49 protein-coding genes and 1 pseudogene are annotated in these 57671 nt (G+C 46.8%); 27 read left to right on the forward strand and 23 right to left on the reverse strand.

The features are described 5' to 3' along the window. Window positions 1-106: 106 nt before the first annotated feature. The 9 genes and pseudogenes from ACR0QT_RS06770 to ACR0QT_RS06810 form a co-directional block, all read left to right on the forward strand. Window positions 107-1270: pseudogene (locus tag ACR0QT_RS06770) on the forward strand (VirD4-like conjugal transfer protein, CD1115 family); the annotation flags it as partial. After that, window positions 1263-1418 carry a hypothetical protein gene (locus ACR0QT_RS06775; RefSeq protein ID WP_432630070.1) on the forward strand — a complete coding sequence of 52 codons (156 nt, stop codon included), beginning with the start codon at window positions 1263-1265 and terminating at the stop codon, window positions 1416-1418. The pseudogene ACR0QT_RS06770 and the gene ACR0QT_RS06775, both read left to right, overlap by 8 nt. A gap of 234 nt (window positions 1419-1652) precedes the next feature. Then, the gene (locus ACR0QT_RS06780) at window positions 1653-1868 is read left to right on the forward strand and encodes a Maff2 family mobile element protein (RefSeq protein ID WP_432630071.1); all 216 of its coding nucleotides are present in this window, start codon (window positions 1653-1655) and stop codon (window positions 1866-1868) included. A 19-nt stretch (window positions 1869-1887) separates the two neighbouring features. Then, window positions 1888-2757 carry a VirB6/TrbL-like conjugal transfer protein, CD1112 family gene (locus ACR0QT_RS06785; protein WP_432630072.1) on the forward strand — a complete coding sequence of 290 codons (870 nt, stop codon included), beginning with the start codon at window positions 1888-1890 and terminating at the stop codon, window positions 2755-2757. Between the two features lie 17 nt (window positions 2758-2774). Further along, window positions 2775-3182, forward strand: a complete 408-nt coding sequence (locus ACR0QT_RS06790; RefSeq protein WP_432630073.1) for a PrgI family protein — start codon at window positions 2775-2777, stop codon at window positions 3180-3182. After that, the gene (locus tag ACR0QT_RS06795; protein WP_432630074.1) at window positions 3127-5565 is read left to right on the forward strand and encodes a VirB4-like conjugal transfer ATPase, CD1110 family; all 2439 of its coding nucleotides are present in this window, start codon (window positions 3127-3129) and stop codon (window positions 5563-5565) included. The genes ACR0QT_RS06790 and ACR0QT_RS06795 overlap by 56 nt, the downstream gene beginning before the upstream one ends. Before the next feature lie 76 nt (window positions 5566-5641). Then, the gene (locus ACR0QT_RS06800) at window positions 5642-7642 is read left to right on the forward strand and encodes a CD1108 family mobile element protein (protein ID WP_432630149.1); all 2001 of its coding nucleotides are present in this window, start codon (window positions 5642-5644) and stop codon (window positions 7640-7642) included. A gap of 23 nt (window positions 7643-7665) precedes the next feature. Continuing rightward, window positions 7666-7923 carry a DUF4315 family protein gene (locus ACR0QT_RS06805; protein ID WP_432630075.1) on the forward strand — a complete coding sequence of 86 codons (258 nt, stop codon included), beginning with the start codon at window positions 7666-7668 and terminating at the stop codon, window positions 7921-7923. Continuing rightward, entirely contained in the window at window positions 7913-8626 is a 714-nt protein-coding gene (locus ACR0QT_RS06810) for a DUF4366 domain-containing protein (RefSeq protein WP_432630076.1), read from the forward strand. The genes ACR0QT_RS06805 and ACR0QT_RS06810 overlap by 11 nt, the downstream gene beginning before the upstream one ends. A 208-nt stretch (window positions 8627-8834) precedes the next feature. Here the strand turns inward: ACR0QT_RS06810 and ACR0QT_RS06815 are convergent, their stop codons facing one another. Further along, window positions 8835-9125, reverse strand: a complete 291-nt coding sequence (locus tag ACR0QT_RS06815) for a hypothetical protein (RefSeq protein WP_432630077.1) — start codon at window positions 9123-9125, stop codon at window positions 8835-8837. A 157-nt stretch (window positions 9126-9282) separates the two neighbouring features. Here ACR0QT_RS06815 and ACR0QT_RS06820 point away from each other — a divergent pair, with 157 nt between their 5' ends. The 5 genes from ACR0QT_RS06820 (at window position 9283) to ACR0QT_RS06840 (ending at window position 15830) form a co-directional block, all read left to right on the forward strand. After that, on the forward strand, window positions 9283-11373 hold the full coding sequence (locus ACR0QT_RS06820) for a DNA topoisomerase 3 (RefSeq protein ID WP_432630078.1): 2091 nt from the start codon (window positions 9283-9285) through the stop codon (window positions 11371-11373). 136 nt (window positions 11374-11509) lie between these two features. Further along, entirely contained in the window at window positions 11510-14305 is a 2796-nt protein-coding gene (locus ACR0QT_RS06825; RefSeq protein WP_432630079.1) for a YodL domain-containing protein, read from the forward strand. Window positions 14306-14308: 3 nt separating this feature from the next. Next, window positions 14309-15259 (forward strand): hypothetical protein, encoded by a 951-nt coding sequence (locus tag ACR0QT_RS06830; protein ID WP_432630080.1) that lies wholly within the window; start codon window positions 14309-14311, stop codon window positions 15257-15259. A 2-nt stretch (window positions 15260-15261) separates the two neighbouring features. Continuing rightward, the gene (locus ACR0QT_RS06835) at window positions 15262-15468 is read left to right on the forward strand and encodes a transposon-transfer assisting family protein (RefSeq protein ID WP_432630081.1); all 207 of its coding nucleotides are present in this window, start codon (window positions 15262-15264) and stop codon (window positions 15466-15468) included. Next, entirely contained in the window at window positions 15465-15830 is a 366-nt protein-coding gene (locus tag ACR0QT_RS06840; RefSeq protein ID WP_432630082.1) for a cysteine-rich VLP domain-containing protein, read from the forward strand. The genes ACR0QT_RS06835 and ACR0QT_RS06840 overlap by 4 nt, the downstream gene beginning before the upstream one ends. Before the next feature lie 145 nt (window positions 15831-15975). Here the strand turns inward: ACR0QT_RS06840 and ACR0QT_RS06845 are convergent, their stop codons facing one another. From ACR0QT_RS06845 to ACR0QT_RS06870, 6 genes are all read right to left on the reverse strand, one after another. After that, on the reverse strand, window positions 15976-17304 hold the full coding sequence (locus ACR0QT_RS06845; RefSeq protein WP_432630083.1) for a hypothetical protein: 1329 nt from the start codon (window positions 17302-17304) through the stop codon (window positions 15976-15978). Between the two features lie 188 nt (window positions 17305-17492). Continuing rightward, a complete protein-coding gene (locus ACR0QT_RS06850) occupies window positions 17493-18494 on the reverse strand; it encodes a PDDEXK nuclease domain-containing protein (RefSeq protein ID WP_432630150.1) in 1002 nt (333 codons plus the stop codon). Between the two features lie 99 nt (window positions 18495-18593). Beyond that, complete coding sequence (locus tag ACR0QT_RS06855) at window positions 18594-19943, reverse strand: relaxase/mobilization nuclease domain-containing protein (protein WP_432630085.1); 1350 nt, start codon at window positions 19941-19943, stop codon at window positions 18594-18596. Beyond that, window positions 19904-20233 carry a plasmid mobilization protein gene (locus ACR0QT_RS06860; protein ID WP_432630086.1) on the reverse strand — a complete coding sequence of 110 codons (330 nt, stop codon included), beginning with the start codon at window positions 20231-20233 and terminating at the stop codon, window positions 19904-19906. The genes ACR0QT_RS06855 and ACR0QT_RS06860 overlap by 40 nt, the downstream gene beginning before the upstream one ends. Window positions 20234-20466: 233 nt before the next feature. Next, window positions 20467-20823: a helix-turn-helix domain-containing protein gene (locus ACR0QT_RS06865; protein WP_432630087.1), complete on the reverse strand. Its 357-nt coding sequence runs from the start codon at window positions 20821-20823 to the stop codon at window positions 20467-20469. A 124-nt stretch (window positions 20824-20947) separates the two neighbouring features. Beyond that, entirely contained in the window at window positions 20948-21286 is a 339-nt protein-coding gene (locus ACR0QT_RS06870; RefSeq protein ID WP_432630088.1) for a winged helix-turn-helix transcriptional regulator, read from the reverse strand. Window positions 21287-21446: 160 nt separating this feature from the next. Between ACR0QT_RS06870 and ACR0QT_RS06875 the strand changes: the two genes are divergently transcribed. The 8 genes from ACR0QT_RS06875 (at window position 21447) to ychF (ending at window position 28104) form a co-directional block, all read left to right on the forward strand. Continuing rightward, entirely contained in the window at window positions 21447-22352 is a 906-nt protein-coding gene (locus ACR0QT_RS06875; RefSeq protein ID WP_432630151.1) for a dihydroorotate dehydrogenase, read from the forward strand. A gap of 21 nt (window positions 22353-22373) precedes the next feature. After that, the gene (locus ACR0QT_RS06880; RefSeq protein WP_432630089.1) at window positions 22374-23258 is read left to right on the forward strand and encodes a radical SAM protein; all 885 of its coding nucleotides are present in this window, start codon (window positions 22374-22376) and stop codon (window positions 23256-23258) included. A gap of 59 nt (window positions 23259-23317) precedes the next feature. Next, window positions 23318-23752 (forward strand): DUF1934 domain-containing protein, encoded by a 435-nt coding sequence (locus ACR0QT_RS06885; RefSeq protein ID WP_432630090.1) that lies wholly within the window; start codon window positions 23318-23320, stop codon window positions 23750-23752. A gap of 470 nt (window positions 23753-24222) precedes the next feature. Then, on the forward strand, window positions 24223-24660 hold the full coding sequence (locus tag ACR0QT_RS06890; RefSeq protein ID WP_277118561.1) for an RNA polymerase sigma factor: 438 nt from the start codon (window positions 24223-24225) through the stop codon (window positions 24658-24660). Continuing rightward, complete coding sequence (locus ACR0QT_RS06895; protein ID WP_118616155.1) at window positions 24647-24898, forward strand: helix-turn-helix domain-containing protein; 252 nt, start codon at window positions 24647-24649, stop codon at window positions 24896-24898. Before ACR0QT_RS06890 ends, ACR0QT_RS06895 begins: the two co-directional genes overlap by 14 nt. 397 nt (window positions 24899-25295) lie before the next feature. Beyond that, complete coding sequence (locus tag ACR0QT_RS06900; protein ID WP_330592930.1) at window positions 25296-25589, forward strand: excisionase; 294 nt, start codon at window positions 25296-25298, stop codon at window positions 25587-25589. 143 nt (window positions 25590-25732) lie between these two features. Continuing rightward, a complete protein-coding gene (locus ACR0QT_RS06905; protein ID WP_432630091.1) occupies window positions 25733-26953 on the forward strand; it encodes a tyrosine-type recombinase/integrase in 1221 nt (406 codons plus the stop codon). Between the two features lie 53 nt (window positions 26954-27006). Then, on the forward strand, window positions 27007-28104 hold the full coding sequence (gene ychF, locus ACR0QT_RS06910; protein WP_432630092.1) for a redox-regulated ATPase YchF: 1098 nt from the start codon (window positions 27007-27009) through the stop codon (window positions 28102-28104). A gap of 126 nt (window positions 28105-28230) precedes the next feature. On the opposite strand, the gene ACR0QT_RS06915 is transcribed toward ychF, so the two are convergent. The 4 genes from ACR0QT_RS06915 to ACR0QT_RS06930 form a co-directional block, all read right to left on the reverse strand. Further along, window positions 28231-29499, reverse strand: coding sequence for a diaminopimelate decarboxylase (locus ACR0QT_RS06915; RefSeq protein ID WP_432630093.1), 1269 nt, complete (start codon window positions 29497-29499; stop codon window positions 28231-28233). Window positions 29500-29777: 278 nt separating this feature from the next. Further along, a complete protein-coding gene (gene pyk, locus ACR0QT_RS06920) occupies window positions 29778-31214 on the reverse strand; it encodes a pyruvate kinase (protein ID WP_432630094.1) in 1437 nt (478 codons plus the stop codon). Between the two features lie 25 nt (window positions 31215-31239). Then, complete coding sequence (locus ACR0QT_RS06925; RefSeq protein ID WP_432630095.1) at window positions 31240-32100, reverse strand: hypothetical protein; 861 nt, start codon at window positions 32098-32100, stop codon at window positions 31240-31242. Window positions 32101-32209: 109 nt separating this feature from the next. Further along, a complete protein-coding gene (locus ACR0QT_RS06930; protein ID WP_432630096.1) occupies window positions 32210-33151 on the reverse strand; it encodes a magnesium transporter CorA family protein in 942 nt (313 codons plus the stop codon). Window positions 33152-33616: 465 nt separating this feature from the next. Between ACR0QT_RS06930 and ACR0QT_RS06935 the strand changes: the two genes are divergently transcribed. Next, complete coding sequence (locus ACR0QT_RS06935) at window positions 33617-37873, forward strand: acyl-CoA dehydratase activase-related protein (protein WP_432630097.1); 4257 nt, start codon at window positions 33617-33619, stop codon at window positions 37871-37873. A gap of 58 nt (window positions 37874-37931) precedes the next feature. Here ACR0QT_RS06935 and ACR0QT_RS06940 read toward each other — a convergent pair whose 3' ends face one another. Next, complete coding sequence (locus ACR0QT_RS06940; protein ID WP_432630098.1) at window positions 37932-38795, reverse strand: LysR family transcriptional regulator; 864 nt, start codon at window positions 38793-38795, stop codon at window positions 37932-37934. Between the two features lie 133 nt (window positions 38796-38928). Here ACR0QT_RS06940 and ACR0QT_RS06945 point away from each other — a divergent pair, with 133 nt between their 5' ends. Next, on the forward strand, window positions 38929-40293 hold the full coding sequence (locus tag ACR0QT_RS06945) for an MATE family efflux transporter (protein WP_432630099.1): 1365 nt from the start codon (window positions 38929-38931) through the stop codon (window positions 40291-40293). A 179-nt stretch (window positions 40294-40472) separates the two neighbouring features. Here the strand turns inward: ACR0QT_RS06945 and ACR0QT_RS06950 are convergent, their stop codons facing one another. Continuing rightward, window positions 40473-41897 (reverse strand): aryl-sulfate sulfotransferase, encoded by a 1425-nt coding sequence (locus tag ACR0QT_RS06950; RefSeq protein ID WP_432630100.1) that lies wholly within the window; start codon window positions 41895-41897, stop codon window positions 40473-40475. Between the two features lie 181 nt (window positions 41898-42078). After that, window positions 42079-42393, reverse strand: coding sequence for a thioredoxin family protein (locus tag ACR0QT_RS06955; RefSeq protein WP_432630101.1), 315 nt, complete (start codon window positions 42391-42393; stop codon window positions 42079-42081). Window positions 42394-42614: 221 nt separating this feature from the next. On the opposite strand from ACR0QT_RS06955, the gene ACR0QT_RS06960 reads away from it, so the two are divergent. Further along, the gene (locus tag ACR0QT_RS06960) at window positions 42615-43778 is read left to right on the forward strand and encodes an NAD(P)/FAD-dependent oxidoreductase (protein ID WP_432630102.1); all 1164 of its coding nucleotides are present in this window, start codon (window positions 42615-42617) and stop codon (window positions 43776-43778) included. Between the two features lie 71 nt (window positions 43779-43849). On the opposite strand, the gene ACR0QT_RS06965 is transcribed toward ACR0QT_RS06960, so the two are convergent. Next, entirely contained in the window at window positions 43850-45142 is a 1293-nt protein-coding gene (locus ACR0QT_RS06965; RefSeq protein WP_432630103.1) for an SLC13 family permease, read from the reverse strand. A gap of 258 nt (window positions 45143-45400) precedes the next feature. On the opposite strand from ACR0QT_RS06965, the gene ACR0QT_RS06970 reads away from it, so the two are divergent. Beyond that, on the forward strand, window positions 45401-46786 hold the full coding sequence (locus tag ACR0QT_RS06970) for an MmgE/PrpD family protein (protein ID WP_432630104.1): 1386 nt from the start codon (window positions 45401-45403) through the stop codon (window positions 46784-46786). 124 nt (window positions 46787-46910) lie between these two features. Further along, window positions 46911-47846, forward strand: coding sequence for a LysR family transcriptional regulator (locus tag ACR0QT_RS06975; protein WP_432630105.1), 936 nt, complete (start codon window positions 46911-46913; stop codon window positions 47844-47846). 112 nt (window positions 47847-47958) lie between these two features. Here ACR0QT_RS06975 and ACR0QT_RS06980 read toward each other — a convergent pair whose 3' ends face one another. From ACR0QT_RS06980 to cysK, 8 genes are all read right to left on the reverse strand, one after another. Next, entirely contained in the window at window positions 47959-49545 is a 1587-nt protein-coding gene (locus tag ACR0QT_RS06980; RefSeq protein ID WP_432630106.1) for a serine hydrolase domain-containing protein, read from the reverse strand. A gap of 94 nt (window positions 49546-49639) precedes the next feature. Continuing rightward, a complete protein-coding gene (gene gtfA, locus ACR0QT_RS06985) occupies window positions 49640-51094 on the reverse strand; it encodes a sucrose phosphorylase (protein WP_432630107.1) in 1455 nt (484 codons plus the stop codon). A gap of 1 nt (window position 51095) precedes the next feature. Then, window positions 51096-52070, reverse strand: coding sequence for a LacI family DNA-binding transcriptional regulator (locus tag ACR0QT_RS06990; RefSeq protein ID WP_432630108.1), 975 nt, complete (start codon window positions 52068-52070; stop codon window positions 51096-51098). Window positions 52071-52327: 257 nt separating this feature from the next. After that, a complete protein-coding gene (locus ACR0QT_RS06995) occupies window positions 52328-53200 on the reverse strand; it encodes a carbohydrate ABC transporter permease (protein ID WP_432630109.1) in 873 nt (290 codons plus the stop codon). Beyond that, on the reverse strand, window positions 53200-54084 hold the full coding sequence (locus ACR0QT_RS07000; RefSeq protein ID WP_432630110.1) for a carbohydrate ABC transporter permease: 885 nt from the start codon (window positions 54082-54084) through the stop codon (window positions 53200-53202). Before ACR0QT_RS07000 ends, ACR0QT_RS06995 begins: the two co-directional genes overlap by 1 nt. A gap of 185 nt (window positions 54085-54269) precedes the next feature. Further along, window positions 54270-55607, reverse strand: a complete 1338-nt coding sequence (locus ACR0QT_RS07005) for an ABC transporter substrate-binding protein (RefSeq protein ID WP_432630111.1) — start codon at window positions 55605-55607, stop codon at window positions 54270-54272. A 402-nt stretch (window positions 55608-56009) separates the two neighbouring features. After that, window positions 56010-56456, reverse strand: coding sequence for an RrF2 family transcriptional regulator (locus tag ACR0QT_RS07010; RefSeq protein WP_432630112.1), 447 nt, complete (start codon window positions 56454-56456; stop codon window positions 56010-56012). 5 nt (window positions 56457-56461) lie between these two features. Continuing rightward, window positions 56462-57397: a cysteine synthase A gene (gene cysK, locus ACR0QT_RS07015; protein WP_432630113.1), complete on the reverse strand. Its 936-nt coding sequence runs from the start codon at window positions 57395-57397 to the stop codon at window positions 56462-56464. Window positions 57398-57671: the final 274 nt, after the last annotated feature.

Genomic DNA, 57671 nt, shown 5'->3' on the forward strand with positions numbered 1-57671 from the left:
GCTGAAACTATGCTTGATGGAACGCCGGATGCGGTGAAAGTCGCATGTCCGGTGTGAAGTGGGGGAAAAACCGGAGATAATTTCAAAGGGTTACCTATCACTATCCTTTGCCTATCTCCGCAGCGAAAAGGATATTTTGAAACTGGTAAATACCATTATCGCCAACACCAAAGGCGACGGGGAAAAATCCGGGGAGGATTTCTGGGTGAAGTCGGAACGGCTTTTTTACTGTGCCCTTATCGGCTATATCTGGTATGAAGCCCCGGAAGCCGAAAAGAATTTCACGACACTGCTTGAAATGATAAATGCGTCAGAAGCCCGCGAGGACGACCCGGAATTTCAAAGCCCGGTTGACCTCATGTTTGAACGCTTGGAGGAAAAAGACCCGGAGCATTTTGCAGTACGCCAGTATAAGAAATTCCTGCTGTCCGCAGGAAAGACCCGAAGCTCTATCCTTATTTCCTGCGGTGCGCGGCTTGCCCCGTTTGACATACGGGAACTGCGCGAACTAATGGAAACCGACGAAATGGAGCTTGACACCATAGGCGACCGCAAAACGGCACTGTTCGTTATCATTTCTGATACGGACGATACGTTCAACTTTGTTGTGTCCATCCTCTACACGCAGCTTTTCAACCTCTTGTGTGATAAGGCTGATGATGTGTACGGTGGCAGGCTTCCCGTTCATGTGCGCTGCCTGCTTGACGAGTTTGCAAATATCGGGCAGATACCAAAATTTGAAAAGCTCATTGCCACCATACGAAGCCGTGAAATATCGGCTTCTATTATTTTGCAGTCGCAGTCACAGCTAAAGGCAATTTACAAGGATAACGCCGATACCATAGTCGGCAACTGCGATACGACCCTGTTCTTGGGCGGCAAGGAGAAAACCACGCTAAAGGAAATGTCGGAGCTTTTGGGAAAGGAAACCATCGACAGCTTCAATACGTCCGAAACCCGCAGCAATCAGAAATCCTACGGGCTGAACTATCAGAAATTAGGAAAAGAGCTGATGACACAGGACGAAATCGCCGTTATGGACGGTGGGAAATGTATCTTGCAGCTACGCGGTGTGCGCCCGTTCTTTTCGGACAAATTCGATATAACGAAACACCCCAATTACAGATACCTTTCTGACGCTGACCCGAAAAACGCTTTTGACATGGAAAAGCATATCAAACGCCGCCCTGCTATCGTGAAGCCGGACGAAGTATTCGACTACTACGAACTGGACGCAGCCGATTTGACCGAGGACACCGCCCATGAATGACCGGGAGGAAAAGAAACGGCGGTTCACGCTGATTATCAATCAACAGGTACTTACAAACCGACGGGAAGAATTACAGCGGCGTTTGGAATTAGAAAAATTCATCAAGGCTTGTGAAGCCCTGTATGAGAAAAACCGTCGGAACTCATAAGGAGGTAGGTCTATCAAACATAAAACAGTCCACACAGGCTACATGGTACGCGCCCCTACTCATTGGACAGGCATGGCAGGAAGCCGCAGACAATGACAACTGAATACCGCCGCGAAGCAGCAAGGACGCAACGCGGGGACAGCCGCTTATCAGACACAGGCGGCTTTTTTCATACCCAAAATCAGACAATTCATATTTTTACAGCCGCAACGCGGCAGAAAGTGAGGACAATTTATGGCATTTTTCAATTCTGCAATCGACGTTTTACAGACTTTGGTTATCGCGCTTGGCGCAGGTCTTGGTATCTGGGGCGTTATCAATCTGCTTGAGGGCTACGGCAACGACAATCCGGGCGCAAAATCGCAGGGCATGAAGCAGCTCATGGCGGGCGGCGGCGTTGCCCTTATCGGTGCGACCCTTGTACCGCTGCTTTCCGGCTTGTTCGGTTAAGAAGTGCGGGTAAAGGCTTATGCAGAGCATACTTGACGCGATTAACGAATGGATAAAGGAAATCCTTATCGGAGCCATTAACGGTAATCTGTCAACTATGTTCGGGGACGTAAACGAGAAAGTCGGCACTATCGCCGCAGAAGTGGGACAGACCCCGCAAGGTTGGAACGCAAGCATATTTTCCATGATACAGACGCTATCGGAAAATGTGATTATCCCCCTTGCGGGGCTTGTCATTACCTATGTCCTGTGCGTGGAGCTAATCAGCATGGTAACGGAAAAGAACAATATGCACGACGTTGATACATTCATGTTCTTCAAGTGGTTTTTCAAAGCGTGGGTAGCAGTCTATCTTGTTACCCACACCTTTGATATTACTATGGCAGTATTCGACGTGGCGCAGCGCGTCGTTTCCGGCGCGGCAGGGGTAATCGGCGGCAACACCAATATTGATGTGACCGCCGCCCTGTCGTCCATGCAGGACGGGCTTAACGATATGGAAATCCCCGAACTTCTGTTGCTTGTCATGGAAACAAGCCTTGTGAGCTTGTGCATGAAAATCATGTCCGTTCTGATAACTGTTATCCTCTACGGCAGAATGATTGAGATTTACCTTTACTGTTCGGTATCGCCTATCCCATTTGCAACTATGACAAACCGGGAATGGGGACAGATAGGCAGCAACTACCTAAAATCCCTGTTCGCACTTGGCTTTCAAGGCTTCCTCATTATGATTTGCGTCGGCATTTATGCGGTTCTTGTGAACACGCTGACTGTTGCGGATAACCTGCACAGCGCGATTTTTTCAATCGCCGCCTATACCGTTATCCTGTGCTTTTCCCTGTTTAAGACCGGCGCACTTGCAAAGTCAATCTTTCACGCCCACTGATGAAAGGAGGGTTTTTCTTGGCGTATGTACCCGTACCCAAAGACTTAACAAAAGTAAAAACAAAGGTTGCGTTCAACCTTACCAAACGGCAGCTTATTTTCTTTGCGGCGGCGTTGGCTCTTGGCTTGCCGCTGTTCTTCCTGCTGAAAAACAGTGCAGGGACAAGCCTTGCTGCTATGGCAATGATTGTGGTTATGCTCCCGTGTTTCCTCTTTGCCATGTATGAAAAACATGGACAGCCCCTTGAAGTGGTGATGAAAAACATCATCAATACAAAGTTCACCCGACCAAAGGAACGCCCTTATCAGACACAGAATTTCTACGCCGTTCTGGAACGGCAGGCAAAATTAGAAAAGGAGGTATCAGCGATTGCAAAAGGCAATTCCAAAAAAGGCGCAGCCAAAAAGCCCCGCAGCCGGGGTTAAACGGAAGCTGACCCGCGCCGAAAAGAAACAGATTGCGGAAGTGATACAGACCGCAAAGGGCGACGGGAAGCCCCATACCGCCCAGCAGACCATTCCCTATATGCAGATGTTCCCGGACGGTATCTGCTATGTTTCCGGGAAGCGGTACAGCAAGACCGTAGCCTTTGAAGATATTAACTATCAGCTTGCACAGGCAGACGATAAGACCGCCATTTTTGAAAACTGGTGCGACTTCCTCAACTACTTTGACGCAAGCGTACAGGTGCAGCTTTCATTCATCAATCAAGGCGGGCGCGGCAGCGAAGCCGAAAGTGCTATCCATATCCCGGCGCAGGACGACGCGTTTAACTCTATCCGCAGCGAATACGCGGATATGCTGAAAAATCAGCTTGCAAAGGGCAACAACGGACTGGTGAAGCATAAATACATTACCTTTTCCATTGAAGCGGACAGCATGAACGCGGCGAAATCCCGCCTTGCCCGTATCGAAACCGATATACTCAATAATTTTAAGGTCTTGGGCGTGTCGGCACACCCCATGACAGGCTATGACCGCTTGGAAATGCTGCATGGCATTTTCCACCCGGAGGGTGAACCGTTCCGTTTCTCTTGGGACTGGCTTATCCCGTCCGGGCTTACCACAAAGGACTTTATCGCCCCGTCCTCTTTCCGTTTCGGTGAGGGGCGCACATTCCGTATGGGAAAGAAAATCGGTGCGGTATCATTCCTTGAAATCCTTGCGCCGGAACTCAACGACCGTATCTTATCGGAGATTTTGGACTTGGAAAACGGCGTTATCGTCAATCTGCATATCCGCAGTATCGACCAGAGCGAAGCTATCAAGACCATTAAGCGCAAAATCACCGACCTTGACAAAATGAAAATCGAGGAACAAAAGAAAGCGGTACGCAGCGGCTATGACATGGATATTATCCCGTCTGACCTTGCCACATTCGGTAACGAAGCGAAAAATCTCTTGCAGGATTTACAGAGCCGCAATGAGCGAATGTTTCTGCTGACGTTTCTTGTGGTGAACATGGCAGATACGAAGCGAAAACTTGACAATGACATTTTCGCCACGGCGGGCATTGCACAGAAAAACAACTGCGCCCTTACCCGTCTGGACTATATGCAGGAAGCGGGCTTTATGGCAAGCGTCCCACTTGGGGAAAATCTTATCCCCATTCAGCGGGGGCTTACCACATCAAGCACCGCTATTTTTATCCCGTTCATCACGCAGGAGCTTTTTCAGACAGGCGCAGCCCTGTACTACGGACTGAACGCACTTTCTAACAACATGATACTCTGCGACCGCAAGCAGCTTAAAAATCCAAACGGGCTTATCTTGGGAACACCGGGCAGCGGTAAATCCTTTGCTGCAAAACGGGAAATGGCAAATGCCTTTCTCATTACCGACGACGATATTATTATCTGCGACCCGGAAGCCGAGTATTTTTCCCTTGTGCAGCGTTTGAACGGTCAAGTTATCCGACTGTCCCCGACGGGCAGGGGCATTGACGGAAAGCCCCAGTATGTGAACCCTATGGATATAAACCTCAACTACTCCGAGGACGACAGCCCGCTTGCCTTAAAGTCCGACTTTATCCTCTCCCTGTGTGAGCTTGTTATCGGCGGCAAGGAGGGCTTGCAGCCCGTGGAAAAGACCGTCATTGACCGCGCCGTAAGGAATGTTTACCGACCGTTCCTTGCCGACCCAGACCCGGAGAAAATGCCTGTCTTGGGCGATTTGTACGACGAGCTTTTGAAGCAGCCCGAACCCGAAGCCGCCCGTATCGCGGCAGCATTGGAGCTTTATGTTTCCGGCTCTTTGAATGTCTTTAACCACCGTACCAACGTGGAGCTTGAAAACCGCCTTGTCTGCTTTGATATTAAGCAGCTTGGGAAACAGCTCAAAAAGTTAGGTATGCTGATTGTGCAAGACCAGGTGTGGAACCGAGTGACTGTCAACCGGGCAGAAAAGAAATCCACCCGTTACTACATGGACGAATTTCATTTGCTCTTAAAAGAAGAACAGACCGCAGCCTATTCCGTGGAGATTTGGAAGCGTTTCCGTAAATGGGGCGGCATACCGACAGCAATCACGCAGAATGTCAAGGATTTGCTTGCGTCCCGCGAGGTGGAGAACATTTTTGAAAACTCTGATTTTGTCCTCATGCTCAATCAAGCGGCGGGCGACCGGGCTATCCTTGCAAAGCAGCTCAACATTTCCCCGCAGCAGATGAAATATGTTACCCACTCCGAAGCGGGCGAGGGACTGATTTTCTATGGGAATGTGGTGCTGCCGTTTGTTGACCGCTTCCCGAAAGATACCGAGCTTTACCGTGTAATGACAACAAAGCCGGAGGAAGTCGAGGGCGCATAATGCGTCCTCTGGAAAGGAATGGAGGTGATACCGCATGAAAGAACCATTGAAGCCCCGTGATAAAATCATGCAGAAAATGAGCCGTGACGGACTTATTGAGGTAAATGAAACCAAAGAAACCGCCGAGCGTATCAGCCGCCGGGAACAGGAAACGGATTTTTCCAAACAGACGGAACAGGCAGCGCAGGACACGGCGGCACAGCTTACCTCTCCCGGTACTTTTCCAAAAAACGATACCAGAAAAACAGAGCGCGTCATGGAGCATATCGGCGCAGCGCAGACCCGGCAAGCGTCCAAAAACGCAGTACGACGGGCGCAGGAGGAAGCCGCAGGCAATGTGAAAACGTTCCGGCTGCAATTTACCGCCGAAGAATTATCAAACCCGGAGCTTGAAGCATATATCCGAAAATCCCAGAAAGCGGCTGACAACTTGGACGCAGCGCGGGCAGCTCTCCCAAAGGAAAAAGTGATTGTCAAAGAGCGTGTCTTTGAGGAAGCCACAGGCAAAGGCAAGACCCGCCTGCACTTTGAAGAACGGGAAAAGCCCATGCCAAACGGCAAGCACCATAAAAACCCGTTGTCCCGTCCGGCGCAGGAAGCGGGGATATTCGTCCATAACAAAATACATGAAGTGGAGAAAGACAATTCCGGCGTGGAGGGCGCACATAATACCGAGGAACTCACCGAGCGCGGCGCAAAGTATGGGGCAAGGAAAATCCGGGAGGGCTACCACAGGCATAAACTGAAACCCTACCGGGTAGCGGCAAAAGCAGAAAAAGCCGCGTTCAATGCAAACGTGGAATTTCAGTATCAAAAGCTCTTGCAGGAGAACCCGCAGCTTGCCGCGTCAAACCCACTTTCCCGGTACTGGCAGAAACAGCAAATCAAAAAGCAGTACGCAAAGGCGGTACGGACTGGCGGCGTGAAATCGGCAAAGACCGCAGCCGACCATACCCAAAAGGCAACGAGGAAAACCGCTGAATTTGTGACAAGGCACTGGAAAGGTGTTGTGCTGCTCATAGCTGCGCTGCTTCTGTTCATTATGACAGCAGCCGGGGTGTCGTCCTGTTCCTCTCTGTTTTCCGGGCTGATGAACGGCGTACTTGGAACGTCCTACACGTCCGAGGACAGCGACCTTGTGGCAGTTGAAAATAACTATGCCGCTATGGAAAATGAGCTGCAACAGCGGATTGACAATATCGAGCGTGATTATCCCGGCTATGATGAATACCGCTATGACCTTGATAATATCGGGCATAATCCCCACGCTTTAGCTTCTTATCTGACCGCACTTTTGCAGAGCTATACCCCGCAGAGCGCACAGGCTGAATTAGAACGTATCTTTGATATGCAATACACCTTGACGTTGACCGAGGAAGTGGAGATACGCTATCGCACCGAAACAAGCACCGACCCGGAAACCGGGGAAACAACCACCGAGGAAGTCCCTTATGAGTATTACATTCTCTATGTGTCCCTTACCAACCGGGATATTACTACGATTGCCCCGGAGGTTTTAACTGCCGAGCAGCTTCAAATGTTCCGGGTGTACTTGGAAACAAGCGGCAATAAGCCCCTGTTGTTTGGCGGCGGCTCTGCGGATACGTCCGCGTCCGAGGATTTAAGCGGCGTTCAGTTTGTAAACGGGACGCGCCCCGGCAATCCGCAGCTTGTAGAGCTTGCAAAGGGGCAAGTCGGAAATGTAGGCGGTGCGCCGTATTGGAGCTGGTACGGATTTGACAGCCGTGTTGCATGGTGCGCCTGCTTTGTTTCTTGGTGCTATGGACAGGCGGGGTTATCCGAACCGCGCTTTGCCGCCTGCCAGTCGCAGGGCGTTCCGTGGTTTACCTCTCACGGACAATGGGGTGCGCGGGGCTATGAAAATATCGCTCCCGGTGACGCTATCTTTTTTGACTGGGACTTAGACGGAAGCGCAGACCATGTAGGGCTTGTCATTGGCACAGACGGAAACCGCGTCTATACCGTAGAGGGCAATTCCGGCGACGCTTGCAAGATAAAGAGCTATCCCCTTGATTATGCCTGTATCAAAGGCTACGGACTGATGAACTGGAACTAACATTTGAAAGGAGTATTGACCGTATGGCAACAAATAAAATTGACCGTATCAATGCGGAAATCGAAAAGACCCGCGAGAAAATTTCCGAACAGCAGGCGCACTTGAAAGAGCTGCTTGCACAGAAAACGGAACTTGAAAACCTGCAAATCGTACAGCTTGTGCGCTCCATGCGCCTTACCCCTGCCGCCCTTACCGACCTGCTTTCCGGCGGCGGTATTCCCGGTATAAAAACTGTACCCGAAGCACTCACCAGACAGGAGGACACCGACCATGAAGAATAAACCATTTTTCCGCAGCTTTCTTACGTTACTTTTTGTCCTTATCTGTATGGGCGGCGTTTCCGTGACCGCGTATGCACAGGGCAATGATATTCCCACCGACGACAGCGGCGTTATCGTGGAAACCGAGCCGCAGCCCCTTACCCCGGAGGGCAATATGAGCCTTGTTGATGATATTTCCGGCGAAGCGTCCGGGGATAAACAGTTTATTGTTGTGCAAAGCAAAGGCGGCAACTATTTCTACATTGTCATTGACCATGCAGCCGAGGGCGAAAATACCGTCCATTTCTTAAATCAAGTGGACGAAGCCGACCTCATGGCGATTATCGGGGAGGAAGAAACTACCGCCCCGGCAGTCTGCACCTGTACGGATAAATGCGTGGCAGGCGCAATCAATACCACTTGCCCAGTATGCTCTGTAACAATGAGTGCGTGTACGGGCGTAGAAAAACCGACCGAGCCGGAACAGCCCGAAGAACCGCAGGAAAAGCCAAACAACAACATGGGCGGTCTGGTTATCTTCCTTGTGGTGGCAGCTCTTGGCGGGGGCGGTGCGTTCTACTACTTTAAGATTTGGAAACCGAAACAGAATGTGAAAGGCAGCACAGACCTTGACGAGTTCGATTTTGAAGATTACGACGAGGACGAGCCGGAAGAAACCGACGACGACACAGGCGGCGGGGAAACGGAGGATGAAGAAGTATGACCTTTTTTACTGACAGCCCTTTTGAAAAAATGATGATACAACGACCTACCGGGCGGCGTGAACCTACGCCGCCCGTTCCTGTTTCTCCGGCTTGTGCGTCCTGTCCCTATCGGGGGCAAGCCCCTTGTGTGGGCTACTGTCTGAAACAGTTACGGGAGAAAAAATAATCCGCCACTCGTTACGAATGGCGGATTATCTGACTAGTGTATCAATCAGTATTGTCTGGAAGCAATGATGCGTTATTAGAATGCAACATTCTACGAGAAATTTCACGAGCAGCTTTATTTTCAACATTATCAATAATGGCATTTCGTACTTCCTGACGCCCTTCTTCTCTTGCAGAAGAAGCAATATCATATTCCCGTTTAATTCCAGCTACCCATGATTGAGATTTTTTAACTACCATTGCAATTTGGGTTTGAGGAATGCCTTTATTCAATAAGAATGTGGCAATTTCTCTTGCATCATCGTTATTGACGTTTTTAGGTGTTCTACTCATAGCAATTACCTCCCTTTTTTTGTTTTAAGTATACTCCTTACATCTAAAAAGTCAATATATTTTTATTATTATTTATTACACGTATGCTCAAAAGCATTGAATTTTCTTTACTTTTCCACATATTTTTATTTTTACGATATTTATAGAGGAGACCTGTATGAAGTTAGTCATTGCAGAAAAGCCGAGCGTGGCACAGAGTATCGCCGCCGCGCTTGGCGTAAAAGAGAAAAAGGACGGATATATCGAGGGTGGCGGCTACCTCATTTCATGGTGTGTCGGGCATTTGGTACAGCTTGCGGAAGCTGCCGCCTATGGGGAACAGTACCGAAAATGGAGCTATGACAGCTTACCTATTCTGCCCCAAAACTGGCAGTACACCGTAGCCGCAGACAAAGGAAAGCAATTCAAAATCCTAAAAGAGCTTATGCACCGCGCCGACGTTTCGGAAGTCGTAAACGCCTGCGACGCGGGACGCGAGGGAGAACTGATTTTCCGTTTTGTCTATGAAGTTGCCGGGTGCAAAAAGCCCATGCGCCGCCTGTGGATTTCCTCAATGGAGGACGCAGCTATCCGCAGCGGCTTTGATAACCTCAAAGACGGGCGGGATTATGACGCGCTCTTTGCGTCTGCACTCTGCCGCGCAAAGGCAGACTGGATTATCGGTATCAATGCAACACGCCTGTTTTCCTGCCTGTATAACCGCACCTTGAACGTGGGGCGTGTCCAGACCCCAACCTTGAAAATGCTTGCCGACCGGGACGCGGCTATCTCTACATTCAAGATAGAAAAATACTACCATGTGCGGCTTACCTTATCCGGCACAGAAGCGGTAAGCGAAAAGCTCTCCGACGCTGCCGCAGCGGACGAACTGAAAATCGCTTGTGAAGCAGCACAGGCAGTATGCGTTTCCGTTTCCAGAGAAAAGAAAACCGCAGCCCCGCCGAAGCTCTTTGACCTCACCAGTTTGCAGCGCGAAGCAAACCGTATTTACGGCTATACCGCGAAACAGACCCTTGATTTGGCGCAAGCCCTTTATGAAAAGCGACTGCTGACCTATCCGCGAACTGACAGCACATTTCTGACCGACGACATGGGCGGTACAGCAGCGAACATTGCTGCGCTGCTCTGCGGAAAGCTGCCGTTTATGCAGGACGTATCTTTTACCCCGGACGTGTCCCGCACCCTTGACAGTAAAAAGGTGTCCGACCACCACGCAATCATTCCTACGCTGGAGCTTGCGAAAACCGACCTTGCAGCATTGCCCGAAAGCGAATGGAATATTTTAACCCTTGCCGGGGCGCGTCTGCTGTTTGCTGCCGCCGAGCCACACAGTTATGAAGCAGTCACGGCGGTATTTTCCTGCGCGGATAATTCCTTTACGGCAAAAGGAAAATCGGTACTCTGTGCCGGGTGGAAAGACCTTGAACGCCGCTACCGTCTGACGCTGAAAGGCAAGCCGGACGCAGACGACGGGGACAGTGATTTTGTATCTGATGTGCCGGACTTTACCGAGGGACAGACGTTTTCCGGCTTCTCCGCAAAGGTAACAGCCCACGACACACAGCCACCGAAGCCCCACACGGAAGCAAGCCTTTTGTCGGCTATGGAACACGCCGGGAGCGAGGACACAAACGCCGACGCGGAACGTAAAGGCTTAGGCACGCCTGCCACCCGCGCCGCTGTCATTGAAAAACTGGTGAAATCCGGCTTTGTGGAGCGCAAAGGCAAGCAGCTTTTCCCTACAAAAAATGGTATCAACCTTGTTTGCGTCCTGCCGGACAATCTGACTTCCCCGAAACTGACTGCGGAATGGGAAAACACGCTGACGCTGATTGCAAAGAGAAACGCCAACCCGGAGGACTTCATGCAGGGCATTGAAGCAATGGCACAGGAGCTTGTGAAAGCCTATCCATTCCTTTCCGAGAAAGACAAGGAACTTTTCAAGGAAGAAAAGCCCGTCATTGGAAAATGCCCGCGCTGCGGTTCTCCCGTCCATGAGAGCAAGAGAAACTATTATTGCTCTGACCGGGACTGTACTTTTACCATGTGGAAGAATGACCGTTTTTTTGAGGAACGCAAAACTGCCTTTACCCCGAAAATCGCCGCCGCACTCTTAAAATCCGGCAAAGCCAGTGTCAAGGGGCTTTATTCCCCGAAAACGGGAAAAACGTATGACGGAAACGTGGTTTTAGCTGATACAGGCGGGAAATACGTCAACTACCGTGTGGAACTGCCAAAGAAGAAATGACTTGAGTAGCAAGCATAGGAAGTGTGTACCCACTTCCGTAAATTCCCCCTTTCCTCTCACCGAGGACTGCGGGGAATTTTGCTTGTTGGGATAATCCCAAACCCTTATGGAAACTGCCGCGAAAGGAGGACTGCACATGGCAAGTTTACGGGACACTGTGAAACAGTATCAAGAGGAATTGCGGGACGGTATTGCTTGGATTGCCTTTTGGCGTGAGGGGCGCTCATGGAACGGTGAGGACTTCTATCTGGACGCAGGCGACAGCCTTACCGCCGAACAGAAAAGCCGCCTTGAAGAAATCCGGCAGAAAGACCCCGCAACCGTTATTCTGAACAGCTACTATTGCGGCTATTTAGCCGGGGACATGACCGTTGACGAGCTGACCGCCGGAGTACGGCGGCATTATGAAAACGGCTATAACGACGTGGCGGATTTTATCGCTGCACATGATGATACCTTATCCCCGGAAGTCTTGGAAAAAGCGCGGGCATTAGCCCACGCCGCAGGGCTTCCCTTTTATGAAAGACCTTATAACGGGGAGGAAATCGACCCGTATATCTATGACGGATATATGAGCATTGAGGACTACGAACTCATGCACCAAAAGATTGCACAGGAAAGGAGCGCACATTTGGCAGAACAATTTTCGATTTTGATTGACAGCCGCAGCCGTTTTGAAACTGGACAACCGGGCGGCGTATGGCTTCCTATGCCGACGACTGCGGAGCAGCTTCACAAAGCGATGAAGCGTATCGGCATTACCGCAGAAAATTCACAGGATTTTTTCATCAATGGATTTGCAAATACCGAACAACAGCCCTTTGATGTACCACTTTCTGTTATCCAGAGTGCAGGAATTGACGAGCTGAACTATTTCGGGAAGCTCTTAGAAATGCAGCGTGACGAGGACAGGGACAAATTTGCGGCGGCGGTAACACTGGGCGAATATGCCGGAAGCGTGAAAGACCTTATCAACCTTGCACAGAACCTTGACTGCTACTGGATTTATCCTGCCGTACAGGACGAAGAAGCCTACGGGCATTACCTTATCGACGAACTGGACGAATTGGGGCTGCCCGAAGCCGCAAAGAACTATTTCATGTATGAGGAATACGGGCGGGACGCGGTAAAGAATGACGGAGGGATTTTTACCGCGCAGGGCTATATTTACAACAACAAAAATACCTTTTCGGAATGGTACAGCGGGCATGAGAATGACATACCGAAAGAATACAGGGTTATGAGCTTTCCGCAGCCGGAACGTCCAGACCCGGCAAAGGTGGAAATGGACGCTGCCGCACCACCGCAGCAATCCGTATCGCCTGCCGCAGCGCAGGAGCCGCGCCCGGTTATCCCGATTGTGCTGACTTCCGAGAAACCCGCGGATAAGCTCAAAGAAATCACAGACCGCTTGGAACAGGGTATCATGGAGCTGTTCGACAGTGACCGCTACAAAGAATATCTGCGCGTCATGTCAAAATTCCATAATTACAGCTTCAACAATACGCTGCTTATCGCCATGCAGAAGCCAGACGCTTCCCTTGTGGCGGGCTTCCAGTCATGGAAAAACAACTTCAAGCGCAATGTGGTAAAGGGGGAAAAAGGTATCAAAATCCTTGCCCCGTCCCCGTTCAAAATCAAGCAGGAAATGGAGAAAATCGACCCGGCAACACAAAAGCCCGTAATCGGCGCAGACGGAAAACCCGTCAAGGAAGAAAAAGAAATCACTATCCCGGCTTTTAAGGTGGTATCAGTTTTTGATGTTTCCCAGACCGAGGGAAAGGAGCTGCCGGACATTGCTGTGGATATGCTAACCGGGGACGTGGAACGCTTCAAGGACGTTTTCGCAGCCCTTGAAAAGACTTCCCCTGTCCCTATCGGTTTTGAGAAAATCGAGGGCAATTCACACGGGTATTACCACTTGGAAGAAAAACGTATTGCCATTGACGAGGGAATGAGCGAACTTCAGACCATAAAAACCGCTATCCATGAAATCGCCCATGCGAAGCTGCATGATATTGACCCCAACGCCCCGAAAGAGGAACAGGCAGACAGACCAGACCGCCGTACCCGTGAGGTACAGGCAGAAAGCGTCGCCTATGCAGTCTGCCAACATTACGGGCTTGATACGTCGGATTATTCCTTTGGGTATGTCGCCGGTTGGAGCAGCGGACGGGAACTTGACGAACTGAAAAGCTCCCTTGAAACAATCCGCAGTACCGCAGCGGAAATCATCAACAGTATTGACGAGCATTTGCAGGAAATTCAAAAGGAACGCGACAAGGAACAGGTACAGAAAGAAACAGTCCCGGAAGTAGCCGCGCCGGACAAAGACACCTTTTCCATTTATCAGTTAAAGCGTGGTGATGAAACGCGGGATTTTCGTTTTGAACCGTATGACCGTCTGGCGGCAACTGGACGTACCGCAGACCGGACAAATTATGACCTTATCTATACCGCCGAGCTTACGCCGGGGACTTCCCTTGAAGATATTTATACCCGGTTCAATATCGACCACCCAAAAGATTTTAAGGGACACAGCCTTTCTGTTTCTGACGTCGTGGTGCTTCATCAGAATAGACAGGACACGGCACACTATGTTGACAGCAGCGGTTACAGGCAAGTGCCGGAATTTTTACAGCCGCCGGAAAAGGAAAATCCCTTAAAGCACGTCGAGGACACTATCGAGCAGAACGACAACAATTTTGACGGGATTATCAACAACACCCCGTCCGTGGACGAATTGGAGAAAAAAGCAAAATCCGGGGAACAGATTTCTTTGACTGACCTTGCGGACGCAATCAAAGCAGAGAAAACGTGCGGCAAGGGCAAAGAAGAAAAGCCCTCTATCCGGGCGCAGCTTAAAGCGGATAAGAAAAAGGCACAGAAGAAAACTGCAAGGCAGAAATCACAGGACTTGGAAAGGAGCTGACGCATGGGAAAATTGAGCAAATTTGAAGATGTGGACGTGTTTGCTTCCCTTAGTGCAATCTTGAGGCAGAACACAGGCTTTTATCAAAGCGATTTTGATATTGATAAAAGCATAATCACGCAGGCGGCGGCAAGCCAACACAAAGAGGATAAAACCCTCTTGTGGCTCTGCCGCCCTATGGGAACACATTGCTTTCGGGAACGCGACGTGTTTCTAAAGGACACCGCACCTCACAATACTTGGCGGTTTTATAGGGAACAGACAAGTGACCGTATTCTTGCTTATGCAATCGAGCTGACAGGTACAGAACATGGAAAAGTCAAAGGTAATCTCTATGAGCTTGACTATGCAAGGCATTATGAGCGCGTCAAAGACAAGGAGCTTGCCGCCGATACGGTGCGTCTGATTTATGAACACGGTACACGGGATATACCCGCCGGACAGTATTTTGCAGGCAATCCCGATACGCTTTACGGAAAATTTGAACGCTTTGAAGCTATCCCCAACGACCCGGACGCGCTGCGATTTCTCTTGCAGGAGGAAAAGCACAGCCGGGAGCAATTTGCGCCGGGGGACTTCAAGGCACATATCACCGTTTTGCATGACGGATTGATTGAAACGGAAGCGCGGCGCATTGTGGCAGAAATGAAGCGGCGCAATACGCCGAACAGTCCCAACAGGACACATTTCATGGTAGAGCTTTCCAACGCATTTATGCAGCTTGCGAACAGCAAAGATTTAGACCGCCTTTTTTCTATGCTGCCATATCAGACACTTTCCTTTTCCAAAATCGAGGGCAAACACGGGACGTATGCACTGATTGATAAAAACGAAAGCAGGAATAAGGATATACGAAAGCCCCGTCCCTCTATCCGGGCGCAGCTTCAATCCGAAAAGGAAAAAGCTGTCCCGAAAAGAACAGCCAAAGTAAAAAAACACGATTTGGAGGTATGACTATGAACCGTTTTACCGTGGAAGAAACAAACCTTTTGAGTATTTACGCAGACAGCAGCAAACCGGCATTGCTTGAAAATATCCGCGCCGCGCTGCCATACATGGACGCTGATTTACGGGAACTTGCAGAAAGAACCATGCAGAAAGTAGGCGCACTGACCGAAGCGGAATATGCCGAGCTTGCCGTTTATGCCGCTGATGAAGTATGACCGGGAATAGGCGGCTGACACCGCTGCAAAGCCGCAGGGTAAATTCCCTTGCGAAGAAATCATGCTGCAACTGCGACAATGGAAAATGTATGCTGCTTGACGACGGGGAAGAATGTGTATGCCCGCAGCTTATTTCTTATTCGCTGCTCTGCAAATGGTTTCAGACAGCGGTGCTTCCTCTGGATAAGGAATTGCACGCGGAACTATTGAAAACCGAAGATATGCGGCGTTGTACTGTGTGCGGGGCTGGCTTTGCGTCAAGCTCCAACCATGCGAAATACTGCCCGGATTGCCGGAAGCGTATCACCCGGAAACAGGCTGCCGAGCGTATGCGGAAAAGACGCGCCCTTATTACGCGATAGAGGGCAAAACAGCCCCCTTTACAGGGCGTTCCGGGCGCGTTTCCTGCATGGGTAAGGGATTGATACCTAACCCTGTAAAAATAGGGTTCTACTGCGTAACTAGAGATAACGTAGAAAAATTATGTGTTATCTCTAGTTCTATACCCTAGTTTGTTTCTTTATCATATATTTCTCTAAAAAAAGAAATTCCATTATCAATGCAATTTAATAACTTGTTTTCTTCATGTAATTTCAGCAAATATTCTATATATTTTTTCTTTGCTTCTTGAGTAATAATTATTTTATCTTCTGTTTTATATAGATTTTTGAGATTTTGTGTAAAGCTATTTTCAAAAGAATATTCTGCTTTATGTGTATATAAGAGAAGTATTAAATTGATAGTGTTTATAATATTACTATTTTCGTAATCTATTAAATGAGCAAAGTCATGTGGTTCTTTTTTATATACTTGGAAAGTTTTTTCTAGTTCATCAACTTCTTGCTTAACTCTTTCTAAAGATAGAGTTTTGGTTGATATTAAATCAGCTAGTTTTTGAATAAATACTGTTTTATATACTTTTATGGCGTCAACTGCGGGTAATGAAATAAATGATGAATTTCCTATTGTGCCAAAATATGTTTCTGCTTTTCTGCCGTCTATTCCATATATAAATAAATGATACATATGGGTATCTTGAAAATTAGAAGCAGCACTCTTACCAATTCGTATTTTGTAGCAAACAATACCCCAGAAATCAAAAATAACATATTTGTAGCCGTCAATATCTTCGTATGCGAATAAACCATTATCTCCTGGATAGCAAAATTGTCCCAGTGCATAATCAAGCCCATTATCTACGCATATTTCCACAAAATTTTCTACGGGTTTTTCTAATAGAACACAATCTACAATGTCTTTGTATTCTTCACATTCAAAATTGTTTATGCCATATATATAACAATACCATTCATATGCTATTTTAGAAATTGTTCTTAACATTTCTTCAGAAGCAAATAAGTTTTTTAATGAAAACATAGTATTAAGTTTAGAATTACTCATATCTAATATTTCGATATTATTCTCTGTTACACCTTTTATTTGCTTTAGCTTATCAATGTTTCCTATCAAAATCTTTTGTCCATTACGTTCTGCATGAAAAAGTCTTTTCTTATCTTCATATATAGCAGAGCGTTTTCCACTAACCCATACATTAGGTATAGAAATTCCGTCAATATCCAGATTAGCTTTATATTTTATTTCAGTACCTTTTCGTTCGGTAAGCCCCAAAGAACTACGGATAAAATCTAAATTAGCGATTGCCTTTTTTTCATAATTATCATTTGTGAATTTATTATGTTTATGACAAACAAACCTTTTAGTTAATTTCGCACCCGTAAGAGCATACGAAATTATATCAGATACCGACAAATCGTCGGAATTACAATAGATACATTTACACACTGCTTTTACCTCCTTTAAGTTAAGCATATCCATGAAAGGATTTCTCTATATTAGTACAATTATTCAGCACGTTTTGGAGTGTTTTAAGAGAGGGTATGGGGATTTGAGAACTAATTTTGCAAAAATCAGGTTCTACTGTGTAACATATCATTCAAGCTGTACTTATGCCCCTAGGTGCAGCGACTATTCATTTAGCTGCCGCACCCCGTCTTTCCTTTTTGTTATTCTTTTTCCGAATTGTGCCATTCATTCAAAACAGCTTCTACCTGTGCGATTAGCTGTTCCTTATTTGGAATATAAGAAACATAACGCGAAGCAAAGATATTGTTGGACAGACCGCCGAGAGCATATTCAGCAGCTATACTGTCTTTATCCGTACAAAGGATAATACCGATTGGTGGATTATCATGTTCGTCATTCACTTCTGCGGCGTAGTAGTTCAGATACATATTAAGCTGTCCGGCAGCTTCCGGCGTGAGTTTGGTTGTCTTTAATTCAATCAGCACATACGCCCGAAGAATTTTATTGTAGAAAACCATATCCACATAGTAGTGGGTATTGTTCAATGTAATGCGCTGTTGCGTTCCTACGAACATAAAACCACGCCCTAATTCCAACAGAAATTTTTCTATTTGTGCGACCAGTGTTTTTTCAAGGTCACTTTCAAGCATGGGCTTGTTTTCTGGCACACCCAGAAATTCAAATACATACGGGTCTTTGATAATATCTAATGGGGTAGACATTTCAATTCCCTTTTCTGCGAGAGCAAGAACGGTTTCCTTATTCGTTTTTCCCTCTGACAGTAACAAGCGTTCATAGAGAGAAGTGGAAATCTGCCGCTTTAATTCGCGTATCGACCACCCGGAGTTAATAGTTTCCTTTTCATAAAAACTGCGTTTGTCCGGGTCTGAAATTGTCAACAGCTCACAGTAATGCGACCATGACAATTTAACAGACACTGTCTGTTGAATTTGATAGCTCTGATAGAAGCGTCGCATAAATTGGAGATTAGAAACAGAAAAACCTTTTCCAAATTCTTTTGTCAGCTCCTTAGAAAGCTCCTTTAGGGTCTGCTTTCCATAATCTGCCCGGTCTTTATTTTCCTGTTCATGCTCAACAATAATCTTTCCTACATTCCAGTAGGTAGACAACAATTCAGTATTTACTTGCACCGCCACGCGCTGACGTGCATTTAATAACAATTCTCTGATTTCATTCATCATAGAATTAGTATGTGTCAAATCGTTCAATTTTAACGCCCCTTTCAAGGTAGAGTACAATCAGTATAACATAAAAATTTTTCCGTTTCCATATTGATAAAGTTATTCCCGTGTTGCTTCCTTATTATATTCCGGCTCTTTATCCTGCCGCAAAATGCTGTCAATGTTACGCTTGATAACGTCATATTCCTTGACCTGTTTTTTCAGCTTCCCATAGTCCGCATACAGAGTTTCTTTCTGTGCTTGGAGCTGTTCATATTCTGCTTGCAGCGCAGTAAGGTTCGGGAGCTTCTTTATGCCTGCCGTTTGGAGTGCCTTTGCCGCCGCTTCATGGAGGATTATTGCCCGTTCATGGTCTGCCCGGTATCTGTCTTTATTCTTAGCTTTGCGGTATGCGTCATAGGCGGGCTTTGTTTTCTGGTAGGTGGTAACATTCTTAATCAGCACCGCCATATCAGCAAGCCGTTTTTCGGCTGCCTTTAAGCTGTCCGCTGCCTGTTTGCTTGCAGCCGCGATTTCCGAGATTTTGGCGGTCAAATCGGCATACTGCTCAATCTTGTGTTCGGTGAGGAAATTCAGTGTCTTTGCCGCCTGTTTCAGATTATGGATTTTCGCCCATTGCTCATAGCCTTTGCTTTCCTGTGCCTTGATACAATTTTGAATATCAATCAACAGATTGATACCGCTGCGCTGCGGCTTTGGAGCTTTGACAGGGCGGGTGCGCGTTCCGCTGATACGTTCCCGTAACGCTTCCTCTGTGTAATCTGCGCCGAGGGTTTTCAGACGGGTAAACCGTTCCTGTCCCGGAGCGCGACAGGAAACATATTTTCCCGGTTTTATCTCATAGCCTGCCGCCTGCAACCGGGATAGTAATTCTTCAAAACTTGACACTTGGGAAATGAGTGCGTCCACCGCAATTTTAAGTTTTCCTTTCCAACTTGTCCCTGTCTTTTCGGCTTGATATTCCGCATAGCTTTTTCCTTTGCTGCATTTCCACGGAACGACCACAGACAGCCCATTTTCCCGGCATAGCCTGTCACTTATATTGCGTATGCCGTAATAGCTGCGCTTGTTGGAATTGTACTTGTGGTAATCTACAAAATTTACCGCGCAAAAAATGATGTGGTTATGGATATGCCCCTTGTCAATGTGCGTTGTTAAGACATACTCATGCTGTCCCTTTGTAACCGCGTCGGCAAGCTGCCGCCCGATTTCATGTGCCTTTTCATAATCGACTTCTCCCGGCGCAAAGGACTGTATCAAATGGTGGGCTAAATTGTTCCCTTTATCTAACGCCTGCGCTATGGTAAATTCAAATTCAATATCTGCCGTTTCATAGCTGCACCCGTAAGAGGACACCAGTATTTTTTCATCGGTCTTATCCGGGTTCTGGATATAGTCAAGTGCTTTGCTCAACGTGCTTTTAATAGGCTTAATCTTTGTAACCGCCATATCTCCGCAAGCACCCCCTTTATTTCTTCCATGTCCTCTTGGTAGACGCTGCCCGTTGCATTGGCACGCTTTGCAATCTGATTGATGTTGACACCGATTTTCTGTATCTCTGCGGTCATGGCTTTTATATCGGCATGGTCTACCTGTATGATGTAACCGTCAATGGCGATTTTCCGAAGATACGCCGCCATGTTCCGGGTAGGTATCAGTTTCATTTTTTCTGCAATCAAATCCCGTTCTTCCTCTGTCACATAGAACTTGATTTGTACGGTTCGTTTTCTGCCACTCATGCGCTTATCGCTCCTTTCCATTCCGAGGGTTTGGGACACTTCCCAACAAGCAATTTTGCAGAGCAAAATACGGAAGTGGGTACTCACTTCCTATGCTTGCTATGAAAGTTTTATCCTCTGATACCTACTACAAAGGAACGCTCCGTTTTGCCAAAGGGGGCAAAGAAAAAACGCTGCAATCCCGTAAAGACTGCAACGCTTCTTTCTGTCATATTCAGTTGTGTACGGACAGCTTATTTGTCCGAGTTTTCGATTTCCGCAACTTCTTTCGCCGTAGCAGTCACAATCCTTAATCCCTTATCGCTGATACTGTCAAGCAGAGTATCAAGCTGCCGCCGCTGCGTGGATTTTTCAGCGTCCCTATTCGGGAAAAAGAATTGGTCTACCGATATGTTATAGCGTGTCACAAGCTCATAAAAGATTTGCAGGCTTGGTTGTTGTCCCTTATTTTCAATATTGGTAAGGTAACGCGGAGAAATATTTATTGCGTCGCTTACATCTTTGCGACTTTCCTTTCTCGCTGTCCGCGCCGCTTTTATCGCTTGCCCGAAAGCTGCGAAGTCATAAAGTGGTACAGGTCTTTTAGCCATAATTATTCACCCTGTTATATTGTATAGTTCCCATTTTCTCTAAGATACGTCTATACAATTCCCACTATTGACTTAAATAATTCCTATATATATATCGATGAAATTATAAAAACTATCTGGACTTTTATAAATTCTTAGGTGAAAGGTTTTTCTCGCTCCATAACATCATTTGCTGCAAAATCGGAATAAAACTTTTCCCTAATTCTGTCAATGAATATTCCACTTTAGGGGGCACTTCTTGATATACATATCTGGAAACAAAACCGTCCTGCTCTAATTCACGGAGTTGTTTTGTTAAGGTCGATTGTGTAATGTCACCCAGTCGGCGTCGCAATTCTCCAAATCGCTGTACTTCGTATTCCGCAATATACCATAAAATCATAATTTTCCATTTGCCACTTAAAATATTTTGAATTCTTGCCATAGGCGCACATTGTGGTAAGGCAGGTTTCATATTGCTCATTTCAATTCCTCCTTTTTGATATTGTAGCACATATATATATTATTTTCAATGTACTACATTTTTTGATACTGGTATCATTTTTAGCACAATAAACAAAAAAAGACAGTACTTTTATTTTTACTATTGATTGATATAATTTGAGACAAGGAGGGAGGCGATAATAATTAACACTTCGATAAATATAGCGGGAATTATTCTAAAGAATCCGGTTATGCCTGCGTCTGGAACTTTTGGCTCTGGACAAGAATACAGAGAATTTATTGACCTCAATAAATTGGGTGCAGTTGTTACAAAAGGAGTTTCCTACTATCCGTGGGAGGGAAACCCAACACCCAGAATCATGGAAACGAGTAGTGGCATGATAAATGCTGTCGGCTTGCAAAATCCGGGAATAGATGTATTTATCAAACGAGATATTCCATTCCTAAAGCAATTCGATACAAAGATTATAGTAAATGTTTGTGGGAATACCATAGCAGATTATTTGAAAGTGGTTGAATGTCTTTCCAATCAGCCTGTCGATATGTTAGAGATAAATATTTCATGTCCAAATGTAGAACATGGAGGAATGGCGTTTGGTCAAGAACCCAAAATGGTTGAACATATCACAGCAGAAATCAAGAAGATAACCCGAACACCAATTTCTATGAAATTAACACCGAATGTAACTGATATAACAGAAATTGCAAGAGCAGCAGAAGCTGGTGGCGCAGACGCGATTTCCTTAATAAATACAATTACAGGTATGGTAATAGATACTAAAAAAAGAAAATTTAGTGTTGCGAATAAAACGGGTGGATTATCTGGTCCGGCTATAAAACCAATCGCTTTGAGAATGGTTTATCAAGTGTATCATGCTGTTCGGTTGCCAATTATTGCAATGGGAGGGATTTCTTCCACAAATGATGCTTTGGAATTTATTATGGCGGGTGCTACTGGAATCGCTGTGGGAACAGCAAACTTTAACAATCCCTTTGTTATGCCGGAAATTATTGACGGATTAGAACGCTATATGACCGAAAACAAAATTAAAGATTTTGAAGAAATTAGAGGTATTGTAAACTAATTATTTTTAGGAGGAAAATTTATGCACTACACAGGTACTATTTGGAGACCACCCTACGAAGCGTACTCTTTACTTGTTCAAGTAACCGCAGGTTGTACACATCATTCATGTAAATTTTGTACTCTTTATGAAGACTTGCCATTCAAATTCCGTATGTCTCCACTTTCAGAAGTTGAATCTGATTTGGCAGAAGCAAGCAGATATTATAAAAATGTTCCGCGAATTTTCTTTACAGGAGCAAACCCGTTTGTTTTAACTACGGACAAACTAAAAACCTTAGCTCAGATGGTAAAGAAGTATTATCCAAACTATGAGACTATTGGCTGCTTTGGACGAGTTACAGACGTTTATAATAAATCCGTTGATGACCTCAAGGAACTGCGAAAGTTAGGATACGACGGAATTACCTTTGGAGTAGAAACAGGAAATGATGAAGCACTTGCTTTTATGAATAAGGGATTTCGTTCAAGTGATACCATTGAACAAATGAAAAAGTTAGAGGAAGCAGGAATAAGTTATAATTTTTTCTATCTGACAGGTATTTCCGGTGCAGGTCATGGTGAATATGGAGCAAAGAAAACCGCAGAAGTTTTTAATCAACTGCACCCTCAAATTATTGAATCTTCTATGCTGACCATTTACAAAACATCCGAACTTTATCAAGAAATCCAGAAAGGAACTTGGAAAGAAGAAAGTGAAATTGAGAAATTGGCTGAATTGAAAGCACTTATTGAAAATCTCACTATTAAAACACGAATTGTAACAGACGGTGCTTCAAATCTAATTCAAGTACGGGGAAATCTTCCGCACGATAAGAAAAAACTGACTGATTACTTAGCCCGTTTGATTGCAACGGCTGATGAATCCGCATTGAGAGAATACCGCGTACATCTGAAGCATTTATAAGGCAGCGCAAATATATCATCATATCTAATGTTTCGCACTGTATTGGAGGATTATAAGGAATGAAAGATATTCAAATCTCTATTTTTAGCATACAGGATATTGGATATGACCGTGAAGGGATTTTGACTAAAACAACCGGGACATATTCTTTTGAAAATGGATACCACAAAGTCCACTATTGTGAGTTGGACGAGCATGGAACTGCTACTGATAATATACTGTTATTTTCAAATGAAAAAATGGAATTGAGTAAAAGCGGTTCTGTTGCTGCACATTTTCTTTTCATGTCTTTGGAAAATACATATACGGAGTATTTGACTGTCTTTGGAAAATTTGTATTTGAAATAGAAACCGAAAATTATCATTTAGAAATAACAGAGGGACAAATTACAATAAGGCTGATATATAAGCTATTCAATAATAATCAGTTGTTTTCAAAATACGAATTATCTATTTGCATTTGCGGCGAACCACCATTCGCTTTAAACCAATAATTTTATTAGTCTACTTAATCTGCCGGACGACGGCAAAAGAAAAAAAGCCGTCGCAGAGCAGATATATTTTCACGCGCGTATGAAGCGGCGGCTTTGAATTTCAGAGCCGCCGTTTCTTTGCGTTTACACAAACCTATGACGACTTGCAGGGACACGGTAGCCGATTGGAGGTTATTTTACCGTGTCCGTTTTGGTTATTCATAGTACCCATGAGTTACATCAATTAAAAAAAGCGTAGCTCCCCCTCCGGGTAATTCCGACTATGAATATGAACTGACAATTCAATATATTAGCTTTGCTATTTCCTATGCGTTTGTCCGCGTTTTGCGGGCAGGCGCATTTTGTCGTTTTGGAGAAAAATTTTCAAATTTTTTCTCTGAATGTTTGGCACATTCCCCGCGCCATTTGTTGAGGGGTTACGAAAGGGGAAATCATCACCCGCTTTCGCGGTTGCGAAAGGAGGTGATACCATGAATGAACCTAATCGTACCCAATGGCAAATCCGATGTGCTTTTAACGGGTTTTGCAAGCGGACGTTGAAGAATGAAGCTATCAACGCCCACGGGGAAATCAAAAGGCGGCAGCTACAAGAAGTTTCATTTTCTGACCTAACTCCGCAAGAGGAAAATCAGCTTTACACCTACGACACTTACTTTGAACATGATGAAGCTGAAAAGTCCTTTTGTGTGGCAGGCAAAGAAATAACTGCGAAGCTGCTTGCCGAAGCCCTGCACAGCTTGCCGGACGACAAACGAGAAGCCGTATTGCTGTACTACTTTTTTGAAATGAACGACGCGGAAATTGCAAAGCTCCGTGATGTTCCGAGAAGCACGATACAGTATCGACGGACAAGCTCTTTTGAACTGTTAAAACGCTATTTGGAGGAACGCGCCTATGACTGCACATAATGGTAACACCGAACAGGACGAACGCGGCTTGTTACCGTACCCGGTAATCATAGCCGCAACAAAAGGCGACCCGGAAGCTATGAAGATTGTCGTACAACATTACGAAAGCTACATAGCGTCCCTGTCTATGCGGAAGCTCATTGACGAGCGCGGTAATACCTACTATGGCATAGACGAGGACATACGCGACCGTTTACGGTCAAAGCTCATGCGGGCTGTCCTTTCATTCAAGGTATAAGGTAGACCCGGCAGCGTCCCCCCCTTTCCGCTGCCTATCTCTATCCTGCCTTTTTGTTCCTTGACAAAGAAAGCGACGCAAGATAACGGCGACGCAGCATAGGGCAAATCAGATACGTTCCTCTTACGCCGAGCCATACGGCGGGTGCGCCATGACTTCCCCAAAGGGAATGAGCGACCAACACCGCGCCGTGAAATAAGTGTAGCAGCTTATGGGCGACGACACGCAAGATACATAATGATACTCCCTTATAGCCATAGTCCGAGCGTTCAAAGCGTCGCAGGCAATGGGTAGGGCTGCGCGAGAACCGCGCAGGGGTGAAACTCCCGTGAGATTGTAGCTAACAATCGTCTGATTAAAGCTCTTTTTTATAAAAATTTGAAAGGGGAAAAATCCTATGAATGATAAAGAACGAAACACCCCTTGCAATTTGCAATATAAAGGAGTGTCAATCAATGGCAGCGAAGAAAATGAGTTGCCGTTATGTATGGAAAACAAGGTGCGAGTACCTATCCACCTTAAACTGACATTAACAATAAAAGAAGCTGCGGAGTACAGCAATATCGGTATAAATAAAATAGACACCCTGTTAAAGCAACCTAATTGCCCGTTTGTACTTTTTGTAGGAACACGGAAGTTAGTAAAGCGACGTGAATTTGAAGAATATATCCGACGAGAGTTAATTATATAGAACTTCTACCAACAACTGCTACAAAAAATTCCTGTTTGTACCGCTACAAAAAATTCCTGTTGAGATTGAAAAAGCAGAGTCCTTATGCTATAATATATAGTTGCGTTGGACTCTTTTTTTGAGATAAGAAAGGAGTCCGATAAATGGGCAAAAATCTAAAAGGTAAAGAGTGCGGCAAAGGCATTTACCAAAGAAAGGACGGTTTATACTCCGCAAGATACTACGCAAAAAATGGCAAACGCAAAGAGAAATACTTTGAAACATTGCCGGAAGCGAAAAACTGGCTTGCTGACGCAAGATATGAAGAACGGCATAATCTTATTGTCACTTCTCCCGATATGACAGTAAATAAGTGGTTTGAATACTGGATTGAAAATATTGTTTGCGACCTTGCACCGAACACAAAACGGAATTATCAAGAACGCTACAAATGGAATATTCAGCCAGTAATCGGGGCTATGTGTATAGCTGATGTAAAGCCCATGCACTGTAAAGCTGTTCTTAACCGAATGGAAACCACCTATGCAGGCTCAACCATTCGGCAGGCTTATATCACAATGGGAACCATGTTGAAATCAGCAGTTATGAATGACATTATCGCCAAACACCCTATGAACGGTGTACGCTATACGAAACCTGTTCGGGCGGTAGACGATATTAAATACTTGACTGTTGATGAACAAGAGAAATTTCTTGAAGCAGCGGCGCGGTCACATAATTACCGACAATATGCGTTGCTCTTGGAAACAGGATTGAGAACGGCAGAATTGATTGGTTTAACATGGGACTCTATTGATTGGAAAAAGCGCACGTTGACTGTCAGCAAGAGTTTAGAGTATCGGCACAGTCAAGGGTATTGGCGAGCAGGACCACCTAAGACACAGAAAAGTTATCGCACCATTCCGCTTACTGACAAAGCATATTCTATTCTTAAAAGCTGTTATGATGAAAAGGACAGCCGGAAAGAGTCTGAAACGCTGTCGCAGATTTTAGAGTATATCGACAGCAGGACAGGAGAAAAGAAATGTCTTATTATGCACGATTTAGTGTTTGTCAACTGGCGTACTGGTGAACCTGCAAAAAACAGTTCTTATGACACACACTTATACAAATTGTGTGATGAAGCGGGTATCAAACGCTTTTGTATGCACGCCTTACGACATACTTATGCTACACGCGCGATTGAGCGCGGCGTACAGCCTAAAGTGCTGCAACAGCTATTAGGACACGCAAGCATTAAAACAACTATGGACAGATACGTCCATGTTACGGACGAGTCACTGGTAAATGCCATACGCCAATTTCAACAGGCTACGCCACCAGTCACAAAAAAAGGGCGTAAAAAGGGCGTACAAGAAATCTAAAGAAAGGCGAAAACCCCGATAAATCAAGGGTTTTCGGACAGGTAAAACATAAAATGAAATTAGGTATTGTGGGACTGCCGAACGTCGGCAAAAGCACGCTCTTTAACTCTTTGACTAAGGCTGGCGCCGAGTCCGCCAACTATCCGTTCTGTACAATCGATCCGAACGTCGGAATCGTAACCGTACCGGATAAGCGTCTGAAACTTCTCGGAGATCTCTATCACTCCAAGAAAGTAACCCCGGCAGTCATCGAGTTCGTAGATATCGCCGGACTTGTAAAGGGTGCATCCAAGGGCGAGGGACTTGGAAACCAGTTCCTTGCAAACATCCGTGAGGTAGATGCAATCGTTCACGTTGTTCGTTGTTTCGAAGACCCGAACGTCATCCACGTTGAGGGATCTGTTGACCCGATCCGCGACATCGAGACGATCAACCTCGAGCTGATCTTCTCTGATCTGGAGATTCTCGAGCGCAGAATCGCAAAGACCACGAAGTCTGCATTCAACGACAAATCTCTCGCAAAAGAACTTGAGGTCTTAAAGGAGCTGAAGGCAATCCTTGAGGATGGCAAGCTGGCAAGCAGTTACGAGAACGATGACGAGGATGTCATGGCATTCGTCAACTCCCTGAACCTGCTGACCTGTAAGCCGGTTATCTTTGCTGCTAACGTAGGCGAGGACGATTTGGCAGACGACGGCGCAAACAACGCTCACGTTTCCGCTGTCCGCGAGTACGCAAAAGAGAACAACTCTGAGGTATTTGTCATCTGTGCCCGCATCGAGGAGGAGATCTCCGAGCTCGACGACGATGAAAAGCAGGAGTATCTCGATGCCCTTGGTCTCGAGGAGTCCGGTCTTGACAAGCTGATCGCAGCAAGCTACCGTCTGCTCGGTCTGATCAGCTACCTGACTTCCGGTGAGGACGAGACCCGTGCATGGACCATCAAAATCGGCACAAAGGCACCTCAGGCAGCAGGAAAGATTCACTCCGACTTCGAGCGTGGATTCATCCGTGCAGAGGTTGTAAACTATCAGGATCTGCTCGACTGCGGAACTTACGCAAAGGCAAAAGAGAAAGGTCTTGTAGGACTGGAAGGAAAAGATTACGTTGTAAAAGATGGCGATGTTATCCTCTTCCGCTTCAATGTATAATCATTTACAGATTCACTGTATGCGCTGATGGCGCGTCCCTATATGGCAAATATGCAAAAACGGACAGAAGACTTAAAAATCTCCTGTCCGTTTTTTGTTCTATTAAATTGATAATTAAGTAGCCCCTTACAGATACTTCTTCATCATATCACAGCAGTCCAGAGTTGCAAAATAATCCTTCGCAGTCTCGGCTCTGCGGATCATCTTCACACTGCCGTCTTCCTTCAGAAGCAGTTCTGCAGATTTCAACTTTCCGTTGTAGTTGTATCCCATCGCAAATCCGTGAGCACCGGTATCATGGATCACGAGCAGATCCCCTCTCTCGATCTCCGGAAGCATACGGTCAATCGCAAACTTATCGTTGTTCTCACACAGAGAACCAACTACATCATACTTGTGATCGCACGGCTCATTCTCCTTACCCATCACCGTGATGTGATGATATGCACCGTACATAGCCGGACGCATCAGGTTTACTGCACAGGCATCCACGCCGATATACTCCTTGTAGGTGTGCTTCTCATGGATTGCACGGGTTACGAGACAGCCATACGGAGCGAGCATGAAACGTCCCATCTCGGTGTAGATTGCGACATCTCCCATTCCTGCCGGAACCAGAGTCTCCTCGTAAACTTTGCGAACACCCTCACCGATCACAGCGATGTCATTCGGCTCCTGATCCGGGCGATACGGAACACCGACACCGCCAGACAGGTTGATGAACTTGATGTGAGCGCCAGTCTCTTTCTGGAGACGAACTGCCAGCTCAAACAGAACCTTTGCGAGCATCGGATAATACTCATTTGTCACGGTATTGCTTGCAAGGAAAGCATGGATTCCGAACTCCTCTGCGCCCTTTGCCTTGAGGATCTTAAATGCCTCAAAAATCTGCTCGGTCGTCATTCCGTACTTGGAATCGCCCGGGTTGTCCATGATGTCGTTGCTGATCTTGAACATTCCACCCGGATTGTAACGACAGCTGATCGTCTTCGGGATATATCCAACTGCCTGCTCTACGCTCTCGATATGGGTGATGTCATCAAGGTTGATGATTGCACCGAGATCATTTGCCAGCTTGAACTCCTGAATCGGGGTATCGTTGGAAGAAAACATGATGTCATGTCCGGAAAATCCAACGGCATCAGACATCATCAGCTCGGTTGCGGAAGAACAGTCCGTTCCGCATCCGTAGTCTTTCAGAATCTGAAGAATGTACGGGTTCGGAGTTGCCTTTACTGCGAAATACTCCTTGTATCCCGGATTCCATGCGAATGCCTCTTTCAGACGCTTTGCGTTCTCGCGGATTCCCTTTTCATCATACAGATAAAACGGGGTCGGATAAGTCTTTGCGATTTCCTCTAACTGTTCCTTTGTCACAAATGGTTTCTTCTCCACTTTTGTATCTCCTCTCAGATTTATTTTCTGTTTTTTACTTTGTTTTCCGGTTTCTTGTTTCCTGTTTCCTTTTTTGCCTTGTTTCTTCGCTGTTTCTTCGCTGTTTCTTCGCTGTTTAATTCTGTTTTGTTGCTCAAAACGCAAAAAGCCCGAAACAGGCTTCAATCGGTATGATTGTAACCTATAACGGGCTTCTTTGTCCAGTTCTATTTCATTATACCTAATATAACTCAAAGTAGAAATTCTTCTTCCCTCTCAACAGAGGAATCTACTGAGAATTACTCCACCACTACAACACGCATGATGTTCGTGTAAGCAGCCGGCTCGTGGCGATCTGCCTTATTTACAACGCCAGCGGTCACAACAGCGACATCTCCGGAAGAGAGCACGTTCTTCTCCTTCAGAGTCTCTAAGGAGGACTCGATCAGAAGGTCGGTGGAGTCTGCGCGTCTTGCCTCATACGGCTTTACGCCCCAGTACAACTGCATCTGGCGAACGGTCGTAGCGTTCGGGGACAGACCGATGATCTGAGCTGCCGGTCTCCACTTGGAGAGCAGGCGGGTTGTAAATCCGGTGATCGTCGGAGCGATGATTGCCTTTGCCTTCAGATCATGAGCGGTTGCTACGGAAGAATAGCAAACTGCGTTAGAGATATTGTGCTCGTTCTCTGCGCTTACCTTACGCTGACGATATGCATTGTAGTCAAGGAACTGCTCAGTTGTCTCGCAGATCTGTGCCATCATCTTCAGAGCCTCTACCGGGTACTTACCCATTGCAGTCTCACCGGAAAGCATAACAACATCGGTTCCGTCGTAAACAGCGTTTGCAACGTCACCAACCTCAGCACGGGTCGGACGCGGGTTGCGGATCATGGAATCAAGCATCTGAGTTGCGGTGATAACCGGCTTGCAAGCCTGATTACACTTGCGGATCAGCTCCTTCTGGATGTGCGGAACCTGCTCCGGCGGAATCTCTACGCCCATGTCTCCACGAGCTACCATGATGCCGTCACTTGCCTCGATGATCGCATCCATGTTCTCGATTCCCTCTGCGTTCTCGATCTTGGAAATGATCTGGATCTGAGAACCAGCCTCGTCGAGGATTGCGCGGATCTCACGAACAGCATCTGCGGTACGGATGAAGGAAGCTGCGATGAAATCGAAGCCCTGCTCGATACCAAACTGAATGTCTGCCTTATCCTTCTCAGTCAGTGCCGGAAGTTTGATCTTGACGTTCGGTACGTTTACACCCTTCTTCTCGCCAAGCTCACCGCCGTTTACAACCTTACATACGATGTCGGTTCCGTTTACTTCCTGAACGAGAAGCTCGATCAGACCGTCATCGATCAGAATGCGGTTTCCAGCAACTACATCGCTGTTCAATCCATCATAGTTAATATAAACCATCTGGCTGTCGCCCACGATCTCGCGGGTAGTCAGGGTAAAGGTCTGTCCCTCTGTGAGAGTCACTTTTTTCCCATCTTTCAAAAGACCGGTACGAATCTCAGGTCCCTTGGTGTCCAGAACTGCAGCGATCGGGAGACCGGTCTCTTCGCGAATGCTCTTAAGCATATCAAGACGCATCTTGTGCTCCTCGTAATCTCCATGAGAGAAATTGAAACGGGCAATATCCATTCCATTCTCTGCCAATGCCTTCATCACGTTACGGTCATTGGTATTTGGTCCCATGGTGCAGATAATCTTTGTCTTCTTCATAACGACTCTCCTTCTATATATTTGGTCAATGCTCCTCATCTTTCGTCACATGTTTATGTGTGTAAAGATGATCCTGACAGTACTCATAATCCCCTTCGCACTTTGAACAGTAGCGGAATTCCAGATTTGGGTCATCCAGCTCTGTGCGCCCGCAAACAGCACAGCGATGGCGTGCCTTTCCGGGAGTCACAATCTTCGTGGCTTCTTTTTTGAAATTCTGCCGGCGCCGGATTTCGCTCGGCGCATACCGTCTGTTACTCTTATGATTGTTGCGTGTCAGCAATATAAAAATAATCACATTCGCCAGAGACATGATGATCTCCAGTCGTGTGCTCAAGGGTCCAAACACAAAACTGTACAGATAGACTGCACACTCTGCCACGGCAAGCCATTTTGCCTTGATCGGCAGAACAAAAAACAGCAAGAACTGCGCATCCGGAAAATAGATCGCAAATGCCAAAAAAATCGAAAAATTCAAAAATCCGGTCGTCATGACGACGGGCTGTCCCAGCAACAGATACACAACGAGGCTTGCAAGCACCTGTCCGATCACGCCCATAAAGAAAAAGACATTAAATCGGAAAGCACCCCAGATATTCTCGAGCGTCTGCCCCAGACTGTAATACATGAACAGCGCAATCACTCCGACAAACACACTCGTCATCTTCATACTTCCGATCGCCGGAGGATAAATCAGGAAGGTGACGATTCGCCAGATCTGTCCGTGGAGAATCGCAATCGGATTCAGACACAGATAATCCCAGTAAAAATAAGGCTGAGCCATATAGAGCACCAGCCCGATTCCATAGAGAATCACAATATAATACATCAGATTCTTTATGGCATATCTCTGATATTTTCGTTCCAAATCATAAAAGAACTTCATTCAGTGAGTTTCCTTTCTTAATTAGAAGAGATCGTTCTCTAAAAAATTTCTCTAAAAAACTTTCCCTAAAGAACTTCCCCTAAAGAAAAATTTCCTTGAAAAGATTGTTTTAGAAAAGATCTTTCTTGGAGAAAATCCATGCGACCACTCCGGTCAGAATCAGGCTGATCGCCATTACAATCCAAAATCCATATGGAACCGTAGAAAACGGCATCCCGGTCGGACTGACATTCATTCCGTAAAAGCTCGCAACCATCGTCGGAATTGAGAGCACAATCGTGATCGTCGCCAAAAACTTCATCGCGATATTCAGGTTGTTAGAGATGACGGAGCCGAACGCATCCATCATTCCTCCCAGAATTCCGTTGTAGATATTCGCCATCTCGATTGCCTGCTTGTTCTCTATGATAACATCTTCCAGCAGTTCCGTATCTTCCTCATACTTCTTGATTCGCTCACTCTTCATCAACTTCTCAAGAACCACCTCGTTTGAACGAAGGGAGGTTGTGAAGTATACCAAGCTCTTCTGAAGTTCCAGAAGCTCAATGAGTTCCCGGTTCTTCTGTGATTTGTGAAGCGTCGTCTCGACTTCCTCACTCTTCTTATCAATAATACGCAGATACTGTAAGTACTGCTGTGCATTCTTGTAAAGAATCTGCAAGATAAATCTTGTCTTCATATGAGTATAAAAGTTTTTTACTCGTCCGTCCATAAATGCGTTGAGTACCGGCGTTTCTTCGAGGCAGACTGTGATAATCAGATCACTCGTCATAATGATACCCATAGGGATCGTCACATACCAGTCTTTTTCATTTCTCTCCTCAATCGCAGGAATATCCACCAGAATCAGGCTGTAATTATCTTCAATCTCAATACGGGAACGTTCCTCTTCATCCAGAGGTGCCTTCACATCATCCGGATCGATCTCATAACGCTCGGCAATCTCCAGAATCTCTGTTGCCGTTGGGTCAATCAGAGAAATCCAGCATCCCGGCGTCGTTTCTTCCGTCTGACGGGTCACACCGTCCTCGGTCTTAAAAATACGAATCATTTCTGTTCCCTGCCTATCTGGATTTCGTAATTATGCAAACATTTCTGTCTGCGACGTTATCATTATAAATTCTGCCTGTATTTTTGTCAAACCCATTGCTTATCATTTTTCAATTTCTAACACATTTTCTATTTTTTCTTCACATTTTTTTTACAGAAGAGTAAATTGTAATCATATCCGTTTTATGTTAGACTAATACTCGTATGCCTTTTGGAATACTTCAATGTACATTTATTCAGATTTTTTATTAACTTTTATAAGATTACTAAAAAATTATCAAATTTATCAAAAAATTATCAAGAAACCTCGCAACAAAACCTGTAATAAGGGAAGGGTAAACTTAAAAAAATAACTGTACATGCTCAAAAGAAAAGGAGGCAGGGGGATTCCCCCGCATATATGAATTCACAGCATAATTTTAAAAACATAACAACGAAAGACCTAAGTGAAAAAACTGAAAACCAAATGAAAACCCCTACAAAAAATCAAACACCTTACACCTTGGGAATCGACATCGGTTCCACAACGGTTAAGATTGCCGTCTTAGACGGTGACAATCACATATTATTTTCCGACTACGAGCGTCACTTTGCCAATATCCAGGAGACGCTCGCTCTTTTACTGAAAAAAGCGAAAGAACAGCTCGGTTCCCTCGATGTTCATCCGAGCATCACCGGATCGGGCGGACTCACGCTCTCAAGCCACTTACAGGTGCCATTCACCCAGGAGGTCGTTGCGGTCGCAACTGCACTTCAGGACTACGCTCCGCAGACGGACGTCGCAATTGAGCTCGGCGGTGAGGATGCCAAGATCATCTACTTCACCGGCGGAATCGACCAGCGAATGAACGGAATCTGCGCCGGCGGTACCGGTTCGTTCATCGACCAGATGGCTTCCCTGCTTCAGACGGATGCCTCGGGTCTGAATGACTATGCCAAGAATTACCAGATGATCTACCCGATCGCTGCCCGCTGTGGCGTATTTGCAAAGTCTGATATTCAGCCGTTGATCAACGAGGGCGCGACGAGAGAAGACCTCTCCGCCTCGATCTTCCAGGCAGTTGTCAACCAGACGATCAGCGGTCTCGCCTGCGGAAAACCGATCCGCGGAACCGTTGCCTTCCTCGGAGGCCCGCTCCACTTCCTTCCGGAGCTTAGAAAAGCATTTATCCGGACACTGAACCTTGATCAGGATCACATCGTTGCTCCGGATCACTCTCACCTGTTCGCCGCAGTCGGTTCTGCGATGAATGCCAAGGAGGACGTGACCGTTTCCCTCGACCACATGATCGACCAGCTCTCCTCCGGCATCAAGATGGAGTTTGAGGTTAAGCGTATGGAACCGCTGTTTGCAACTCAGGCGGACTACGACACCTTCCTTGCGCGCCACGCAAGCCACACCGTAAAGAAGGGCGATCTGTCGACCTACTCCGGCGAGTGTTTCCTCGGAATCGATGCCGGTTCGACGACGACAAAGGTCGCCCTTGTCGGGGAGGACGGAAGCCTTCTCTACCATTTTTATGACAACAACAACGGAAGCACGATTGCAACCGCAATCCGCGCGATGAGCGAGATCAAGGCTCAGCTTCCGGAGACCGCGCACATCGCCTGGTCCTGTTCAACCGGATACGGCGAGGCGCTCTTAAAATCCGCATTCATGCTCGACGAGGGAGAGGTCGAGACGATCTCCCACTACTATGCCGCTGCATTCTTCGAGCCGGATGTGGACTGCATCCTCGACATCGGCGGTCAGGATATGAAGTGCATCAAGATCAAGGACGGCACCGTCGACAGCGTGCAGTTGAACGAGGCCTGCTCCTCGGGCTGTGGCTCATTTATCGAGACATTCGCAAAATCATTAAATTACAGCGTCATCGATTTCGCAAAGGCCGCACTCTTTGCAGAGAATCCGACCGATCTTGGAACGCGCTGTACCGTATTCATGAACTCCAACGTCAAGCAGGCACAGAAGGAAGGCGCAACCGTCGCAGACATCTCCGCCGGACTCGCCTACTCCGTCATCAAGAATGCACTCTACAAGGTAATCAAGATCACAAGCCCGTCCGACCTCGGAACACACGTTGTCGTTCAGGGTGGAACGTTCTACAACGACGCGGTTCTCCGCAGTTTCGAGAAGATCTCCGGCTGTGAGGCAGTCCGCCCGGACATCGCCGGCATCATGGGCGCCTTCGGCGCTGCCCTGATCGCAAGAGAGCGTTGCAACCGCTCAAAGGGAACTTCGATGCTCTCGCTCGACAAGATCCTCGCACTCAAGTACGACACCTCAATGGCGCGATGCAAGGGATGTACGAACCACTGCGTTCTGACCATCAACCGATTCGGCGGTGGTCGCCAGTTCATCAGCGGAAACCGCTGTGAGCGCGGACTTGGCAAGGAGAAATCCCGCAAGGAGATCCCGAACCTCTTCGATTACAAGTATCACCGGATGTTCGACTACGAGCCTCTGACTGAGGATCAGGCACCGCGTGGAACGATCGGAATCCCGCGCGTGCTCAACATGTACGAGAACTACCCGTTCTGGGCGATCTTCTTCAAGGAGCTCGGTTTCCGCACCGTCCTCTCCCCGCAGTCGACGCGAAAGATCTACGAACTTGGCATCGAGTCGATCCCGAGTGAGTCCGAGTGCTACCCGGCAAAGATCGTTCACGGTCACATCAGCTGGCTGATCCGTCAGGGAATCAAGGATATCTTCTATCCGTGTATCCCTTACGAGCGCAATGAGACGCCGGAGGCAGGCAACCACTACAACTGCCCGATGGTCACCTCCTACGCGGAGAACATCAAGAACAACGTCGAGGAACTCGCAGAGAACAACGTTCATTTCATGAATCCGTTCCTCGCATTTACAAATGAGGAGGTTCTGACCCGCCAGCTCATCGTTGAGATCGGAAAGGAATATCAGATTTCCTCCGTTGAGATCCAGAAAGCGGCTCATCTCGCATGGCTCGAACTCTTAAAATCCCGCGAGGATATGGAGAAGAAGGGCGAGGAGACAATCGCATGGCTCAAGGAACACGGCAAACACGGAATCGTGCTCGCCGGTCGTCCTTACCACGTCGATCCAGAGATCAACCACGGAATCCCGGAACTCATCACTTCCTATGGAATGGCAGTTCTGACTGAGGACTCGATCTGCCATCTCGGCGAGGTTGAGCGCCCGCTGATCGTCACCGACCAGTGGATGTACCACTCCCGTCTCTATAAGGCGGCCTCCTACGTCAAGAAGAGTGACTGTCTCGACCTGATTCAGTTAAACTCCTTCGGCTGTGGACTTGACGCCGTGACAACTGACCAGGTACATGATATTCTGACCAAATCCGGAAAAATTTATACGGTGCTCAAGATCGATGAGGTCAACAACCTCGGCGCTGCGCGCATCCGTGTTCGCTCCCTGATCGCCGCCCTTCGCGTCCGCGACCAGAAACATTTCGAGCGCAAGGTCGTATCGAGCGCTTACAATCGCGTCGTCTTCACGAAGGAAATGAAGAAGAACTACACGCTCCTGTGTCCGCAGATGTCCCCGATCCACTTCGAGCTGATTGAACCTGCAATCCGTGCATTCGGCTACAACATCGAAGTGCTCCAGAACGACAGCCGAAATGCGATCGATGTCGGTCTGAAATACGTCAACAACGACGCGTGCTACCCGTCGCTGATCGTCATCGGACAGATCATGGATGCCCTGCTCTCCGGAAAGTACGACCTCGACCACACCGCAGTCTTCATGAGCCAGACCGGTGGCGGTTGCCGTGCATCGAACTACATCGGATTTATCCGCCGTGCACTCGAAAAAGCTGGCATGCCTCAGGTTCCTGTGATCTCGGTCAACGCAAACGGCATGGAGACAAACCCGGGCTTCAACTTCACTCCGGGTCTGATCACAAAGGCCATGCAGGCAGTCGTATACGGCGACGTCTTCATGCGCGTGCTCTATGCAACACGCCCGTATGAGAAGGTTCCGGGCTCTGCAAATGCCCTGCATGAAAAATGGAAGGCGCGCTGTGTCAAGAGCCTCTCGACCCGCTCCGCAGGCATGGTCGAATTCGGCAGAAACCTGCGCGGAATCGTCCGCGACTTTGACCAGCTTGAGCGCACCGGCGAGCAGAAGCCGAAAGTCGGTATCGTCGGAGAGATCCTTGTAAAGTTCTCCCCGCTCGCAAACAACCACATCGTCGAACTGCTCGAGTCGGAGGGTGCGGAGGCTGTGATGCCGGATCTGATGGATTTCCTGCTGTACTGCTTCTACAACAGCAACTTCAAGGCCGATCACCTCGGCGGAAAGAAATCCACCGCCCGCCTGTGCAACCTCGGAATCTCCCTGCTTGAGTACTTCCGAAAGACTGCGCGGAAAGAGCTTGAAAAGAGCGAACACTTCACTCCGCCGTCCCGCATCTGGGAACTTGCCGACATGGCTAAGAACTACGTCTCCCTCGGCAACCAGACCGGTGAGGGATGGTTTTTGACCGGCGAGATGCTCGAGCTGATCCACAGCGGTGTCAAGAACATCGTCTGCACCCAGCCGTTTGGATGTCTGCCGAACCACATCGTCGGAAAGGGTGTCATCAAGGAACTGCGCCAGAGTCATCCGGATGCCAACATCATCGCGGTCGACTACGATCCGGGCGCAAGTGAGGTCAACCAGCTCAACCGAATCAAGCTGATGCTGGCAACCGCACAGAAGAACCTCAAGGCGACCAAATAATAATACAAGCAAAAACCTCCGATCATCAGATTTTTAAGTCTGACGATCAGAGGTTTTCTCATTTTCTTTCACTGCTTTCCTCCATCATCTCCAAAAATGCCTTCACCTCAACCGGCATTCTTCCCTTTCTCCATACAAGCAAAATCTCGGTTGCAAGGTCTGCATCCTCGACCTCCCACGCTTTCAACTTTTCCGACTGTTTCAGCATCGAAGCCGGAAGAATCGCAATCCCAAGTCCCTTTTCCGCCATAATGATCGCCGTGCGGGCATCCTCACAGGCACAATAAAAATCCTGCACCACACCGGCTTTTTCAAATGCTGAAAGCATGTATTTTTGATAGCGACGGGAAAGAATCAGTGGCTGATCGATAAGTTCTCGTAAGGATACAGAAGTCTTTCCCGCAAATAACGGATACTCCGGAACTGCCATCGCCATCAATCGTTCCTTTACAAGTGATTTTGTCTCACAGCCATTGAGTGCAATCGGGGTTCGCAGTGTCGTGATATCAACCTGCTGATTCTCAATCTGCTCTTTCAACGTAAAGGTAGATCCCTCGTGAATATCAAATCGAATCTTCGGATATCGCTGTGCAAATTTCATCAGATAATCCGACATCATCGAGACCGTGGACGGTGTCAGACCGATATGCAGGGTGGTTGCTTGACTGGATTTTATGACTTCACTCTTTGTCAGCTCCGTAAGCGTCAGAATCTTTTCTGCCTGCTCGTAAAGGGTCTTCCCCGCCTCTGTCAGTGTGATTCTCTTTGTTCCGCGCAGAAAAAGCGACACCTTCAACTCTTCTTCCAGCATTTTAATCTGGTAACTGAGCGGTGGCTGTGTCATATGCAGTTCTCTTGCCGCACCGCTGATCGTCCCGGCGTCCACAATCGCGCGAAAATACTCCAGTTGTTTGATTTCCATTTCATTCCCCATAATATATAAATTTTATTTAATACCGATATAAATTCAATAATCTACATATAGTTTAACGCTTGCTATACTTGAAATCAAGAAAAAAATAATAAATAAAATAAAGGAACAAAGGAGAACTTCCATGAAACGAGTTGATTTTGAAAATGGAACGATAACCGGCAACATCCTCGGGGCAACCCTCCCCATGCTTGTCGCCCAGATTCTAAACTTACTGTACAACATCGTGGATCGCATCTACATCGCCCGCATCCCGGAAAGCGGAACGACCGCACTCGGAGCTGTTGGACTGTGCTTTCCACTCATTGTCATTATCACCGCATTCTCCAACCTCTTCGGAAGTGGCGGTGCGCCCCTCTTTTCCATTCAGAGAGGAAAGAAAGATCCACAGAAAGCCACACACATTATGGCGACTTCGTTTACCATGCTCTGTTTCAGTGCTCTTATTCTGATGGGAATCGGACTAATCCTTTCTCGTCCGCTTCTGATTCTATTCGGAGCATCCGAAAACGCCATGACCTACGCTCATCCTTATCTGATGCTTTACCTGATCGGCACGCTCCCATCCATGATTGCGGTAGGAATGAATCCGTTTATCAATGCGCAGGGCTACTCCCTGATTGGAATGTTTTCTGTCACAATCGGAGCGATCGCCAATCTGTTGCTTGACCCCCTCTTTATCTTCGCACTTGGCTTGGGCGTCCGTGGCGCTGCGATTGCAACTGTCATTTCCCAGTGCCTGTCCGCTCTCTTTGTGTTCTATTTCCTCACAAAGAAGGCAGAGCTGAAACTGCGTTTTCTTCGCAGAGCAGAATGGAAAGATTCGGTCGCTTCTGCAAAAGAGATTATCAGTCTTGGAACTGCCGGATTCATCATGCAGTTGACAAACAGTCTTGTGACGATCTGTTGCAACCATGTTCTTTCCGTCACCGGAGGCGACATCTACATCTCCGTCATGACGATTGTGTCGAGCGTCCGTCAGCTCGTGGAGACCCCGATCTATGCGATCACAGAGGGTTCCTCCCCGATTTTAAGCTACAATTACGGTGCCAGACGCCCTACGCGTGTAAAGAATGCCGGAGTTGTCATGGGACTCTTGATTCTCGGTTACACCGCTATCATGTGGAGTCTTATCATCCTGATTCCGGATACCCTGATCCGTGTTTTTAGTTCCGACGCACAGCTGGTACAGGATTCCGTTCCTGCATTGAAACAATACTTTGCTGCATTTATCTTCATGGACCTGCAATACTTCGGGCAGACTGTATTTAAATCCTTGAACAAAAAGAAGCAGGCAATCTTCTTTTCCCTGCTCCGCAAAGTCTTTATCGTTGTCCCGCTGACCTATTTGATGCCCTACGCACTTCACATGGGCGTCTCCGGAGTCTTCCTGGCAGAACCGGTATCCAACCTCATCGGCGGAAGCCTCTGCTTCATCACGATGCTTTGCATGGTACTTCCGGAGCTCAAACGGATGGAAGAAGAATAAGAATCGTGAATCGTGATAAAATAAAAATGTCGAAACCTATCCAAACTTATTGAAACTATTCGCTTGAATTTAACCGTAGAACCCAGAAAAAGGCGTGTGAAGAAATTCCTCACACGCCCTTTTTTCTATGATTGACTCAACTCTTATTCAGATACGCATTCCCTATCTTATAATAGTTTTTATACCTGACCATCGGTTACGCAGGCATCAATCTTTGCAGTGTATCCCAGAGTGCCCTCTACGGTGGTCATCTCGGTGATCTTGCTGTCAGATGCGCCCGGTACACGGAAGTCATGGTTGTCCAGTCTTACAACCGGGGTCTCAACCGGCTTCTCCAGCTGTGGAACGTAGTCATACGGATAACGGTAAGCACGGTATACCATCTCACGCATGCCCTTGAACGGTGCGATGAACTCCCAAACAACTTCCTTGTCCGGAGTTACCTCGAACATTCTCATGTAGCAACCCTCACAGATCAAGGTGTTTCCGTTAGGCAGACGCTGTGCGGAGCTGATCAGCGGGCTGTAGAACTTGGAGTCTGCAACGATACCCATCATACCGCCAAAAGTACGTCCGGAGAACTCCCAAACAACTTCCAGAGTGGTCGGGTCAATTTCCAGAACACGAGAGTGGTCACGCAGATCTGCCTTACCACCATCACGGCTGCAACGGCTCGGCATGCCATATCCAGCCCATCCACCGTTATCAAACAGAAGGATGTTGCCCTCGCCCGGAAGTCCCTTCGGGATCATATGGCAGTGATGCTGACCGATGATCTGACCGATGATTCTCAGCTCTTTGGACTCAGTGAAGTCCGGACCGATCTTCCAAACGATCTTACCGGTCTTCTTGCTGATGATTGCCATGATGTTAGCCTCACGAGCATCCCAGATGATGTTCTCCGGGTTGAATCTCTCATCGCCTGCATCATACCACTTGTTCGGTCCAAGTACGCTCATGGAGTTGATGTGCATCCAGTCACTCTGTCCGCCACCATTCTCATGGATGTTAGGGTTACGAGCCAGAACGTTCTTTGCGATCTCGCTGAAACCTAACTCGTTGAAGTGCTTGTTTGCATGCCACTCCCAGACGATATTGCCTTCCCAGTCAACCTCGATGAAGACATCATCCAGCAGACGATGCTCACTGATCTTCTTGTTGTAAACATCCTCATGGCACAGGATCAGGGTATTACCACTCTCAGTCTTTGCCTCCATACCCGGAACATAGTAACCAACCGGGTTACCCTCTCTCTGGTAATCATGGTGCTGACGAGCGATCCATCTCTTGTCACCGTCATCATCTACGAGTTCTTTCTTATCGAACTTCCATACAACTTTACCATCCCAGTCAACCTCAACGACATCGGTCTGGTCCTGATAACCGAACTTCGGATCACGCAGTCCTAAGCTACCCATCAGATAACCACCCGGAAGCAGTTTGTTCGGGAATCCCTGAACATCCTTCCAAACCTTCTTGACATTACCGTTCATGTCGACCAGAACAGCACCAATTCCCTGACACTGCATCAGCGTGTAACCGCTCCATGCCTTCTCCGGATCATAAATTGTTGTTCCCATCGGGTATACATTGTAAAGTCCCATTGCGAAAACCCTCCTTCTATGATTTCTTGGTTTTTTAATTTTTTATTTATCTTTTGTCAGACCTTCCCCAAAGAAAAAATCTGCCAGAATTCTTATTATTAAGTAATTTAGTAATTAAGTAGTACTCTTATCTCTTACCTTATCTCTTATCTGAAATTAAGAATTAAATTCATTCAGAGATTTAGATGTACTTCTCAATCATGTCGGCGTACTCGTCTTCCTCATGATTGCCAGCCAGCTTCTCCTGAAGTTCGCCGTTATCGAAAATGCAAACCTGCGGAACGCCCTTCATCATCATCTTCTCAAATAACTGCTGCTCTTCTTCTACATCGATCTCATAAAACGGAAGTTTTCCTTTATAATCTGCTTCCAGATCGTCCAGAATTCCATGAATACCCTGACATACATGACAGCTCTTTCTGGAAAATACAACCAGACAGGTCTCTCCATCGTTTTCTACATACTCACGAAATGCAGTTGTATTTAACTTCTTCATGATATCTTCCTCCTATTAAAAAACACGTCTTAATGCGCTTTTTTTCTCATGTTTTTCAAATGTTTTACTGACATTGATAATAGTATAACATTTTCTTTGTACATAAACAATAACATATGCTATGGATTTTTCAGAAAAATATGATAAAATACTGATGTAGACTGTCGTGATGAAATAAAAGCGCAGAACTGTATTGTTTTTTGAAGTCTGGAGGGGATATTATGGATGCAATGTATGATCTGATTATTATTGGAGGCGGTCCGGCAGGACTCGCAGCTGGAATATATGGCGGACGCGCACACTTGAAAACTCTGATTCTGGAAAAGGGAACGGTCGGCGGACGTGCCTACACAACCCGTGAGATCGTAAACTACCCGGGTGTCGCTGACACCTCCGGTCCGAACCTGACCCAGGGTATGGCAGAGCAGGCAGAAAGCTTTGGCGTAGAGATCAAGCGTGAGCCGGTAAAATCAATGGATGTAACCGGAAATGTCAAGCTCGTCAACACCCGCAGACACCAGTACGGTGCAAAGGCAATCGTCATCGCAACCGGAACTTCTGCCCGCGTACTCGGAATCCCGGGCGAGCGTGAACTGACCGGTCAGGGCGTTGCCTACTGCGCAACCTGCGATGCAGAGTTCTTTAAGGATCAGCACGTTGTTGTTGTTGGAAGTGGCGATCAGGGTATTGAGGAAGGCATGTACATCACCAAGTTCGCAAGCCGTGTCACCGTTGTCGTTCTGCACGACGAGGGAATTCTCGACTGCAACCGTGAGTCCGCTGCCAAGGCGTTCCAGAATCCGAAGATGGATTTCATCTGGAACAGCGTCCTCGCAGAAGTTTGCGGTACCGATGAGGTTACCGGTGTCAAGATCAAGAATATGAAGACCGGCGAGATCACCGATTTCCCGTGCGACGGAGTCTTCTTCTTCGTTGGCATGATCCCGGAGACCAAGTGGTTGCCAGAGGAGATCGCAAAGGATTCCCGCGGTTGGCTTCAGGTCAATGACCGCATGGAGACAAGCGCACCGGGCGTGTACGCTGCCGGCGATGTCCGCGAGAAATATCTGCGTCAGGTATCGACCGCAATCTCCGATGGAGCTGTCGCTGCCACCGCAGCAGAGCGCTACATCGAGGATGTCGATGATTTCGAGAAGCGTGTTCTCGGTCAGGATGATTCCGTTGTCCTTGGCTTCTGGAGCCCGGAATTTGAGGGAAGCCTCGATGCAATCGGCAAACTCTCCACTGACAAGACTGTGATGGAGATCGATACCACCCGCAACAAGTATCTCGTAAACCGCTACCACATCGCTCTCGATGAGAATCATCCGGCTGTTGCTATTATGGTCAACAACCAGGGCGAGGTTGTGGAGACACTTCTGTAAATCAATAAACACAAAGGGGCTTTCATATCTGCAAGTATTTTTTGCTGATATGAAAGCCCTTTTTTCTTTTCCTATCCTAACGGATAAAACAAAGCAATATAAATAATGGATTCTATCGCACAGATCACAGTCAATGGTAGTCCAGACTTTACATAATCCATAAAGCGGTATCCACCAGGTTCTACGGCCATGGAATTCGCCGGCATGGCTACCGGGGTAACTACGGCAATGGAAGCTGCAAAACGAACAGCAATCAAAATCGCTTTCGGACCAATTCCAAGACTTTCTGCCACTACCAGGGCAATTGGCGTAAACAAGATAATGGTTGCAGCATTGGACATAAAGTTTGTCAGCGGTGTAATAATCAGGAAAATTAGGCACAGGATCAAAACCGGACTATTAATACTTCCTAGTACTTTTAATGCGCCGTTCGCAATTAGATCGGCTGCACCAGAATTCGTCATGGCTGTTGCTACCGGAACCATGGCTGCATAAATGATAATTCCACTGATCGGAATCGAATGGGCTGCCTCTTTTACGGTTAAACATCTACTTCCCACTGCAATCATCGCACCGATAATGGCGATAAAATGTAACGGAACACCAATCTGCTTTTCAAAGATCATACCAAGGAACGTTCCAACCATCAGACATAAACTTAACACCCGTTTCCATTTTGGTACATCGGAATAATCCTTTTTCTGATTGCTATTTCCATCGAAATTATCCTCATTATACGGATGGTCGGGTAAAAGGTTATAACCAACCGTTGCCAACCAGATTGCTGAGCTCACCAGACAGATCAATGAAAGTGGCGCAAACTCAAAGAAACTCATGGTTTGTCCAATGTTTAAACCTTCCAGAGTCTCTTTCAGATAAGGACCAGAAGTCGTTCCAACGATGGTGATACCACCGCCAAAACAGCAACCTACAATAACAGGATACATTAATTTAGAACGTTTCATCCCCGTTGTGGCGCACATGCCCAAAATAAGGGCAATCAAAAGTGCTGCTGCACCTGTATTCGATAAGAAACCGGACATAATGCCAGAAAATAATACTACTACAAAAACCAGATGACGTTCATTTTTCGATGCTTTTGTTAAAAGCTGGCCAATCTGCTCTGCGCCTCCTGTTTTAAATACCGATTCCCCAATAATAGCCATAGCTGCAATAATCATGGCTGTGCTACTGGAAAATGATTTTAATGCCGTACTGGCATCTACTGCCCCAATCAGATAAAAACTTACTGCTACCCCCATTGCGGTAACTGGAAGCGGAAGCCATTCCGTTATAAATAGAACCAGCGCTACCAGAATGATCAGAATTACCGCAATCGCAAGGAATTCAGAACCAGCTAACATAATCTACCTCCTGTATATTCAAACTCTCTTTTGTCAACTTTTGTCAAATACCTTCTTTATTTCGTTATCCCTGAACAATGCATTGTATCGTTGATGACAATATCATACAGCAAGAAATTCTTATTGAAAATTCACAAAAAGTTGCACCCCTTATAACCAAAAATCATTGACAAAAAGTTATATCCGTTCAAACTTTTAATCATTTTTCAAGACCAGCAGACCCCCTTATAATACAGGCAAAAAGGAGGTATGAGTGTTATGAACGAATTACAGAACCTGGCTACCTTTGTAAGCGAAATAAAATTAGAGAACGTTCCAAAGGAAGTGGTAGCAGCAGCAAAAATGTGTATTCTGGATACTTTATCAACTGCTCTTGGAGGTGTCACCAATTCCATGTTCCAATCCATCAAAGAGGTATATTTGAAAACCGAAAAAGATGGGAATGGCGGAATTTCTCTTTGGGGAGATAAGCGGGAGGCATCCCTGCGAACAGTTACATTTTTAAATGGAATGTCTGGTCATATTCTTGAACTAGATGATGTTCACATTAATTCTAAAACTCACATCGGAACGGTGGTGATCCCAGCAGCATGGACACTGGCTCAGTATCTTCAAAAATCGGGAAACGATCTGATTGAAGCGGTAATCTGTGGATATGAAGTTATGGCAAGAATTGGTATGGGATTTGGCGTATCCAGTCACAGAAACTTAGGCTGGCATGTCACGGGAACTGCTGGAACGTTCGGTTCAGCAGCAGCCTGCGGAAAACTTCTTGGTTTTACGCCCGCTCAGATGACCGCCGCTTTCGGTCTTGCAGGAACTCAGTCCTGTTCTACCTGGGCATTTTTATCTGATGGCGCTACCAATAAGATCCTTCATCCAGGACGCGCCGCTGTAAGTGGACTGGAATCCTGTCTCTTAGTAAAAGGAGGCATGAGAGGTTCCGCTCATATTTTAGACGCAGAAGATGGCGGTATTTTCCCGATGATGTCCCGGGAGTATGATTACAGTATGGTAGACAAAGATCTTGGTGCTGTTTACGAGATATTAAATGTGGATAAAAAGCCATATCCTTGCTGCCGAAGTACCCACTGTGCCATTGAAGGTGCCTTAAATTTACGAAAAACCTATCACATCGATCCGGAAACTATCGATCATGTAGAGGTTTATACCTATCTAGTAGGTTTAAAACAGTGTGGTCTGTCCAATTCCAGCAAAGAGCCACACGCTGCTACGGAAGCAAAATTCTCCACTCCGTATCTGGTTGCTACCGCATTCTTAACCGGTAAAGTAGGGTTATCTGATTTCGAACAAGCTAAGATCAACAACACGAAACGGCAGGAACTGCTGAAAAAGGTTGTCATCAAGGAAGACCCAATCTTTACTGAACGTTACCCGCATCATTGGGGATGCCGTGTGGAAGTTACCCTAAAGAATGGTTGTACTTATAGCCAGGAAATCAAAGACGCTTCCGGTAGTGTTACTGCTCCACTTACTCCAGAACAGATGACTGCCAAGGCATTATCTTGTTGCGAAATTTATCATTCAGAACAGGTAAAAGAACTCGTTTATACCCTGTTAAATTTGGAAAGTTGTTCTGTTCTGCCGGATTTATCCGCGTTGAAGCCAGTAACACAGCCATAAAACTATGAAATTGTAAGCGCCCACACTGTTTTAGAACCCCCTGATTTAAATTGATCATTTTGCAAAATATGTTATAATATTTTTCGGAATAAAGTTGTGGGAATTTACGCAGGAGGTACGACATATGAACAAATTAGATTTAGAAAAAATCATCGCGATTGCGGAAGAAGGGAGTATGGCTCGTGCCTCCCAGAAATTATTCATCACTCAGCCAGCATTAAGCAAGTCTTTAACCAAGGTGGAGGAAGAATTAGGCGAGGTTCTTTTTATGCGCCGTCCGTCCGGACTGGAGCTGACTTACGCGGGAGAATGCTTTATAAAAAAAGCTTATCAAATTTTAAAGCTTTACAGTGATGTTGATATGGAATTCTGTGAGTTAAATCAGATGCGGAAAGGTATTTTAAAAATAGGTTCTGCCGATCGATTAGGTGCACTGGTACTTCCGGAATTACTAAAGAAATTCCATGAGCGCTATCCCAATATTCAGATCGAGATTGTAGAACAAAACAGTATAAAACTTGAGGAAAGCCTGTTGATGGGTGCACTAGATCTGGCAATACTCTGTCTTCCCCTGAAGAATCATAATGTCAAATACAAAGTTTTCTCCGAAGACCCCATTTATGTGGCAGTGCCTTTGGGTCATCCCTTAAATCAGAAGGCCTATCAGAAAGACGGGGAATCCATGCCATATCTTCCTATGGAGGCGCTCCAGAATCAAACGTTTCTTTTGACCCATCCTTCTAAAAAAACCCGGATGGCAGCAGATCGCCTTCTTTCTAACTTAAACGGTCAGTACCAGATTGCCATGGAGTCCTTAAATATCGAAACCATCATTCGCTTGGTAGCCAGTGGTCTCGGTATTTCTCTGGTTCCAGGTATTTTTTCTCGGACCTACCGCACCGGCGATAAGGTCAACTATTACCGACTGGAGGAAAAATACGAGCCGATCTGGCAGTGGGCCGTGATCTATAATGACAACATCGATAGCCTGACCAGACCGTCCAGAGAATTGTACCACATTCTTTGCGATGAAGGGTGTTGTTTTCCAGACTATATCTAAACAGATCTAAGCATATTTTGTTTAGTAGCATAACCTGATTATACCACGAACGCCGGGCGTTTCGAAGCTCGGCGTTTTGTGTTGAGGATATAAAAAAATTTAATTTTAATCCCTACATCCCCTTTTCTATCGTACACAGATAACTTACCTGTTCCGGCTTTCCATTTCTTCGATCCCACGGACCGCTGTACAGGCTGACGATTGCGTTTGCCTCATCTTCCTTCGGCTCGATCGTGAATACCTGATAATACTCTCCGTTCACCATGCGGATCTGCATCTCAAGTTTTTCTTCTTTTGTCCATCTCACCGCTGTCCATACTCGATAATCGCCCCAGAGCGTGCAGAGAAGTCCCTCTTCCGGCGCTCCCTCTCCGACAGGCAATTTCGCATGATTTCGGTTATCTTCGCTGAGTAAGAACAGTTTTCTATTCTCCCGCACAAAACGAAGTTTTTGAATGCCGTTTCTCTGCTGTTCGGTCCATGTTGAGGTAAAGAAATTTTTAACTCTGCCCTTTGAGAGCACGGACTCTCTGTTCTCAGGGAAAATCAGATCCCGGTCAAGCAGTGCCTTCCAAAGCACTTCTGCCCGCTCCGCACTCACCTGATCTTCCATTTCCCACTGAATATGAAGCGTCTCTTTTATCTTTTTAAGTTCCGCCTCAGTCTCCATCTGATTCTCGGAAAGCTCGTCCGCCTTGATCTCTGCCTGACTCCCCGAATGCCTGTCTGCTTTGATTGCCGGAAGAAGATCTTTCCAGATCAGGCGAAGAATCTCCTCGGTGACGCCCTCTCCGCAGGTCGTGATCACTGCGGTATCCAGATCCTTGAACACAACGCCAAACTGACCATACATGCCGTCAAAACGGAACGTATTCGGCACCTGACACATCCAAACCTGAAATCCGTATCCGCATTTCCAGTCCTCCCAGTCCGGATTTGAACCATCCTTTGAGTCGGCAAACTGAACGCACGTCATTCTCTCCACCCAGTCTTTTGGAATCAGCTGTTTTCCATTCCAGCATCCCTTATTCAGATAGAGCTGTGTGATCTTTGCCATATCCTCGGTCTTCAAATGGCTTCCGCCACCGCCCTGATCTTTTCCAGACGTACAGGTATCGCAGGAGACACCAGTGATTCCAAGATGGCGGAAGACGCGAAGCTCAAGAAACTGAAACAGATTGTAACCGGTCACGCGCTTCACGACTGCCGAGAGCATGTTTGTTCCCATCGAATCGTACAGAAATACCGTTCCCGGGCGATTGACGATCGGTTGAGTAAGAAAAGTCTTCACCTCATCGTCACAACCGTGACGGTCCGGCACTGACGCATGACCGCTCGTCATCGTGAGCAGAGTCCACAGCGTGATCTCATCGAGAAGTCCATTCTGGTGATCCACCTCATACTCCGGAAAATAGGAAATCAGCGGGTCATCCAACGAGATGCGTCCCTCTCCCTCAAGAATTCCGATTGCAGTTGCCACAAGTCCTTTCGTGAATGAGTGCATCAGATGTTCCTCTTCTAACTCATACGGAGCCCAACTGCACTCATAGGCAACTTTGCCATGTCTGACAAGCATAAATGTGTGAAGGTGATAACCACCCTTTTCTATGTCATCGAGAAATGCCTTCACCCCTGCGCTGTCAATTCCAACTTCTAAAAGACTGCACCGTTCCAGATGCGCCTGTTCCTCTATTCTCATCGCTCTTCTCCTCTCTCAAATCCGCTCGAACGCAATGTCTTCAATTTATCCAAATGCTCTGTGATTCTGATTCTCACAATCTAATGAATATTCTTTAACAGAATTCTTTTTCGTTTCCATCTTCCGTGTAGGTAATTTGGCTCACTTTTGATTTCAGATCTGTATGAAGCTCTGCCCACTCGTCTCCATTTTCCCAACGCACAGCAAGCGTGTACGGATCGCTGTCAAGCAGATGCATTTCTCCGTTAAATGCCGGATGTGTGTTGCGAAGCTCCATCATGCGGAGCAATTTTGCGACAACCGGGCGCTTTACCTCCTCACCCACCTGCTCAAGCGTATAGTATCTGCGGTTGATGTCGCGTCCCTCTCCGCTTTCTCTCAAAAGTTCCTCGTCATTGATTCCGGCAAGCATTCCCATGTAGTAGACCATCGGGATTCCCGGGGTGAAGAACTGGATTGCTCTCGCACTCAGATATGCCTCATCGTCCTCTCCAAGTGCCGAGTAATAAGAACAGTTGACCTGATAAGCGTCGAAGTAAGTGTGGGAAGATTTCGTGCTGATTCCGCGGGAAACCGGACAGATTGAGTAAATCTTCTCGAGCGTCCGACGAATCTCCTCGTCCGGAAGCAGATGATAGGTATCCATAACGCCGATTCCATCGTGAGTATCAAGCGTCGTAAACTGATTCTTCGGGCAGATCTTCAGCCAGTTTTTCAGATAAATCGCATCTCCAAAATGAAGAGCCTGAAGAACAAGAAGAGGAAGCGCAAAATCATAGGTCGCATAACCTCTTGCGTCAAGTTTCAGCTGAGTAAAATACGTCTCATGAATCTCCGGGAGCACATCGATTCCGTATGGTTTTAAGAAATCTCTCTGTTCATCGAGAAGTTCCCATACCTGCGGTTCCAGGAAGAAACAGCTCGTGTCCGGGCGTTTTGTCGCATAACCGAACGCATCCAGACGGATCAGTGCAGCGCCGTGCTCCGTCAGAAATCTCAAATTATCCTGGATAAATTCCTTTACAGCCGGCTTTTCACAGTCAATATCAATCTGCTCGGAGCTGAATGTACTCCAGATCTTCTCCGTCGTGCCATCTGCAAACCGGGCATCCACCGACGGGCCTCCGTCCTTTCTCTTGTAAATCTTTTCAAGCTGTTCTGCGGTCGGTTCTCCTCCCTCCCAGAACTCCTTAAAGCGAATAAAGAAATCCCGATACGGCGAAGCGTCCTTTTTCTCGAGATAGTCGAGATACTCCGGACTGTGTGCTGACACATGGTTGATCATGTAGTCATACATCAGATAATACTTCGATGCCAGTCGCTCAATGTCTGACCAGTCACCAAATGCAGGATCTACTTTCTTGTAAGTGATCGGTGCAAATCCCCGGTCTGCCGAAGAGGGGAAAAACGGAAGAATGTGAAGACCTCCGATCGCCTTTCCAATCGATTTGTCGAGAACTTCCTCCAATTCTTTTAAATTTTTTCCCATGCTGTCTGCGTAAGTGATCAGCATAATCTGATTTGTCACTTTTTTCTTCGCCTTTTCCATATCAGGTCGTTCTCCTTTCTATAAATGTCACTGGAATTGTCTGAGTTTCCGGAACTTTTTCTCCTGCAATCAGCGCCACAAGTGTGTCCATCGTCGCCTTCACAAGATCTGGAATATTCTGGCGGATCGAGGTCAGTGGCGGATAGACAAGACGGCTCAAAATCACATCGTCGTAGCCGACAATCTTGATCTCATCCGGAATCTTGTATCCGAGTGAAAATGCCATCTGAATGCACTGCGCTCCGATGATATCGGAACTTGCAAAAATTCCATCCATATTTGGATTTTCGTTAAATACCTGGGAGACAATGCGGGAGTACTCCATTGTCTTGAGCATCTCCTCATCCGCGGAATATACCTTGCAGGATGCGCCCTGTCGCTCACACTCCCGGATAAACGACAGCGTTCTCTCATCTGCGGAGAGGTGAAGATTTCTCTGACCACTGATCGTCACAAGGTTTCTGCATCCCCTCGCCAGAAGATGACGCGCCGCTAAAAATCCGCCCTGAGCATTGTCTGACAGAATCGCGGGAAGTCCTGCAAACACATTCTCAAGCGTCACTGCCGGAACCTTCATATCCTCAAGGAAATCACTTCCCATCGAGTGAGAGGCATAGATAATCCCATCCACCATCGTCCGGCGCAAAAGTCCGACGCTGTGTTTCTCTTTCTTATAATCATAATCCGAGGCAGATACCATCAGTTTGTAGCCTCTTGTGTAGGAATCATACTCAAACGCGTGAACCAACTCCGCGAAAAACGGATGCTGAATACTCGGAACGACGAGTCCGATGATGTTGAGACTGTTCTTTCCAAGCGCCCTCGCCACATCGTTCGGCATATATCCAAGCTCCTCCATCGCGCGCTTCACCGCCGTCTTCGTGTTCTCGCTAAGCGGTCCCCGATTGTTCATCACTCTCGACACGGTTGTGACAGAAACTCCTGCCCGCACTGCTACATCTTTAATTGTCACCATCTGTATCCCCTCCAAAATTCCAGCAACGTCTCTCTCTTTCCTTTTTCTGAACTTTCTCTTCTGAGCTTATTTCTCTGAACTTATTTCTCTAAGCCTACTTGGCGCATAGTTCATCGCTCATAAAATTGGTTCGCCTTATTTCTATGTTTTGCCTTATTCTTATTTTTTCCCGTTGCTTTCTCTCTTTTATTGCCGAATCTCAATCTCTTATCGATCTCTTGACTCGAGAAAATTTCAGCATTTCAGGATACATTGTATCATGATTTGACAGCACCTGCCACTACACCGCCAATAATATATTTTTGCAGGCAGATGTACACGACAATGATCGGGGCTACGATCATCACGAGTGCTGCCATGATCTTTCCGAGATCATTCGAGAAGGTTCCGTAGAATGTGCGGATTGCAAGCGGAAGGGTGTACAGCGTCTTCTTTCCGAGAACCAGATTCGGAAGCAGGTAATCGTTCCAGAGTCCGAGCAGATTCAGAATCAGAATCGTGGAAAGAATCGGTTTCATCAGCGGAAGTACTACTTTGAAAAAGATCTGAGGTCTGGTACATCCATCGATCTTTGCCGCCTCCTCAAGCGCCATCGGCACATTCGTCTTGATAAAGCCGTGACACATGAAAATCGCCATTCCCGTTCCGAATCCCAGGTTCATGAAGATCAGCGTCGCTCTTGAATTCAGGATTCCAAAGACATTTCCGTAAATCGAGACAAGCGGAATCATGATAACCTGAAACGGAACTACCATATAGGCAACCATCAGTGCAAAAAAGATCTTGCATGCGAGCCAGTCCGTCCGGACAAAGAGATAAGCTGCCATCGACGAGAACAGAAGAATCAGAATTACACTGACTCCGCTCACCAGAATACTGTTAAAGAATGCAGATCCGAAATCCATCTCCGTAAATGCCTTCACATAGTTGACAAACTGAAATCCCTTGTCATCCACAAGTGCCAGCGGATTCTTGACGATGTTGACCTTGCGCTTTAAAGAGTTGATGATTACCATGAAAAACGGAATCATATAAAACAGAAACATCAGAGTGACAAAGATTGTCTTTGCAACCTGCTCCACAGTCTTCTTTGTTCCGCCAACCTGCATGGACTTTCCTGCTTTTGCCATTATGCTTCCACCTCCTTGGATTTTCCCATCGAGATCTGAATGAATGCGATGATTCCCATCACAAGAAACAGAACAAGTGCCTCAGCCTGTCCCAAACCGTACTGATGATTCTCAAATGCCTGCGTGTAAATGTGCATTGCTGCGAGCTTTGTGCTGTCATACGGACCACCTGCCGTCAGGGAGAGGTTTAAGTCATAGACTTTGAAGCATCTCGTGATTGACAGAAACAGACAGGTGACAAATGCCGGAACCATCATCGGCATCCGAATGTAGCGGGTCAGCTGGGAGGCATTTGCTCCATCGATTCGCGCCGCCTCAAGAAGATCGGTCGGAACACTTACAAATCCGGAGATATAGATCAGAAGCATGTATCCCGAATACTGCCAGGTCGTGACGATGACAAGTGCGGCAAATGCTCCACCCGGAGAGGACAGCCAAGATTTTGCAAAAATCGGAAGGGAAATCACATTTCCGAGATCCACCATAACTCTCGAAAAAATGAACTGCCAAATGTATCCGAGAACAATTCCGCCGATCAGGTTCGGGGTGAAAAATCCTGCACGCAGGAAATTCTGTCCCTTGATTCCGCTCGTCAGAAGATAAGCCAGTGCAAATGCCAATGCATTAATAAAGACAACCGACAGCGCCACATACTTGACCGTAAGCCAAAGCGAATTCCAGAATGCTCCATCCTGAAAGACTGCTATATAGTTTGTCAGACCTACGAACGGCTTTGCGTTTGTGAAACCATCCCACCCGGTAAAGGTCAGGTACACACCGTAAATCATCGGGATGATTACCACAAGAACAAAGGAAATCACAGCCGGTCCTGCAAAGATCAGGAATGTTCCGCATTTCCTTCCAAAACTTTCTTTCGCTTTCATATTGATCCAAACTCCTTTTTAATTCCTGTTATCCCAAAACAGGCACCGGGTCGAAAGACATCTCTTCCGCTCCAGTGCCTGTCCTCCGATGAAGAATCCCGAAACTCAGGATTATTTCCAAGTTAATGCTTCATGGTTCATGACTTGTGATTCATGACTTGTGATTCATGATTCGTAATTCGTCATTAGTGATTCTTCCAGTAATCATCCAGATAACCTGCAAGTTCTGCTCTATCCAGCTCTCCTGCCAGATACTTCTGCATGTAAGCAGCCAGTGTGCTTCTGTGATCAGACGGGATCGGAACGTAAGCATTGACCTTGCCCTCATCAACATATTTCTTTACGCTCTTGTTGAAATCGTTCGTCATATCCAGCTTGATGTTGCTGAATGCCGGAACCAGGTTACACTTGTTGACAATCAGATCTTGACCTTCCTCGTCATATACAAGCCAGTTGAGGAAATCTTTTGCTGCCTCCTGCTGTTCCGGAGTTGCCTTTACATTGTCGATTGCGATGAACTTCGTTGCATTTGCATTCAGCTGACCCGCAGAGGTGAAATCACCATTTACCGGGTACGGCATGATTCCATAGCTCATGCTTCCATCTACATACTCCTTGGTATCCGGCCATGCCCAGCTTCCGTTCAGCCAGAAAGCGGACTCACCCTCAGCGAGATAGCTTGCATTCAGATCGTAGTCTGCTGCGAGCGGATCTGCCTTGTTGATGTTGTTGTCAATCAGCACATCCATCGTATCATAGAGAGCATTGAATACGGCATCATCCTCAAAGTTTGCCTTGCCCTGTCTTACCTCATCGAGGAAAGCAAGTGCATCCTCTGCCTTTCCGGTGTGCATCTTGTAGATGTACTGTAAGAAGTGCTGTCCGATCGACCAGTCCTCAGAGTTTAAGATCACCGGGCTCTCCATTCCGCCCTCTTTCAGCTTCTCAAGAAGAGGCTTGAACTCGTCGAGTGTCACATAATCCTCCGGCTTGAACTCCTCACCGGTGATCTCCTCAATCGCCGTCTTGTTGTAGATCAGACCTGCTGCCTCGATACACAGCGGGAAACCATAAAGATTGTCATCTACCTTGATGCCGAGCAGATCGCCACCGTCTGCAACCCACTTCTCATCGTTGAGCGGGAGCAATTTCTCCGCTGCAACATCCTTGATATTGGAATAATCTCCAATGATCAGCGTCGCCGGATCACCTGCCGCATACTTCTGCGCAATCACCTCGCCCGGCTTGTCGGTGCTGTAAACCTCGATCTCGACACCGGTCTTCTGCTGGTAATCTTTCACAGCTTCCTCAAGCGCATCTTCGATCTCCGGTTTGCTGTTCATCATCGTGAGTTTCACGCCCTCACCAGATGCAGAAGAAGACTCGGATGCAGATTCACTGCCTGCCTCAGCAGAAGTGTTCTCCGCTGTTGTCTCAGTGCTCTGTCCGGAAGAACATCCCATCACGCTACCTGCCGTCATCGCTACTGCCATCGAACATGCTACCAATCTTCTCAGTTTCATTTTGTTTCCTCCTCACTTTTGAATCTCTTCCGTTTGTTTCTCTGTGCCTATAATATAGAGCATTTTTATATAAATGTCAACCGTTCTCATAATTTTATTTTGTGCATTTTCATATTATTTTTGCTATACATCTATAGTTTTTGCCTTATAAGTGGCTTTTTACCCTGTTTTTTAGCTGTTTTTAACGGTTTTTTAGCGATTTTACCGTGTGGTTATTCGTGTTTTTTGCTGTGTGTTGTTTTTGTTATGTCAATCGTTTTCACACTGAGGTAGAAAAGTAAAACCTTACGTTTCAATCATGATAAGCTCCGCTGACGAGAAAGTCTATACAAAAAAGAGTCCCTGACTCCCCGCACTTCTTATGCTGGGAAATCAAAGACCCTTTTCTCAAATCACATTTAATTAGATATAATACATATCACTGCCGTAGGCGCTGTACTCTTCTGCCTCTTTGACAAGATCGGCGAGTGTAAGTTGTGTGAGAATCTTCTCCATCGCCTGATTCACCTGATCGACAATCAGTTTCTGCACGGCTCTCGGTGCGCCCTGGGACTTGCAATTCTCCGGGATCTCCTCGTTCTCGAGGCAAAACGAACCCTCAAGCACCGTCACAATGTCTGCCACACTGATCTCTTTCGGATCACGGCTCAAGAAATATCCGCCCTGCGGTCCTTTGACGCTCCTTACAATCCCCGCTTTCCTGAGACTCGCAAATACCTGCTCCAGATACTGCGGAGAAATTCCGTTGCGCTCTGCCACATTTCCAAGCGCCACCTGCTCATCCCGTGAATGGATCGCCAGATCGATCAGTGCCCGAAGTCCGTATCTGCTCTTCATGGAAAGCTTCATGAGATTTACTCCTCTCCAAACAGAGGGGTGGAATAATAGCGGTCTCCGTTATCCGGAAGCAGAGCTACGATCGTCTTACCCTTGTTCTCCGGACGCTTTGCAAGCTGGATTGCACCGTAGAGAGCTGCGCCGGAAGAGATTCCGACTAAAACGCCCTCTTTCTTTGCAAGCAGTTTGCCGGTTGCAAATGCATCCTCGTTTGCTACGGTAAATACCTCGTCATATACCTTGGTGTTCAGGACATCCGGAACGAAGCCTGCGCCGATTCCCTGAATCTTGTGCGGACCGCTCTTGCCCTCAGACAGTACCGGGGAGCTTGCCGGCTCAAGTGCTACGATCTTCACGTTCGGATTCTGAGACTTCAGATACTCACCAACACCGGTCAGAGTACCGCCGGTACCAACACCTGCGATAAAGATGTCTACCTGTCCGTCCGTATCGTTCCAGATCTCCGGACCAGTTGTCTTTCTGTGGATAGCCGGGTTTGCCGGGTTCGTGAACTGTCCCGGGATAAAGCTGTTCGGGATCTCCTTTGCGAGCTCCTCAGCCTTTGCGATTGCGCCCTTCATGCCCTTAGCACCCTCAGTCAGAACAAGCTCTGCGCCGTATGCCTTGAGGATGTTTCTGCGCTCTACGCTCATCGTCTCCGGCATCGTCAGGATCAGACGATATCCTCTGGATGCTGCGATCGATGCAAGACCGATACCGGTATTTCCGGAGGTCGGCTCGATGATGACAGAACCCTCTTTCAGGATTCCCTTCTCCTCTGCATCCTCGATCATTGCCTTTGCGATACGATCCTTAACGCTTCCTGCCGGATTGAAGTACTCCAGCTTTACCAGAACCTTTGCCTCAAGTCCCAGCTCCTTCTCAATATTTGTCACCTCTACGAGAGGGGTATTTCCAATCAGATTCTGAACTCCCTTATAAATATTAGCCATATTCGTTCCCATCCTTTCACTGATTTGATTTTTCATAATTGTTTTGCGCCTTCACAGCTACAAAATCCATCCAACTCTTTATTCTCGAGTTATCCTATTCGTTTACTAGGAATTGTCTGTATTATAATCCCGCTTTACCTATTTGTCAAGTATGTTTTATAGGTTTTATTTTTAGTTTTTATAATCATCTGATTTCCCCTCCAATGCTCAACTCTTCCATCCGCTTCACCTTGAAAAGGATTTTCATCCAAAAAGAGATTCCCAAAAAGGGAAT

Origin of the sequence: Brotaphodocola sp. (genome assembly GCF_050873365.1) — a bacterium.
Classification (GTDB): domain Bacteria; phylum Bacillota; class Clostridia; order Lachnospirales; family Lachnospiraceae; genus Brotaphodocola.

Excerpts from the sequence above, each read along its gene's own strand:
- ACR0QT_RS06775 (WP_432630070.1), top strand. The coding sequence starts at position 1,263 with ATGAATGACCGGGAGGAAAAGAAACGGCGGTTCACGCTGATTATCAAT.
- ACR0QT_RS06780 (WP_432630071.1), top strand. The coding sequence starts at position 1,653 with ATGGCATTTTTCAATTCTGCAATCGACGTTTTACAGACTTTGGTTATC.
- ACR0QT_RS06785 (WP_432630072.1), top strand. The coding sequence starts at position 1,888 with ATGCAGAGCATACTTGACGCGATTAACGAATGGATAAAGGAAATCCTT.
- ACR0QT_RS06800 (WP_432630149.1), top strand. The coding sequence starts at position 5,642 with ATGAGCCGTGACGGACTTATTGAGGTAAATGAAACCAAAGAAACCGCC.
- ACR0QT_RS06805 (WP_432630075.1), top strand. The coding sequence starts at position 7,666 with ATGGCAACAAATAAAATTGACCGTATCAATGCGGAAATCGAAAAGACC.
- ACR0QT_RS06810 (WP_432630076.1), top strand. The coding sequence starts at position 7,913 with ATGAAGAATAAACCATTTTTCCGCAGCTTTCTTACGTTACTTTTTGTC.
- ACR0QT_RS06815 (WP_432630077.1), bottom strand. The coding sequence starts at position 9,125 with ATGAGTAGAACACCTAAAAACGTCAATAACGATGATGCAAGAGAAATT.
- ACR0QT_RS06820 (WP_432630078.1), top strand. The coding sequence starts at position 9,283 with ATGAAGTTAGTCATTGCAGAAAAGCCGAGCGTGGCACAGAGTATCGCC.
- ACR0QT_RS06825 (WP_432630079.1), top strand. The coding sequence starts at position 11,510 with ATGGCAAGTTTACGGGACACTGTGAAACAGTATCAAGAGGAATTGCGG.
- ACR0QT_RS06830 (WP_432630080.1), top strand. The coding sequence starts at position 14,309 with ATGGGAAAATTGAGCAAATTTGAAGATGTGGACGTGTTTGCTTCCCTT.
- ACR0QT_RS06835 (WP_432630081.1), top strand. The coding sequence starts at position 15,262 with ATGAACCGTTTTACCGTGGAAGAAACAAACCTTTTGAGTATTTACGCA.
- ACR0QT_RS06840 (WP_432630082.1), top strand. The coding sequence starts at position 15,465 with ATGACCGGGAATAGGCGGCTGACACCGCTGCAAAGCCGCAGGGTAAAT.
- ACR0QT_RS06845 (WP_432630083.1), bottom strand. The coding sequence starts at position 17,304 with ATGGATATGCTTAACTTAAAGGAGGTAAAAGCAGTGTGTAAATGTATC.
- ACR0QT_RS06850 (WP_432630150.1), bottom strand. The coding sequence starts at position 18,494 with ATGATGAATGAAATCAGAGAATTGTTATTAAATGCACGTCAGCGCGTG.
- ACR0QT_RS06855 (WP_432630085.1), bottom strand. The coding sequence starts at position 19,943 with ATGGCGGTTACAAAGATTAAGCCTATTAAAAGCACGTTGAGCAAAGCA.
- ACR0QT_RS06860 (WP_432630086.1), bottom strand. The coding sequence starts at position 20,233 with ATGAGTGGCAGAAAACGAACCGTACAAATCAAGTTCTATGTGACAGAG.
- ACR0QT_RS06865 (WP_432630087.1), bottom strand. The coding sequence starts at position 20,823 with ATGGCTAAAAGACCTGTACCACTTTATGACTTCGCAGCTTTCGGGCAA.
- ACR0QT_RS06870 (WP_432630088.1), bottom strand. The coding sequence starts at position 21,286 with ATGAGCAATATGAAACCTGCCTTACCACAATGTGCGCCTATGGCAAGA.
- ACR0QT_RS06880 (WP_432630089.1), top strand. The coding sequence starts at position 22,374 with ATGCACTACACAGGTACTATTTGGAGACCACCCTACGAAGCGTACTCT.
- ACR0QT_RS06885 (WP_432630090.1), top strand. The coding sequence starts at position 23,318 with ATGAAAGATATTCAAATCTCTATTTTTAGCATACAGGATATTGGATAT.
- ACR0QT_RS06890 (WP_277118561.1), top strand. The coding sequence starts at position 24,223 with ATGAATGAACCTAATCGTACCCAATGGCAAATCCGATGTGCTTTTAAC.
- ACR0QT_RS06895 (WP_118616155.1), top strand. The coding sequence starts at position 24,647 with ATGACTGCACATAATGGTAACACCGAACAGGACGAACGCGGCTTGTTA.
- ACR0QT_RS06900 (WP_330592930.1), top strand. The coding sequence starts at position 25,296 with ATGAATGATAAAGAACGAAACACCCCTTGCAATTTGCAATATAAAGGA.
- ACR0QT_RS06905 (WP_432630091.1), top strand. The coding sequence starts at position 25,733 with ATGGGCAAAAATCTAAAAGGTAAAGAGTGCGGCAAAGGCATTTACCAA.
- ychF (WP_432630092.1), top strand. The coding sequence starts at position 27,007 with ATGAAATTAGGTATTGTGGGACTGCCGAACGTCGGCAAAAGCACGCTC.
- pyk (WP_432630094.1), bottom strand. The coding sequence starts at position 31,214 with ATGAAGAAGACAAAGATTATCTGCACCATGGGACCAAATACCAATGAC.
- ACR0QT_RS06925 (WP_432630095.1), bottom strand. The coding sequence starts at position 32,100 with ATGAAGTTCTTTTATGATTTGGAACGAAAATATCAGAGATATGCCATA.
- ACR0QT_RS06930 (WP_432630096.1), bottom strand. The coding sequence starts at position 33,151 with ATGATTCGTATTTTTAAGACCGAGGACGGTGTGACCCGTCAGACGGAA.
- ACR0QT_RS06935 (WP_432630097.1), top strand. The coding sequence starts at position 33,617 with ATGAAAACCCCTACAAAAAATCAAACACCTTACACCTTGGGAATCGAC.
- ACR0QT_RS06940 (WP_432630098.1), bottom strand. The coding sequence starts at position 38,795 with ATGGAAATCAAACAACTGGAGTATTTTCGCGCGATTGTGGACGCCGGG.
- ACR0QT_RS06945 (WP_432630099.1), top strand. The coding sequence starts at position 38,929 with ATGAAACGAGTTGATTTTGAAAATGGAACGATAACCGGCAACATCCTC.
- ACR0QT_RS06950 (WP_432630100.1), bottom strand. The coding sequence starts at position 41,897 with ATGGGACTTTACAATGTATACCCGATGGGAACAACAATTTATGATCCG.
- ACR0QT_RS06955 (WP_432630101.1), bottom strand. The coding sequence starts at position 42,393 with ATGAAGAAGTTAAATACAACTGCATTTCGTGAGTATGTAGAAAACGAT.
- ACR0QT_RS06960 (WP_432630102.1), top strand. The coding sequence starts at position 42,615 with ATGGATGCAATGTATGATCTGATTATTATTGGAGGCGGTCCGGCAGGA.
- ACR0QT_RS06965 (WP_432630103.1), bottom strand. The coding sequence starts at position 45,142 with ATGTTAGCTGGTTCTGAATTCCTTGCGATTGCGGTAATTCTGATCATT.
- ACR0QT_RS06970 (WP_432630104.1), top strand. The coding sequence starts at position 45,401 with ATGAACGAATTACAGAACCTGGCTACCTTTGTAAGCGAAATAAAATTA.
- ACR0QT_RS06975 (WP_432630105.1), top strand. The coding sequence starts at position 46,911 with ATGAACAAATTAGATTTAGAAAAAATCATCGCGATTGCGGAAGAAGGG.
- ACR0QT_RS06980 (WP_432630106.1), bottom strand. The coding sequence starts at position 49,545 with ATGAGAATAGAGGAACAGGCGCATCTGGAACGGTGCAGTCTTTTAGAA.
- gtfA (WP_432630107.1), bottom strand. The coding sequence starts at position 51,094 with ATGGAAAAGGCGAAGAAAAAAGTGACAAATCAGATTATGCTGATCACT.
- ACR0QT_RS06990 (WP_432630108.1), bottom strand. The coding sequence starts at position 52,070 with ATGGTGACAATTAAAGATGTAGCAGTGCGGGCAGGAGTTTCTGTCACA.
- ACR0QT_RS06995 (WP_432630109.1), bottom strand. The coding sequence starts at position 53,200 with ATGGCAAAAGCAGGAAAGTCCATGCAGGTTGGCGGAACAAAGAAGACT.
- ACR0QT_RS07000 (WP_432630110.1), bottom strand. The coding sequence starts at position 54,084 with ATGAAAGCGAAAGAAAGTTTTGGAAGGAAATGCGGAACATTCCTGATC.
- ACR0QT_RS07005 (WP_432630111.1), bottom strand. The coding sequence starts at position 55,607 with ATGAAACTGAGAAGATTGGTAGCATGTTCGATGGCAGTAGCGATGACG.
- ACR0QT_RS07010 (WP_432630112.1), bottom strand. The coding sequence starts at position 56,456 with ATGAAGCTTTCCATGAAGAGCAGATACGGACTTCGGGCACTGATCGAT.
- cysK (WP_432630113.1), bottom strand. The coding sequence starts at position 57,397 with ATGGCTAATATTTATAAGGGAGTTCAGAATCTGATTGGAAATACCCCT.